This window comes from Vibrio sp. V31_P5A7T61 (assembly GCF_009904895.1).
Classification (GTDB): Bacteria; Pseudomonadota; Gammaproteobacteria; order Enterobacterales; family Vibrionaceae; genus Vibrio; species Vibrio metschnikovii.
The window spans coordinates 1-57,671 of sequence record NZ_WXWI01000068.1 but is presented as its reverse complement, the minus strand read 5'-3'; the positions used below and the strand labels follow the sequence as shown (position 1 = coordinate 57,671).

At 46.2% G+C, this 57,671-nt stretch carries 44 protein-coding genes (1 of these 44 running past the window's edge); 17 read left to right on the top strand and 27 right to left on the bottom strand.

The window, feature by feature from the left end:
* On the bottom strand, nucleotides 1-1,026 hold the start of the coding sequence (locus CAG58_RS15350) for a glycosyltransferase family 2 protein (protein WP_161425184.1). It extends 1,230 nt beyond the left edge of the window; only the first 1,026 of its 2,256 coding nucleotides appear in the window; its start codon is at nucleotides 1,024-1,026; its stop codon lies beyond the left edge, outside the window.
* A 105-nt stretch (nucleotides 1,027-1,131) separates the two neighbouring features.
* Here CAG58_RS15350 and CAG58_RS15345 point away from each other — a divergent pair, with 105 nt between their 5' ends.
* The 4 genes from CAG58_RS15345 (at nucleotide 1,132) to CAG58_RS15330 (ending at nucleotide 7,007) form a co-directional block, all read left to right on the top strand.
* On the top strand, nucleotides 1,132-3,270 hold the full coding sequence (locus CAG58_RS15345) for a glycosyltransferase family 2 protein (RefSeq protein ID WP_161425183.1): 2,139 nt from the start codon (nucleotides 1,132-1,134) through the stop codon (nucleotides 3,268-3,270).
* Nucleotides 3,255-4,232, top strand: a complete 978-nt coding sequence (locus CAG58_RS15340) for a glycosyltransferase family 4 protein (RefSeq protein WP_161425182.1) — start codon at nucleotides 3,255-3,257, stop codon at nucleotides 4,230-4,232. Before CAG58_RS15345 ends, CAG58_RS15340 begins: the two co-directional genes overlap by 16 nt.
* The gene (locus CAG58_RS15335) at nucleotides 4,225-6,252 is read left to right on the top strand and encodes a capsular polysaccharide biosynthesis protein (protein ID WP_161425181.1); all 2,028 of its coding nucleotides are present in this window, start codon (nucleotides 4,225-4,227) and stop codon (nucleotides 6,250-6,252) included. The genes CAG58_RS15340 and CAG58_RS15335 overlap by 8 nt, the downstream gene beginning before the upstream one ends.
* Before the next feature lie 224 nt (nucleotides 6,253-6,476).
* Nucleotides 6,477-7,007: an opacity protein-related protein gene (locus CAG58_RS15330; protein ID WP_337247266.1), complete on the top strand. Its 531-nt coding sequence runs from the start codon at nucleotides 6,477-6,479 to the stop codon at nucleotides 7,005-7,007.
* A gap of 136 nt (nucleotides 7,008-7,143) precedes the next feature.
* On the opposite strand, the gene CAG58_RS15325 is transcribed toward CAG58_RS15330, so the two are convergent.
* The 4 genes from CAG58_RS15325 to uhpT form a co-directional block, all read right to left on the bottom strand.
* On the bottom strand, nucleotides 7,144-8,463 hold the full coding sequence (locus CAG58_RS15325; RefSeq protein ID WP_004397397.1) for an MFS transporter: 1,320 nt from the start codon (nucleotides 8,461-8,463) through the stop codon (nucleotides 7,144-7,146).
* Nucleotides 8,464-8,471: 8 nt separating this feature from the next.
* Nucleotides 8,472-9,971 carry a signal transduction histidine-protein kinase/phosphatase UhpB gene (gene uhpB / locus CAG58_RS15320; RefSeq protein WP_158137687.1) on the bottom strand — a complete coding sequence of 500 codons (1,500 nt, stop codon included), beginning with the start codon at nucleotides 9,969-9,971 and terminating at the stop codon, nucleotides 8,472-8,474.
* Entirely contained in the window at nucleotides 9,971-10,579 is a 609-nt protein-coding gene (gene uhpA / locus CAG58_RS15315) for a transcriptional regulator UhpA (RefSeq protein WP_158144375.1), read from the bottom strand. Before uhpA ends, uhpB begins: the two co-directional genes overlap by 1 nt.
* Before the next feature lie 125 nt (nucleotides 10,580-10,704).
* Nucleotides 10,705-12,105: a hexose-6-phosphate:phosphate antiporter gene (gene uhpT, locus CAG58_RS15310; RefSeq protein WP_154169420.1), complete on the bottom strand. Its 1,401-nt coding sequence runs from the start codon at nucleotides 12,103-12,105 to the stop codon at nucleotides 10,705-10,707.
* Nucleotides 12,106-12,519: 414 nt separating this feature from the next.
* On the opposite strand from uhpT, the gene CAG58_RS15305 reads away from it, so the two are divergent.
* The 3 genes from CAG58_RS15305 (at nucleotide 12,520) to CAG58_RS15295 (ending at nucleotide 16,524) form a co-directional block, all read left to right on the top strand.
* Nucleotides 12,520-14,409 carry a methyl-accepting chemotaxis protein gene (locus CAG58_RS15305; RefSeq protein ID WP_161426342.1) on the top strand — a complete coding sequence of 630 codons (1,890 nt, stop codon included), beginning with the start codon at nucleotides 12,520-12,522 and terminating at the stop codon, nucleotides 14,407-14,409.
* A gap of 188 nt (nucleotides 14,410-14,597) precedes the next feature.
* Entirely contained in the window at nucleotides 14,598-15,188 is a 591-nt protein-coding gene (locus tag CAG58_RS15300; protein ID WP_161426343.1) for a YjaG family protein, read from the top strand.
* 91 nt (nucleotides 15,189-15,279) lie between these two features.
* On the top strand, nucleotides 15,280-16,524 hold the full coding sequence (locus tag CAG58_RS15295) for a mechanosensitive ion channel family protein (protein WP_158144373.1): 1,245 nt from the start codon (nucleotides 15,280-15,282) through the stop codon (nucleotides 16,522-16,524).
* 30 nt (nucleotides 16,525-16,554) lie between these two features.
* Here CAG58_RS15295 and CAG58_RS15290 read toward each other — a convergent pair whose 3' ends face one another.
* On the bottom strand, nucleotides 16,555-17,625 hold the full coding sequence (locus tag CAG58_RS15290; protein ID WP_161426344.1) for a CNNM domain-containing protein: 1,071 nt from the start codon (nucleotides 17,623-17,625) through the stop codon (nucleotides 16,555-16,557).
* Between the two features lie 355 nt (nucleotides 17,626-17,980).
* On the opposite strand from CAG58_RS15290, the gene hupA reads away from it, so the two are divergent.
* Nucleotides 17,981-18,253 carry a nucleoid-associated protein HU-alpha gene (gene hupA / locus CAG58_RS15285; protein WP_004397369.1) on the top strand — a complete coding sequence of 91 codons (273 nt, stop codon included), beginning with the start codon at nucleotides 17,981-17,983 and terminating at the stop codon, nucleotides 18,251-18,253.
* A gap of 40 nt (nucleotides 18,254-18,293) precedes the next feature.
* Entirely contained in the window at nucleotides 18,294-18,983 is a 690-nt protein-coding gene (locus CAG58_RS15280) for a DUF1481 domain-containing protein (protein WP_154169404.1), read from the top strand.
* Between the two features lie 133 nt (nucleotides 18,984-19,116).
* Here CAG58_RS15280 and purD read toward each other — a convergent pair whose 3' ends face one another.
* From purD to CAG58_RS17175, 3 genes are read right to left on the bottom strand one after another with little or no spacing between them, the layout of a single operon-like run.
* Entirely contained in the window at nucleotides 19,117-20,406 is a 1,290-nt protein-coding gene (gene purD, locus CAG58_RS15275; protein ID WP_161426345.1) for a phosphoribosylamine--glycine ligase, read from the bottom strand.
* 52 nt (nucleotides 20,407-20,458) lie between these two features.
* Nucleotides 20,459-22,051: a bifunctional phosphoribosylaminoimidazolecarboxamide formyltransferase/IMP cyclohydrolase gene (gene purH / locus CAG58_RS15270; protein WP_161426346.1), complete on the bottom strand. Its 1,593-nt coding sequence runs from the start codon at nucleotides 22,049-22,051 to the stop codon at nucleotides 20,459-20,461.
* Nucleotides 22,005-22,301 (bottom strand): hypothetical protein, encoded by a 297-nt coding sequence (locus CAG58_RS17175; protein ID WP_233268193.1) that lies wholly within the window; start codon nucleotides 22,299-22,301, stop codon nucleotides 22,005-22,007. The genes purH and CAG58_RS17175 overlap by 47 nt, the downstream gene beginning before the upstream one ends.
* A 21-nt stretch (nucleotides 22,302-22,322) precedes the next feature.
* Here CAG58_RS17175 and zntR point away from each other — a divergent pair, with 21 nt between their 5' ends.
* Entirely contained in the window at nucleotides 22,323-22,721 is a 399-nt protein-coding gene (zntR, locus tag CAG58_RS15260) for a Zn(2+)-responsive transcriptional regulator (protein ID WP_161429728.1), read from the top strand.
* A 229-nt stretch (nucleotides 22,722-22,950) separates the two neighbouring features.
* On the opposite strand, the gene CAG58_RS15255 is transcribed toward zntR, so the two are convergent.
* From CAG58_RS15255 to CAG58_RS15245, 3 genes are all read right to left on the bottom strand, one after another.
* Nucleotides 22,951-24,801: a 5'-nucleotidase C-terminal domain-containing protein gene (locus tag CAG58_RS15255; RefSeq protein WP_161426134.1), complete on the bottom strand. Its 1,851-nt coding sequence runs from the start codon at nucleotides 24,799-24,801 to the stop codon at nucleotides 22,951-22,953.
* 249 nt (nucleotides 24,802-25,050) lie between these two features.
* Entirely contained in the window at nucleotides 25,051-26,250 is a 1,200-nt protein-coding gene (manA, locus tag CAG58_RS15250) for a mannose-6-phosphate isomerase, class I (RefSeq protein WP_161426135.1), read from the bottom strand.
* A gap of 250 nt (nucleotides 26,251-26,500) precedes the next feature.
* Nucleotides 26,501-28,402 carry a PTS fructose transporter subunit IIABC gene (locus CAG58_RS15245; RefSeq protein ID WP_161426136.1) on the bottom strand — a complete coding sequence of 634 codons (1,902 nt, stop codon included), beginning with the start codon at nucleotides 28,400-28,402 and terminating at the stop codon, nucleotides 26,501-26,503.
* A gap of 286 nt (nucleotides 28,403-28,688) precedes the next feature.
* On the opposite strand from CAG58_RS15245, the gene CAG58_RS15240 reads away from it, so the two are divergent.
* The gene (locus CAG58_RS15240) at nucleotides 28,689-29,537 is read left to right on the top strand and encodes a helix-turn-helix transcriptional regulator (protein ID WP_158137700.1); all 849 of its coding nucleotides are present in this window, start codon (nucleotides 28,689-28,691) and stop codon (nucleotides 29,535-29,537) included.
* Here the strand turns inward: CAG58_RS15240 and CAG58_RS15235 are convergent.
* From CAG58_RS15235 to CAG58_RS15175, 13 genes are all read right to left on the bottom strand, one after another.
* Nucleotides 29,531-30,322: a PTS sugar transporter subunit IIA gene (locus tag CAG58_RS15235; RefSeq protein ID WP_161426371.1), complete on the bottom strand. Its 792-nt coding sequence runs from the start codon at nucleotides 30,320-30,322 to the stop codon at nucleotides 29,531-29,533. The two genes, CAG58_RS15240 and CAG58_RS15235, sit on opposite strands and share 7 nt — an antisense overlap.
* Nucleotides 30,307-30,609 (bottom strand): PTS fructose transporter subunit IIB, encoded by a 303-nt coding sequence (locus tag CAG58_RS15230; RefSeq protein ID WP_158144365.1) that lies wholly within the window; start codon nucleotides 30,607-30,609, stop codon nucleotides 30,307-30,309. The genes CAG58_RS15235 and CAG58_RS15230 overlap by 16 nt, the downstream gene beginning before the upstream one ends.
* 177 nt (nucleotides 30,610-30,786) lie before the next feature.
* Nucleotides 30,787-32,832, bottom strand: a complete 2,046-nt coding sequence (locus CAG58_RS15225) for a TonB-dependent receptor (protein ID WP_161426370.1) — start codon at nucleotides 32,830-32,832, stop codon at nucleotides 30,787-30,789.
* Between the two features lie 310 nt (nucleotides 32,833-33,142).
* Nucleotides 33,143-34,114, bottom strand: coding sequence for a LysR substrate-binding domain-containing protein (locus CAG58_RS15220; RefSeq protein ID WP_158137706.1), 972 nt, complete (start codon nucleotides 34,112-34,114; stop codon nucleotides 33,143-33,145).
* Nucleotides 34,115-34,294: 180 nt separating this feature from the next.
* On the bottom strand, nucleotides 34,295-34,591 hold the full coding sequence (gene fis, locus CAG58_RS15215; RefSeq protein WP_004397332.1) for a DNA-binding transcriptional regulator Fis: 297 nt from the start codon (nucleotides 34,589-34,591) through the stop codon (nucleotides 34,295-34,297).
* Between the two features lie 23 nt (nucleotides 34,592-34,614).
* Nucleotides 34,615-35,583, bottom strand: a complete 969-nt coding sequence (gene dusB, locus CAG58_RS15210; protein ID WP_158137708.1) for a tRNA dihydrouridine synthase DusB — start codon at nucleotides 35,581-35,583, stop codon at nucleotides 34,615-34,617.
* A gap of 139 nt (nucleotides 35,584-35,722) precedes the next feature.
* A complete protein-coding gene (prmA, locus tag CAG58_RS15205) occupies nucleotides 35,723-36,610 on the bottom strand; it encodes a 50S ribosomal protein L11 methyltransferase (protein WP_161426369.1) in 888 nt (295 codons plus the stop codon).
* 192 nt (nucleotides 36,611-36,802) lie between these two features.
* Complete coding sequence (gene accC / locus CAG58_RS15200) at nucleotides 36,803-38,146, bottom strand: acetyl-CoA carboxylase biotin carboxylase subunit (RefSeq protein ID WP_040905716.1); 1,344 nt, start codon at nucleotides 38,144-38,146, stop codon at nucleotides 36,803-36,805.
* Nucleotides 38,147-38,161: 15 nt separating this feature from the next.
* The gene (gene accB, locus CAG58_RS15195) at nucleotides 38,162-38,617 is read right to left on the bottom strand and encodes an acetyl-CoA carboxylase biotin carboxyl carrier protein (RefSeq protein ID WP_154169385.1); all 456 of its coding nucleotides are present in this window, start codon (nucleotides 38,615-38,617) and stop codon (nucleotides 38,162-38,164) included.
* 62 nt (nucleotides 38,618-38,679) lie between these two features.
* Entirely contained in the window at nucleotides 38,680-39,129 is a 450-nt protein-coding gene (gene aroQ / locus CAG58_RS15190; RefSeq protein WP_161426368.1) for a type II 3-dehydroquinate dehydratase, read from the bottom strand.
* 442 nt (nucleotides 39,130-39,571) lie between these two features.
* A complete protein-coding gene (gene acs / locus CAG58_RS15185) occupies nucleotides 39,572-41,518 on the bottom strand; it encodes an acetate--CoA ligase (protein ID WP_161426367.1) in 1,947 nt (648 codons plus the stop codon).
* Between the two features lie 186 nt (nucleotides 41,519-41,704).
* A complete protein-coding gene (locus tag CAG58_RS15180) occupies nucleotides 41,705-42,352 on the bottom strand; it encodes a 3'-5' exonuclease (protein WP_158137710.1) in 648 nt (215 codons plus the stop codon).
* Between the two features lie 5 nt (nucleotides 42,353-42,357).
* Nucleotides 42,358-44,181, bottom strand: coding sequence for a DUF294 nucleotidyltransferase-like domain-containing protein (locus CAG58_RS15175; RefSeq protein ID WP_161426366.1), 1,824 nt, complete (start codon nucleotides 44,179-44,181; stop codon nucleotides 42,358-42,360).
* Nucleotides 44,182-44,858: 677 nt separating this feature from the next.
* Here CAG58_RS15175 and CAG58_RS15170 point away from each other — a divergent pair.
* A complete protein-coding gene (locus CAG58_RS15170) occupies nucleotides 44,859-46,049 on the top strand; it encodes a 3-phenylpropionate MFS transporter (protein WP_158144362.1) in 1,191 nt (396 codons plus the stop codon).
* 89 nt (nucleotides 46,050-46,138) lie between these two features.
* Nucleotides 46,139-49,573, top strand: coding sequence for a hybrid sensor histidine kinase/response regulator (locus tag CAG58_RS15165; RefSeq protein ID WP_161426365.1), 3,435 nt, complete (start codon nucleotides 46,139-46,141; stop codon nucleotides 49,571-49,573).
* Between the two features lie 53 nt (nucleotides 49,574-49,626).
* On the opposite strand, the gene gppA is transcribed toward CAG58_RS15165, so the two are convergent.
* Nucleotides 49,627-51,123 (bottom strand): guanosine-5'-triphosphate,3'-diphosphate diphosphatase, encoded by a 1,497-nt coding sequence (gppA, locus tag CAG58_RS15160; protein WP_161426364.1) that lies wholly within the window; start codon nucleotides 51,121-51,123, stop codon nucleotides 49,627-49,629.
* Nucleotides 51,124-51,130: 7 nt separating this feature from the next.
* Complete coding sequence (rhlB, locus tag CAG58_RS15155; protein WP_004397313.1) at nucleotides 51,131-52,432, bottom strand: ATP-dependent RNA helicase RhlB; 1,302 nt, start codon at nucleotides 52,430-52,432, stop codon at nucleotides 51,131-51,133.
* Nucleotides 52,433-52,544: 112 nt separating this feature from the next.
* On the opposite strand from rhlB, the gene trxA reads away from it, so the two are divergent.
* The 4 genes from trxA (at nucleotide 52,545) to fre (ending at nucleotide 57,241) form a co-directional block, all read left to right on the top strand.
* Entirely contained in the window at nucleotides 52,545-52,871 is a 327-nt protein-coding gene (gene trxA / locus CAG58_RS15150) for a thioredoxin TrxA (RefSeq protein ID WP_004397310.1), read from the top strand.
* A 189-nt stretch (nucleotides 52,872-53,060) separates the two neighbouring features.
* Complete coding sequence (gene rho, locus CAG58_RS15145) at nucleotides 53,061-54,320, top strand: transcription termination factor Rho (RefSeq protein WP_040905638.1); 1,260 nt, start codon at nucleotides 53,061-53,063, stop codon at nucleotides 54,318-54,320.
* Nucleotides 54,321-54,494: 174 nt separating this feature from the next.
* A complete protein-coding gene (ubiD, locus tag CAG58_RS15140; RefSeq protein ID WP_161426363.1) occupies nucleotides 54,495-56,348 on the top strand; it encodes a 4-hydroxy-3-polyprenylbenzoate decarboxylase in 1,854 nt (617 codons plus the stop codon).
* A gap of 179 nt (nucleotides 56,349-56,527) precedes the next feature.
* On the top strand, nucleotides 56,528-57,241 hold the full coding sequence (gene fre, locus CAG58_RS15135; RefSeq protein WP_154169373.1) for an NAD(P)H-flavin reductase: 714 nt from the start codon (nucleotides 56,528-56,530) through the stop codon (nucleotides 57,239-57,241).
* The last annotated feature ends 430 nt before the right edge of the window (nucleotides 57,242-57,671 follow it).

Below are 57,671 nucleotides of genomic sequence, written 5' to 3'. Positions count from 1 at the left end.
TTGCCGAGTCTGAATCGCGTTAAACTCATCGTGGTCGCTGTAGATCAGCCGAGCTTGGGAATGGTGAGTGGCCTGCTCGGCGATGTGCGCTAAAGCATGCGCTGACCAAGTATCCCCCAATTGTAAAAAGCAGTGCCAGGCGTCGGCATTAATATCAGCATCCGCAGTTGTGATGACCGTGATTCTTGGATCATCGATGACCTTCAGTAGGGCACCTAACCAGCTTGGTATTGCGCTATTTATCACCAGATTCAACTGCCAGTGTTGATGGGTTTGTTTGATTAGACTCTGGACTGTGCGTTGTAATAATTTGCCATTCTCTAGCAAGAGATTGTCCGGCAGCGTTAACCAAGCGACCATTGGCGTTGTTCGTGGTGGGTGATTGGTGATCATGCTCGGCTGAAAGTGTTGTTGCCAGTAAAGATAGGGTGATTGGTGAAGTTTGTGCGCGATCAGTACCGGATGATAGGTTTGAATCAGTCGCTCTAAGGCGAAGGACCAGTTCACCCGTTTTTGTCTAGCGCGGGTCAATCGGTAAATACGTTGCCAATCGCCACCTTCGGCTTTGTCACGGCGTGAGACCAGGTTCATCATCTGTAGGCAGGCGCGAGCTTGAGGGATGACTTTGATATTAATGCTTGCCGTTAATGGTACATTTAATGCTGGCCAATGTAGCTGTAGTTGTTCGATAGGGGTTGGGCTGTAAAAGATTAAGCCTAATTTGCCCGGTTTTTCTTCGATTAAGGTTAACGGAGCTTGGTCTTGGCCTAATTCCAGTATTACCGCATCTTGGATTGAATCTGAGGACTTTGCCGTGTGCTTGATGGTCAATCTATGCCATCCGGTACTTGCTCGCGTAGTGCTTAGCTGAACGCTTTGCGCGTTGGGTTGCGTTAAGTGCCAATAGCGAGTTCGTAGTTGAGCTTGAATAGAGCCGTCATAACGCTGCTGCTTATTGATCGATAAGATTTTTTGCGGTTTTATCGCAGAGAAAATCAGTGGCTGCGACGGCGTTTTAGAAGACATAGGCACGGTATTCAAGCAAAGGATATTGCGCCATAATATACAACGTTTTGGTTATCAGTGAAATCAACCACGCTGGAACGGTAATCTAATTTTGAGTAGAACAGTATGACTGAGAGCCAATTATCGTTATCGACAACAGAATCAGCACATGCCGATAATGACCTGTTGATACCTGGCCCATTAACGAGTCAAGGTGATTACTGGCTCGACCTGCATATTCGCGACCCATGGCAGTATCAAGGGGTGGTGATTGAGTTTCTCGATAATGATTTACAGCATCAACAGCTTCCATTAGGTATGAGTTTGCACGGGCGCGTTCGACAGTGGATTCGATTACCCAAAGGTGCTTCAGCGATTGCTCTACGTGACAGTAACCGTTGTTCAAGCCTTACGGTGAGGTTGACCGAGCAAACCGTTCGTCGTGCATCATCATGTTATGCTGGTGTGCATAGGTTGCTCGCGCTATTGGCTGTTATTCGACGTAACGATGTGCTGAATAAATCAGCGCTACTTAGGCAGTTATGGCGTTGTTGGCGGGATGAGGGAATTTTAGCCGCTTATCAACGGCTGCAGCGCTGTAAAGTCCGTTCTCCTGCTTTGCCACTCGCCAGTTGGTGGCATGAGCATCTTTCTCAGCGTGCGTCACAGCTTGCCGATCTACAACGACGATTAAGCCAACAGCAACTATCAAAGGTCGTGATTTGGATTTATCCTCGTGCAGGTATGCAGCAGGAAGATTTTTTAGCCACGCTGACTTCGTGTTGTCAGCAAGGGGTTGAGATGTACATTGACGCGAAGATCCCCTTTGTCATTCCGCAAGGTATCGCGGCGAGAGTGATGTCTTTCCAAGCTTTGCATCAAGATACTAACTGGCAGCACGGTTTATTGCTGCCAGTAGGGGCTAGGCTATTGCCTTATGCTGCGGCATGTTTTATTCAAGCTGGTCTTAATCAGCCACAGGCCGAGGTTATCTATACTGATCACGCTTTGGCGGAGCGAGATTCAGTGAAGGCCAGCGTGCCGACTGAGCTGTATTTAAAGCCAGATTGGTGTTTAGAGCGGCAACGTGCTGAGCATTATTGTGGTGATGTCTTATTCGTGAGTAAAACCGTGCTGCAACGGGTTGATTCGCGGTGGGCAGAACGCAGCTCTTCTCACCCCGCTTATGACTTTTTATTATCAATCGCGGAAACTTTCGCCGCAGAGGTGTTTTATCATCTCCGTTTGCCATTATGGTTACAAACCTATCGATGGGGTTTATCGTCATTATTTCCTGACTTGACGATACATTTGCAGCGCTGTGGTGTGCAGGCTCAATGCTTACTCTGTGAGCATGCGATGGCTGACAACGATAGGGTCGGGGAAATCCGCTATCAAACGGCCTGGCAACCTAAGGTGTCTTTATTGGTTCCGTTGCGTGATAACTTGGCGGTGACTCGTCAATGCGTTGAGAGTGTCTTATCCCTCACCGATTACCCTGATTATGAAATCGTGCTGATTGATAACCAAAGTCAACAGCCTGAAACGCTGACATGGCTTGCGTCGATAGACAAACACCCGCAAGTCACGCTTTTGCACTATGATGCGCCGTTTAATTTTTCGGCGATTAATAATGCGGCTGCGCAGCAAGCTAAGGGCGAGGTGATAGTGTTACTTAACAATGACACTCAAGTGATTGATCCACTCTGGTTATCTGAGATGTTGGCTTGTTTGGATTTGCCCAATGTGGGTGTTGTTGGCGCGCAATTGTTGTTTGCTAATGGCTTGATCCAGCACGCGGGTTGTGTGGTTGGTCCTCAGCAGGTCGCCACTCATCGCTTAGCTTTTGCCTCACCAGCGATAGCGGCACAAAAGGCAGAGGGACAGTCGCGACAACAAGTGAGTGCCGTGACCGCGGCTTGTTTAATGATCCGCAAGTCCCTTTATCAAGCACTCGATGGGCTTGATGAGCAGTTAAGCGTGGCTTTTAATGATGTTGATCTCTGTTTGCGGGTTGGCGAGCAAGGGCTTCGGGTGCTCTATACTCCGTTTGCCAAACTGTATCATTATGAGTCGCTGAGCCGAGGTAAAGATACCACACCAGAAAAAAAGCAGCGCGCGGCCCAAGAGGTGGAATACATGCATCAACGCTGGTCGATCAGTCGCTATCAAGATCCATTTTACCATCCACTGCTTGATGCTCGCTTGGCTAACTTTCAACTTAATCCGTTTCCTCAAGGAGTGAACGATTGGAATCGACTATGATACCGGCGGCAGATACCTCACCGTCAACGCGCTGGGTGGTAATTCAAGAGCGTGAAAACCCATCGTTTGATTTTTTCGTTAAGCCTAAATTAGAGGCGATGAAAGTCGATTGGCACGCTTGCCTATTAGCGGATTCGCCCAGTCAATGCTCGTTATTGCAGGTAGCACCGTCAACCTGCGATCGGCCACGTTATCATCTATTGTTTGTGCGTTATATCAACACCGAGTGGCGACGTTGGATTCTAGCGCATCGCCAGCACATTGCCTCAATTGTGTTTTTTATTGATGATGATTTGTTTGATTGGCAAGCCATGGCGGGATTACCGCCTCGTTATCGTTGGAAACTTTGGAATTACACCCTAAAGCACCAAGCATTTTTACGCAAAATAAACGCCCAGCTTTGGGTGGCAAATGCCTATTTGCAGCAAAAATACTCAAGTTGGCAGCCAGAGATTTGTTCGCCGCAATCCTGGCAAGCGCAAACCATCAGCCAGACGATTTTTTATCACGGCTCCGCCAGTCACAAGCAAGAACTTATCTGGCTTAAACCTTTATTTGAACGGCTATTGAAAGACTTTCCGCAACTTAGCATTGAGTTGATTGGTGATGGTGAGACCAATGCTTTATTTCGTCATTTACCACGAGTGCATGTGCTGCATCCGATGTCTTGGGCCAATTATCGGGCGTTATTGGCGAGAGGTGGGCGAGACATTGGTTTAGCTCCGCTATTAGACAGCGGTTTTAATGCCGCGCGCTCGTGTACCAAGTTTTATGATATTTGCCAAGCTGGTGCGGTGGGTATTTATGCTGATCATCCTGCTTATCGCAGCCAAATTACCGACCAAGTGAATGGTTTATTGCTGCCGATGGATCATGATGTTTGGTATCAGGCGATTGCCAAGTTATTACAAGAGGATGCTTATTACCAAACGTTACTTGCCGGATGTGTTGTCAATGATTAACTATGCTCAGTGCTTAACCATTTCTCCTGCTTTGGCTGATATTAGCCATTTGGCTGATTTACTTGATAGACCGGTAAGCTATTGGTCACCAGTGGCGCGTTTTTTTCAGCGTGAATTACCGGCTGATAGTGTGGTATTGGCCTGGGGGAATAAGCCATCAGCCCATCAAGCGGCTCGGTTTGCTGAGCGTATCCAGCGACCGATAATTCGCTTAGAAGACGGGTTTCTGCGCTCTTTGTTATTGGGTCATCAAAGTCCGCCTTTCTCTATAGTGATTGATGATCTTGGTATTTATTATGATGCCGCTCAGCCTTCTCGTTTGGAGCGGTTAATCTCCCAGCCTTTAACGTTAGATCAGCGGCAGCGAGCACAAGCGTTACAGCAGCAATGGCAGCAGTTACGACTGTCGAAATACAATCACAGTGTTGAGCAATCGCTGCCGCAATTAAGTGATAAGTTTGTTTTGGTGGTCGATCAAACTAAGGGTGATGCCTCTGTTCGTGATGGTTTGGCAGACGGCGAATGTTTCCAAACCATGTTGGCGACGGCATTGCAGGCTTATCCCGATCATCAAGTGGTGATTAAAACGCATCCCGATGTGCTCGCTGGTAAAAAGCAAGGCTATTTAACCGGTTCGGCCGTGGCGGAGTTATCTGCCGAGGAGACTAAGCGAATAGTGCTGTTGGCTGATGATATTCACCCTCCCAAATTATTGGAAGCAGCGCAGGCGGTATTTTGTGTTACTTCTCAAATGGGGTTTGAAGCGCTTTTGTGGGGTAAAACGGTGCATACGTTTGGTATGCCGTTTTATGCTGGTTGGGGATTAACGGTGGATCATCTTGCTGCCCCTGAAAGAAGAGCGCCGGTAACTATAGAGCAGTTGGTTCATGCCGCCTTGATTGCTTATCCTCGTTATTGGCATCCAGAGTGGCAAACTGCTTGTCAGGTGGAAGAGTTAATGGCTTGGCTGGCACTGCAGCGTCAGCAAATGCAGCGTATTGGTGGTGAGATTATCGCCGTTGATGTTTCACGTTGGAAGCAGCCGATTATGCAGCAGTTTTTACGTGGCGCTCGTCTGCATTTTGTTTATCAGGATAAAAAACGTATCCCTTTATTAGAAAAAAAATATGCGCCATCAATGTCCCCTGCACCTTGCTTGCGTTGGGGGAACTCACAACCTGCCGAGCTACGAGTCGAAGATGGTTTTATTCGTTCAGTGGGTTTAGGGGCCGATTTAACTCGGCCGCTATCATGGGTGATTGATGAACTGGGCATTTACTATGATGCCTCTCGCCCCTCAGCTTTAGAGCGATTACTTGTTGAAGGTCAGTTTAGCGGACAAGATTTGCAAAGAGCTGAACGGCTGATTGAGCGTTTAGTGACGTTGAAAGTCAGTAAATACAACGTCGGTGCTCATCATTGGCAGCGGCCTCAGCAGCAGCGGGTGATTTTGGTGCCGGGACAAGTGGAATCGGATGCCTCGATTCGTTATGGTTCGCCGATACTAAAAACCAATCTTGCCTTATTACAAGCAGTGCGAAACGCAAACCCTAATGCTTATATCGTTTATAAACCGCATCCGGATGTCCAGGCCGGCTTGCGTTTACAAGGGCAAGGCGAGCAAACCGCAGCTCAGTTTGCTGATGAAGTAATCGGCAATATTGATATGGCGTATCTGCTGGATCATATAGATGAAGTTCATACCTTAACGTCATTGACCGGTTTTGAAGCTTTATTACGCAGGATTCCTGTAACCTGTTATGGTCAGCCGTTTTATGCTGGTTGGGGACTAACGGATGATATTTATCCTCATGATCGCCGCGGAATCGCTCGCTCTCTGCCAGAATTGGTGGCGGCAACGTTAATTTATTATCCTTTTTATGTCAGCCCATCCAGTGGCTATTATTTAACCCCAGAACAAACCATTGATTGGATGCATCAGCAACGTCAAAACACCGTTGAGCAGCGATCGCTATCGCGATGGCTGTTTCGTCAATGGCTGAAGTTGCGAAGAAGTTGAGTGGTTGTCTGTTTTTTCACCATTCCTGATGTTATAGGGATGACGCGATGACAAGTAGTGTTGAGATTATTCTTTTCATATCAGCAGCCTCACACGTTAATAGTTAATCAGAGCAGGCTGAACCGTCAGTTCTCCTTAACTTAGACTATGCTGTTAGTCTTTCATTCGCTTCTTCCGTACAGGCAGAATCACAATCAGAAACCAGTTCAACAAACCAGTTTGGTATTAGTTTTAAAAGTTCTGATTTTGGTAACGATTTAAGTAAACAGTCCGGGTTCGATCTCAAAGATATCGAAGAGCAGTTTTTTAATTTAGGGATTCATTGGGGAGCAACCAAGCAGCTTAATGAACAGCAATTGACGACTCGTTATGTGTTTTTAGATTACGGCAATACAGAAGTTACCCTATTTAATGCTTTCGCAAAGGTAGCAGTAACGCGCCAACTTGCGATTGCGGGTGTTGGGCAAAATTTTCAATATAACTTAAATGATACGTTTTATGTTAAAGCTGGTGCAGAGCTAGGTTTATATCATGACAAGTTCGATCTTGAAGTGCGATTTTTCGGCACAGAGAAAGAAAATAAAAGTAACACAGGAGCCTTGCTAGCTGGTTCCGTGGCTGCTGGTGCGATGCTATCTAAGCATTGGGATTTAGAGTTAGGCTATAAATATCAATACTTTGCTAGTAATAAATTCGATGATGTAGCTTTCTCTAAAGCTAGCCAAATTTTCTTCGGCGTAAATTATAACTACTAAAGGTAATCGGTCTCGTTAAATAAGTATGAACTGAGGCTGATACTTTAAGTTTTTAGCATAAGCCGTTCTAATTATGGAATACAGTTAACTCGCCAGAAGGTGTTCAGTTTTTCTGTATTCCATTTGCAGAGGGTTTTCACTCAGCCTTCGGTAACTGCGCTAATAAAAAGGGCAGTAACAATAAACCAATTACGCTGGCACAAAGAGAAATGGCGATGAAAAAGCCGTTCCAATGATAAGTTTCTAAAATCATCGCTAATGGATAACCGGCGAGGGCTGCACCCATGTAAGCAAATAAGCCGACAAATCCGGTTGCAGCACCTGCTGAATCTTTATGTGAACACTCTGCGGCGGCCATGCCAATCAACATTTGTGGGCCAAACACAAAAAAGCCAATACAAAATAGTGCGGCGGATTGAAAGATAAAATGGGTCATTGGCATTAACCATAATGCAGCCACAGAAAGGAAAATACCGCTGGCGAACAATAGATTCATTGGTCCACGATTGCCAGAAAAAAGCTTGTCCGACCCCCAGCCTGCGACAAGAGAACCAACAAACCCACCCACTTCAAACAGTGATAACGCGGCATTGGCATTAATCAGGCTGTAATGATGCTGCTCGGTTAAATACAAATTTCCCCAATCATTGATCGCGGTGCGCACGATATACACCAAGATATAACTCGCGGCAAGTAACCAGATATAGGGGTTACTAAAGACATATTGCGCTAAAATCTCTCGATAGCTCAGGCCCTTGCCTTCATTTTCTTGCGCAAGTTCAAGGGTGTCTTTGCGCCAGCGGCCGATGCTTGGTAAGCCTAATGAGACGGGTTTATCCCTAAGTCGCCAGCACAGTACGATGCCGATCAGCACGCCAATCACTCCCGGCCAAATAAAGCCGTGTCGCCAGCCAAAATGCAGGGTTAAAAATCCGACTAAAATAGGGATCAATGCGCCGCCAACATTATGCGCCGTATTCCAAATGGCCCAATACCAGCCTCGTTCAGATCGTGAATACCAGGTGGTTAACAGCTTTGAGCAAGCTGGCCATCCCCAGCCCTGAAACCAAGCGTTCAAGACCCAGAGCAAAATAAAGACGCTGAGCGAACTGGAAAAACCAAAAGCGATGTTAATCAATCCGGTGGCGATTAAGCCCAGCCCCATAAAGTAGCGAGGATTGGCCCGATCTGAGATGGTGCCAGAGAGAAACTTTGAACAGCCATAGGTGATATAAAAAAGTGTCCCGAGCAGTCCTAAATCGCCTTTATCCAATCCTAAATCAGTCAGCAAACTCGGCGCGGCGTAATTGAGTGTGCGCCGAGTAAAATAAAAGCCAGCGTAGCCCAAATACATGCCGATCATGATATGCAATCGCCAATGATCGTAGGTGGCTTTGATGGTATGCGGATTGGTCAGCGCTGGTGGCGTGGTTGAGTGATAAAGAAAACGAAACATAAGCGATGTCATACCCTAGGCAATTGAATGTGCAAATGGGTTCCGCTAGGAAGTATTGGTTGCGATTGTAGCTTAAAGTGTCCGCCGAGCGCTTGTACGCGCTCTTGCATGCCTTTAATTCCCATTCCCTTGAGTGGGTCGATTTTACTGATCCCGACACCATCATCTTTAATCGTCAAAGACACCTGTTTGTCGATGGTTAAGTCAATCTCAATATGGCGCGCATGAGCGTATTTGCGCGCATTATTAAGCGCTTCTTGGCAGAGTCGAAATACAGTGACTTGCAAAGTATCGCTCAGTTGCTCCGTTGGCCCTTGGCTAGTTAAACGAACCTCAATGCCATTGTGAGCAAATTCCATTTCACGAATGAGCTGCCCAATCGCTTCTAATAGCTGTAAATCATCCAATGATTGCGGCCTAAGTTTACTCAGCAGTCGTTTGGTGGTGTCATAAACGTTAAGCGATAAAGACTCGATGGTATTGGCACTGTCTTCACGCATCTGGGCTTGTTCGGTGCGTTTGATAATGCTCGCTTGAGTACGAATGGCGGTGATGCTTTGGCCAATTTCATCGTGTAATTCACGCGCGACTTCTTTTCTGACCGATTCTTCAGCTCTGACCAATTGCTGAGAGAGTGACTGATTGCGGTATAACTCTTTACTCAGTTGGCGATTGAGATCTTGTAGCCTTTGTACGGCGACGCCAAGGAAAATGCCCGTCAGGCTTTGTGCGGAAATCGACAGCAGTAAATCGGTGATGGCTAAGTTAGAGACATCATTTCGCGTCGCGATTAAAGCAACACTATTGAGCAGGGTTGCTAATAACGCGCCTTGCCAACCGTAGCGAAAAGCCAACACGATGATCGGGATAGCAAGACAAAAAGGGGCAAAGCGGCGTAGCTCTTCTGGTAGGCTGGTTTGTAGAATAATACTGACCGTAAATAAGAGACTACACAGCAAAACCGCTTTGACATTAAAGCTGGGTTTTCGGCGGATCAGTTGTACGGAAAGTGGTAACCAACGTGTTTGAAACAGATAATTCCATAGTAAGTAGCAGGTTGGCACAAGCATTAATCCACCGGTTAAACTGACTAACCAAGTGAGATAGATTGAAGGGACATGGAAGCTTACTGAAGCGGTATTGAGGGTGGCGCATAGCGCAATGGTCAGACAGATCACCGTTAAGCGTCGCCATTGTTCGCCATGATAATAGCGCTGAGCAAAAGCGGTGATCGGGATACTCAATCCACTGGCAATCAAAATTGTTAGCCACTGCGGTTGTGCTAAGAGCAGCGCTAAACTGATGGTCAGCGCCCACTCGGTGAAGTACAGAATCGGCCAATAGCGATGGGAACAATGGAGCGCAATTCCTAATCGCAAAGCAAAAGGGAAAAATAGGATCGCCAATTCAGGATCGTTGACAAAGTAAAAACCAATCACCCATAAGCAAAACCAAGTGCAAGCGATGAGGCAAAAGCTACATACGGCGGTAAAAGGATGTAAGCGCATTAGGTTAAGTTGTGATGAATGAGGTTCGCCAAAGCAACGGTGTTACTCACGCCGAGTTTTTCCATGCCGTTCGCTCGATGGACATGAACGGTTTTTGGACTCAGCCCTAATTGTTGGGCGATCGTTTTTACGTCGATACCATCGGCGAGCAATTGACACACTTCTCGCTCACGTGGAGTCAGTGATGATAGCGGTGAAACGGGATGTTTCGGTGTCACTAAACGGCTGGCAATATCGGCGGTTAGATAACAGCCACCACTCGCGCAGGTCTTAACGGCTTGGATTAATTCATCAGGGCTACAGCGTTTACTCAGGTAGCCTTTAGCACCGAGCTCCAACGCTTTTTCTACCATGGCGGGAGAATCGTGAACGCTGAGCATAATCGCCGCCAGTCCGGAGGGCAGGTCCGCCAATAAACTAAAGCCACTTTCATTAGCCATTGAAATATCCAATATCACTACATCGGCATGGCAGCTTGGTAGACCTCGCCGAGCGTCATCAAGGGAACCAAAAGAGCCGACAACTTGAATGTCTGGGTCTAAATTGAGCAGTTGGGCAAAGCCTGAGCGGACGATGACATGATCATCGACGAGTACCACGTTGTGCATAAAATTGAATCACTCTGTAACCAAGAGGGTAAATTAACGCTAAATAGGCGGACTGGCAATCGGTAGTTATTGAGCTTCTCCCCATCACATCGTGGATGGATGTCATAGGGAGAGTTGTGAAGAGGTTAAGCTTGTGAGCTTGCGAGAGATAATAAGCGTTTTTTCTCTTTACGGATTTTCTTCTCTTCGGCAATCGCGACAAACGCCAGTAGACCAATGCAGAGGAAAGCCGAGGTATCGAGCGCGGCAAAGGTGCCTTTCCAACCGGTTAAGCCAAAAATCGGCGTGCCATCAGCGATCATCCCTAAGCCTAATTTTGCAAAGCTATCACCAATCAGATAAGCAAAGGTGCCTTTGACGCCATCGGCCACTGAGATGGCTTTTTTCGGCACGAAACCGACCGCAGCAACACCGATCAACAACTGAGGGCCAAACACTAAAAAGCCTAAGGCAAAGAGTGAAGAAAGGTACATCAATTCGCTGGTGGCGTGTTGATAAAACTCTAAGGTCATGATGATCAACGCAAGCGATACACAGGCAACTAAGGCCCGGCGACCATTCGCTAAATCGGACAAGTATCCCCACATTAAGGTTCCGACCAGCGCACCGACTTCAAACATGGTAAAGCCGGAAATCGCGACTTCTTTTGATAGTCCCAGCTCTTGGAAGGCATAAACCGTGGACCATTGGTCGATACCAATACGTACCACGTAGAGAAAGATGTTGGCAAAACAGAGCAACCAAATGACTTTGTTTTTTAGTATATATTCAACAAAGATTTGCCATTGTGTCATCTGGTTTTCTTCGGCGGCGGTATCTTCTTCGCTGATGGCCTCATTAAACAGTTCTTCTACTTTACCTAAACCATAGGCTTCTGGTGAGTCACTACCGTAACGTAGGCCAATAAAACCGATGACAATCGCCAGTAGTGAAGGGAAAACGAACATGCCGATCACATGGCCATCAAATAAGTAGTTAGCGCCAAACAAAGCGACCCCAGCTGCACCAGCGCCTCCCACGTTGTGTGACATATTCCACAGGCCCAAATAAGAGCCGCGTTTATTGCGCGGGGTCCATTTGGTGATGGTTGAATAACTCGATGGCCCACCAGTACTTTGGAATAGGCCGCTTAAAGAGTAAAAGGCGATCATCAAAAACAGACTGACGCTACCGCCGCCCAGACTGAAACTGAAGCCCAGCATGGCGATACCGGAGAGGATCAGCATAAAAGGCAGAAATTGTTTGGTATTTTTGCCATCGGCATAGTAAGACACCACCGTTTTACCGATGCCGTAAGTAATTGAGAAACCAAGGCCAATTAAGCCCAGCTCCGTCATCGATAAACCGTAAGTCGAAATCAAATCATTTTGGGCAATATTGAAGTTTTTACGCACTAAATACATTGCCATGTAGCCAATAAAGACCACCAAATAAGATTGGATAAAGGGTTTAAACCACATTTTCCGTCTGACTTCGAGTGGAAGATCTAACGTCGGTTTTCTGACCTGTTCTAGAAATTTCAACATAATACGTTCTCTTTGCCGTATAAATAAAAGGTGTATTTAAGCGTTGTCGCAAAGTGTATGGCTTGTTGGCTGGTTGAGCATGAGAGAGGGTCTTAGATCAACTAAGAAAAAGTCTTAGAAACGGCAAGGTGTTGTACAAAGCGTGAATGTAATCACGTTTAAATCGATTCACGGTGAGGTACGGATAATGAACGTCACGGTCTTCACTTGCTGTCAACGGATCACGCCAATTTTCTTGAATATCAGACTGCAAACAGAAAACCAATTTGAGAATTAGGCTAAATTTTTAAATTAAAAGAGACAAAAAGCTCCGGTGGTTTTAAAAAATAGCCTACGGTTATAAGAACCACATAAATACCGTCATCGTTGTTCTCCTACATTTCGAAAGTCGTTTGTTCACCAAGGAGGTGAATTGTGAGTCTGTCGTTAAAAAGTAAACTGATTGGCACCAGCGTTTTCGCGGTCGCTTTTATGGCGCTGGTGCTGACCACGCTAGCCGCCAACCAATTAAAGCATGAAACGGCGGCCAGCTTACAGGCTCGGGTCAATGGCATCGCCAAATCTGCTACTAGCGCAATTAACCAGTGGTTAACCATTCGTGGCAGCATTGTCACCTCGGTGATTCCGCATACAGGACAGGAGAATTTTTTACCTTTTTTACAGCAAGGCCAACAAGCGGGCGGATTTGATTTGCTCTATTTTGGGACTGAGCAAGGCAGCATGCATCGCTCGATTCCTGAACGCGGTGCTTCTGATACCAGTTATGACCCGCGTACACGTGGTTGGTATCGCGATGCGAAGGCGCAGAATCGACAGATATTGAGCAACGTTTATGCTGATGCGATTACTCGCCAATTAATGGTCACAATTGCTGAACCTATTTCTCGTAATGGACGTCTATTTGGGGTAATTGGTGCCGATGTATTGATCGATCAATTGGTGAAAGATGTGATTGCCATCGACGCAGGAGCAAAATCGTCGGCGTTATTGGTTAATGGCAATACAGGCAATATTATAGCTCATCGCAATGCCGATTTGATTTTAAAACCGCTCAACACTTACAGCTCGAATTTAACCATGGCGGTGATTAACCAATCGGTTAAGGATAATCAGGTTCAAGAAGTGAAGGTCGGTGGCGTTGATAAGTTCTTCTTTTTTTCGAAAGTACCGGGTACCGAGTGGTTATTGGGTATTGAACTTGATAAGTCTGTTGAACTGGCCACCATGAGTAGCTTAATGCGTCAATTAATCATCACGGCCGTTATTATTACCGGTTTGGTGGCCGTCCTGGTTGCATGGTTAGTCGGTTTCCTGTTTCGAGATCTTAATCGGGTATCGAGCGCTTTGGCCGAAATCGCTGAAGGGGATGCGGATTTAACTCAGCGTATTGAGCCTCGTTATCAGGATGAAGTCGGTGCATTAGCCAATAACTTTAATAAATTTGTTAATAACATGCATAGCATGATCACCCGATTACAAGACGTATCGCGTGGCTTAAATTTACAAGCGGAGAGTACGGCAGAACAAGCTCATGAGCGAAGCTTACGGATCACCGTGCAACAAGACGAGATTAACATGGTTGCGACAGCGATTAATGAAATGGCGGCAGCCACTCAAGAAATCGCCAGTAATGCGGATAATACTGCGGCTACCGCATTGGATACGGTGAAAATATCTCAGCATGGCGCAGAGCAAGTTGAGCATACGCAAGCGTCGATAGGCAATCTTTCTAAAGAAGTCTTGGTGGCGAAAGGTGTCATTGAAAACCTCAATCAACATGCACAAAACATCAATGCCATATTATCGGCAATTCAAGGTATTGCGGAGCAAACTAACTTATTGGCACTGAATGCGGCAATTGAAGCGGCCAGGGCGGGTGAGCAAGGCCGTGGCTTTGCAGTGGTAGCAGATGAAGTGCGAGTTCTGAGCCAAAGAACTCATGACTCAACTCAAGAGATCCAGAAAACCATCGAAACGTTGCAGAAAACGACGGCACAGGCGGTGGGCATCATGAACGACAGTAGCAAGTTATCGGAAAGCAGTGTCGAAGATGCCAATGTTGCTGCGCAAAGTTTGGCGCAAATCAGCGCTTCTGTCGGAACGATCAGCGATATGGCGACTCAGATAGCCACTGCGGCAGAAGAACAAGCTTCCGTAACAGAGGAAATTACCCGTAATACACAAGCCATTCGTGATGTCTCTGATGGCCTCGCCAATGAAGCCAAAGAAGCGTCGCATCAAGCGTCGCTGCTATCGAAGTTATCTAAGGAACTACAAAGCGAAATTAACCGCTTTAAGTTGTGAGTCGACCAAGCCTAGGTTTGAGATGACCTAGGCTGCTTTGGGGCAAGTAAAGAGGTGTTGGTTAGTACCTGTGACCCTTCTTGATTCCGACTCTCGGTTTTTTCTACCATCCTCGCCGCTTTGTTGCTTTCCCCTCTCGTTATCCAGTACACTTTCAAGGTCTTTTTTCCTCCATCATTAGAGTGACTATGTTACAGAACCCTTTGCAGCTTCGTCTTGAGAAGTTTGAACCTTGGCAACAGATTACCTTTATGGCTTGCCTTTGTGAGCGCATGTATCCTAATTACGCTCTATTTTGTCAGCAAACAGAATTTGCTGATGCACGTCGTTATCGTGATATTTTGGATAGCGTTTGGGAATTAATGACTGTTAAAAATGCCAAGATTGACTTTGATCGTCAGCTAGAGAAGCTCGAAGAATTGATCCCAACGACGGAAGCGTTTGAGCTGTATTTAGTCTATCCGGCGATTGACGCTTGTGAAGCGCTAGCGACGTTATTGCATGGTTTGCTTGATCGAGATGATCTCTATGAATCGATGCAAAAAGTCAGTCAAATATCGGTGCGTACGGTGGCTCAGTTAGAAGAAGCGCAAACCGGTGAAGTGATCACCAATGACAACCAAAAGAGCAATGGAGCGGTGTGCGCTGAATGGGATGTGCAATGGGCGATTTTTAGACCCTTGCGTGAAGTTACCGAGCGAGACATTGAATTGATTAAAGACCTGCGCCATGAACTGCGTGATGACTGTATGAGCAATATTGGTTTAACGTTAGGCTAGTTACCCCGATACTCTGTTTATTTACGGCGCTACGTCGTTTGAGTATTGCGAGCGATATTCATCATCCAACCTCAATTTTAAGGAGTGTCCCATGCTGGAATCAATGGCTCAATGGCTGAGTCAGTATGATATTGAGTTATCAAGAATTATCCCTATTGCTGAGGCTTTGGGATTGATTGTACTGATTGCTGTTGCGATTCATGTATTCCTTCATCGGGGGGTGGTGAGATGGTTAAAACAACATGCCGATGACTCTCAAGCCTCTTGGCGACATGTGTTGTTTGCTGGCAATTTATTCAGTCGCATTGCTTTGTTGATCCAAGGTGCGGTCATCGGTGTGCAAACCCAACTGTGGTTATCACAAGACAGCGCTTTGCGTGAGGTGATACTGACCTTAGTGGCGTTATGGGTGGTGGTATATGGGCTGTTAGCCTTTTACTCGTTGCTTAATGTGTTGGAAATCTTGCTATCGAGAACCGCCGTTGGCCGCACGATGCCATTACGAGGGTTAAACCAAAGCCTCAAAATCATTTTATTTATTATTGCCACGTTATTAGTGACGTCGATATTAATCGGTAAGTCGCCGGTACTGCTTCTCAGTGGTGTCGGTGCGATGACGGCGGTGATCATGTTGGTGTTTAAAGACCCAATTTTGGGCTTAGTCGCAGGGGTGCAGTTATCGGCCAATAAAATGCTCAGTGTCGGTGATTGGTTAGAGATGCCCAAATATGGCGCAGATGGCGATGTGATTGACATCAGCTTAACCACGGTCAAAGTGCAAAACTGGGATCGTACCATCACCACGATTCCAACTTATGCGCTGATCTCCGACTCTTTTAAGAACTGGAAGGGGATGCGTGAGGCTGGTGGTCGACGCATTAAGCGCAGTGTTTTAGTGGATGCGACGAGTGTTCAGTTTTTAACGGAACAGGCTATTGAGCGCTTAACTCATGCCCAGTTATTAGAACCGTATATTAAGCAAAAAGTACAAGAAATTACCGTTTATAATCGTGAGCATCAGGTTGATGAAAGTAGCCCTATTAATGGCCGAAGATTAACGAACTTAGGCAGTTTTCGCGCTTACTTAGAGCGTTACTTGCGGGCTCATCCAGAGATTCATCAGCATATGACCTTGATGGTCCGTCAGCTTGCACCAACCCATGAAGGCATCGCTTTAGAGCTGTACTGTTTCACTGCCACGACCGTTTGGGTTGAGTATGAGCGCATTCAGTCGGATATTTTTGATCATCTATATGCAGTCTTACCCGAATTTGGTCTGCGTGTATCTCAAGCTCCGACGGGCAATGATTTTCGTCAATGGCAAAAAGCGTCGTAAGTCGACGCTTTTAACGGTCAGAAGATGAAGTTAGCGGCTATTTGGCTCATCCTCGTCTCGGCTTTCAATAACACCATGAGCCTGTTTCCATTGTTCCCAGCGTTCAGTCGCTAATTGCTGCATGTCGGTGACTTTGTCTGCTTCGTCAAGGATCTCTTCACCGACAAGGTGTTCAAACACATCTTCTAGGGTTAGCAAGCCTTGCACGCTGCCATATTCATCGACGACTAACGCGAGCTGCTGACGTTTTTTCATCATCTGATCAAACGCTTTCGGTAAGGTTTGTGTGTTAAGTACAACATGCAACGGGCGCATCACATTACCGAGCTTTTGAGCGCCTTGATGGTTTTGTTGCCATTTGAATAGCTCTAGTCTGTGTACAAAACCAATCACATTATCTGTCTCTCCGCTATAAATCAGTGGTCGTGAAAATGGTGTGTCACTATGTTCATGCAAAAACTCATCAATGCTCATATCGGCACTGACTCTGAAAAGTACCGTTCGCGGTGTCATGACTTGAGTGACGGGAACATCGCTAATAGAGAGCAGATTGTTGAGTATTTTCGACTCTCCTTCGGCTAACTCGCCACTTTCATTAGCCATTAATGCCATCGCGGAGAGTTCATCACGCAATTTTATCGATGGTTGCTGAGGGGCTAAACGTTTTGTGATCTGTTGTGAAAACCAAATGAAGGGGCTTAAAGCCCAAATCATCCAATGCAATACATTGGCAGAGATAGGCGCTAATTGACGCCAATAGGTGGCACCCAAGGTTTTGGGGATAATCTCAGATAAGACTAAGATAGCTAAGGTTAGCAATGCCGAAAATAATCCCAGCCACTGGTTACCAAAAACAAGGCTTGCCTGAGCACCAGCACTTGCTGCCCCGACGGTGTGGGCGATGGTATTTAAAGTGAGGATTGAGGCTAACGGGCGATCAATATCTGCTTTTATCAGCGAGAGTTTTTCAGCACTTGGGTGATCTTGCTGTCGTAATTGAGCTAGGTAGCTTGGAGTGATACTGAGCAGTACAGCCTCTAATACGGAGCAAATAAAAGAAACGCCAATCGCGATAGTCACGTATAAGCTTAATAGCAGCATAACAGCCTTAATAATAGGTTCATTTTCCGGATTATTGACACAGTATAGCTACTCTATATCGCTATACTTGTTCACTTCAAGGTCAAGATTCTTGTTCATTGCTACTGGCTGACTATTCCAAGTTATGGGTATCCAATCAGTAGAGAGTTTGATCGTCTTTGTCTATAAATAAAGGCGCTAGTAGGTTAAAACAAGGTCAGGCGAGGCTTGAAAATACAGTAAATTGTGAGTGAATACTCATATTATGGTTAAAAGTACGTCAGAGAAGCACAACGGATACGACAAACCTTTGCCAGATAGGGCATTTATGTTTTAGAGTGGGTTCGATTTGATAACCTATAAGAAGGGAAACCTAATGAACAAGACCCAATTAATCGACTTTATTGCAGAGAAAGCAGATCTTTCTAAAGTACAGGCTAAAGCTGCTCTTGAAGCGACTCTTGGTGCGGTTGAAGGTGCACTTAAAGAGGGCGACCAAGTTCAACTAATTGGTTTTGGTACATTTAAAGTTAATCACCGTGCGGCGCGTACTGGCCGTAATCCAAAAACCGGTGAAGAGATCCAAATTTCAGCCGCTAATGTTCCAGCATTTGTTGCCGGGAAAGCACTGAAAGATTCATTGAAGTAATTTATACTACGCCGAGATATTCTATCTCGGCGTCTCTATCATGAAAAAATTCCTCTCACTTCTTCTTACCCTGCTTCTTATCGGCTGTGCTTCTTCTGTTCCTCATGCCAATCTTGATCAACGTAATGACTATGTCGGTGGTCAAACGATGGGCGATGCGACGCATTTCTATTGGTATACCGAATATCAAAATCGTCCGGCTCATGGTGCTGATCAGGTACTAATGGGCGACTACGGCTGGTATCAAACCAATTATCGCTGGGAGTCTGGTTCTGTGCGTGAAGTGGTCCGCGAAGGCATGCAGCTAAGAGGCGCGCAATTGGTCCCTTACCGCGTACATGTGCGTTTTAACCAACAAGGCGAAGCGGTTTATCAGCAATTTCGTGTCGATGGTAAAGTGCTGCCGCTAAACTTAGAGCAACGTAGTGAGTATTTGCAGCAAGCTCAGCAACTGGTTGAAATGAGCAAGCAGCAAGCGCGTCAAGGCTGGTCTTTATATCAAGGCGTGTGGGACGGACAAAGCTTAACCAGCTGTACCGGACGTCGTTTTTCGCAAGTGCTTTGGCCGTTGACAACGCCAGAGCATGTGATGGAACGTTTGAAAACTCCTCATTATGTTGCCTTGTTGGGTCGAGTAAGCAGTGCTCAGTTGCAAGTCGACAGCGTGTTATCAGTGGCAGAGCCTGACAGAGGTTGCATGACTCAACCAGCACTGATTGATGCCGATTAAATTGCTCGATAACCAGACAAGATAACCAGACAAACGGTAGAGATGCTCGATTGAGATAGCCGCGAGAAAATCAAAAAAGCCGCTTATGCGGCTTTTTTGGTGATGACCGAGTCATCAGTAAGAGTAGTAACGCCTACTTTGCTTGCTCACGAGCAATCGCTCGGTAGCCAATATCATGACGATAGAACATGCCTTGCCACTCTATTTGCTGAGCGAGCTGATAAGCGCGCTGCTGAGCTTGGGAGACGCTTTCTCCTAATGCCGTGGCGCATAATACTCGTCCCCCGTTGGTCACCACAGCACCTGATTGATCACTGGTACCAGCGTGGAAGACTTTCTCTCCAGCGACTTCTTGCGTCGGCAAACCAGAAATTACATCTCCTTTACGATAATCGGCTGGGTAACCACCAGCGGCAAGCACAATGCCAATCGATGCACGTGGATCCCATTTCGATTCTACTTGATCAAGTTTGCCATCCAGCGCCGCTAAGCACAGCTCAACCAAATCTGATTGCAGTCGCATCATAATCGGTTGGGTTTCAGGATCACCAAAGCGGCAATTGTATTCAATTACTTTCGGTGTGCCTTGAGCATCAATCATCAATCCCGCGTAGAGAAAACCTGTGTAAGGATTACCTTCCGCTGCCATGCCGCGCACAGTGGGGTAAATCACTTCACGCATCACACGATCGTGTACGTCTTGAGTGACGACCGGGGCAGGAGAGTAAGCGCCCATTCCGCCAGTATTTGGGCCAGTATCAGCATCACCAACGCGTTTATGATCTTGGCTGGTGGCCATCGGCAGTACATTTTTACCATCGACCATGACGATAAAACTGGCTTCTTCGCCATCGAGAAACTCTTCAATGACGACGCGGCTGCCCGCCTCGCCAAAGCTATTATCCGCCAACATATCTTGGATGGCGTCTTCAGCTTCTTGCAGCGTCATCGCAACAATGACCCCTTTACCCGCCGCCAGACCATCGGCTTTGACGACGATCGGTGCGCCTTGTTCACGTACATAAGCCAGCGCTGGCTCAATCTCGGTAAAGTTAGCGTAAGCGGCCGTCGGAATATTATGGCGAGCGAGAAAATCTTTGGTAAAGGCTTTTGAACCTTCTAATTGTGCCGCCGCTTGAGTGGGGCCGAAAATCGCTAGTCCCGCGTCACGGAATGCATCAACCACGCCAAGCACGAGAGGGATTTCAGGGCCAACAATGGTGAGGGCAATGTTTTTTTGCTGAGCAAAGGCGACTAAACCGGCAATATCTTCTACGGCAATATTGACGTTTTCTAGCTTAGGTTCAAGCGCGGTCCCCGCATTACCCGGAGCGACAAAGACGGTTTCAACTTGATGATTCTGTGCGACTTTCCAACCCAGAGCGTGCTCACGGCCACCAGAACCAATAACGAGAACTTGCATAATGACTTCCTTAAATTTTAAAGGCTCTAGGACCTAGAGCCTAGAACCTAAATCAATGACGGAAATGACGCATTCCGGTAAAGATCATTGCCATTCCGTGTTCATTGGCGGCAGCAATCACTTCATCATCGCGCATGGAACCACCGGGTTGAATGACACACTTGATTCCCGCTTGGGCTGCTGCATCGATTCCGTCACGGAAAGGGAAGAAAGCATCAGAAGCCATTACGCAGCCTTCGACTTGCAAACCTTCGTCAGCAGCTTTAATACCGGCGATTTTAGCCGAATACACCCGGCTCATTTGTCCTGCGCCGACACCGATGGTCATATCTCCTTTGGCGTAAACAATCGCGTTCGATTTAACGTATTTCGCGACTTTCCAACAGAACAGTGCATCTTTAAGCTCTTCTTCCGTCGGTTGACGAGTGGTAACAACATTAAGATCATCAACAGTAACCATACCTTGGTCGCGATCTTGTACCAACAAGCCACCGTTAACTCGTTTGAGATCGAAACCAGTGGTTTTACTCGACCATTCACCGCTCGCCAGTAAGCGAACATTCTTTTTCGCCGCGATAATCTCAGCCGCTTGCTCAGAAACGCTTGGAGCGATGATCACTTCGATAAATTGGCGTTCAATAATTGCCGTTGCTGTGTCCGCATCGAGCTCGCGGTTAAAAGCAATAATGCCACCAAAGGCTGAGGTTGGATCGGTTTGATAAGCGCGCTGGTAGGCTTGAAGAATATCGCTACCTAAGGCGACACCGCATGGATTCGCGTGTTTGACAATCACACACGCGGGTTCAGCGAATTCTTTCACACATTCAAGCGCAGCGTCGGTATCGGCAATATTGTTGTACGACAATGCTTTGCCTTGAATTTGACGCGCGGTCGCGACTGAGGCTTCTTGTGGGTGAGCTTCTACATAAAACGCTGCCGCTTGATGGCTGTTTTCGCCGTAGCGCATGTCTTGTTTTTTGATGAACTGCGCATTAAAAGTTCTTGGGAACTTGGAGTCCTCATCCCCTTCTTGATTGTCGCCATAAGAGGGAACCCGCGTGCCGAAGTAGTTGGCGATCATGCCATCGTAAGCGGCGGTATGTTCAAAAGCAGCAATGGTGAGATCGAAACGGGTATCTAGAGTTAGAGCGTTGTCGTTAGCATCCATTTCTGCAATCACACGTGAGTAGTCGTGGGCATTGACCACGATCGTTACGTCTTGATGGTTTTTCGCCGCAGAACGCACCATGGTTGGCCCACCAATGTCGATGTTCTCAACCGCATCGGCTAATGTGCAACCGGCTTTCGTAACGGTATCAGCAAAGGGATACAGGTTTACCACCACCATATCGATTGGTTGAATGCCATGTTCTGCCATGATGGCGTCATCTTGACCACGACGGCCTAAGATTCCGCCATGCACTTTCGGGTGTAACGTTTTTACGCGTCCATCCATCATTTCTGGAAAGCCAGTATAATCAGACACTTCTGTCACAGTGAGGCCATGCTCGGCTAAAAGGCGAGCGGTGCCGCCCGTTGAGAGAAGTTCTACGTCACGTTCTGCAAGTGCTTGAGCGAATTCAAGAATACCCGTTTTATCAGAGACGCTGATCAGAGCGCGGCGAATAGGGCGAGCGTTGTTCATGCTTCCACTTTCCTTTCATTGATGGAGTGTATTTGCCCAAGCAATCACGGATAACTTGGGTATAATCAAAATGTTTTACCACAAAGCGCCTTCTCATCCCAAGCACGGTAATGTCATGCGCCGATGATGAGCGTTGTTCTTGTGTGAAGATGGCGCATATTCTAGCCAAATTCTGGTTAAAGGTCTTGCGCAATCGTTTGGCATGAGGAAAATAATCGTTAAAAGTCATTTTTTCAAGTAAAAAATCCATTGGCTTTACGGAGGAAAATCAATGTTTCAGATCGGCGAGTTAGCTAAGCGTTGTGGCGTATCGAGCGATACCCTACGTTTTTATGAGAAAAACGGTTTAATCAAGCCTGCGGGGCGTAGAGAATCGGGTTATCGCTTGTACAGTGAGGCGAATCAGCGCCAAGTGAGCTTTATTTTAAAAGCTAAAGCACTGGGCTTGAGTTTGGACGAAATTAAAGAATTACTGGAAATTAAGCTTGAAGCGACCGAACACAGCTGCGCTGAAGTGAAATCGATCACCAGCGCGAAACTGACGTTAATTGATGAGAAAATTGCTGAGTTAACGCGTATTCGCATCGCATTAAAGAAGATCAATGATGCCTGCTGTGGTGACACCGATGATGATGCCAGTCACTGTTCCATTTTAGCGGCGTTGGAATAACCAACCTGAGTTTGCATTTTTAGTGGTTTTGTTGCGCAATTTAACTTAGAAACAGTACCACCCCTGCTCACTCAAGCGATGGGGCTTCCCTATGTTTGTGTTATTTGGCCAGCTTCCAGTTATCAGTTTTGTAACGTATTTTAGGCATGAGGCTACGACGTAATGTAGCTGGTTAGATCGCAGCCTCTTGACTTAGTTCCATCGATTTAGTTTACGCAACAAAGCCAATTCACTGTTGAGCAATAAAGCTTTGTAGAGGCATCTCTTCAGCGGCCGGCAATTCGAGGGCGATATTTACTTCCCCTAATTTAGTGATGTAATTAATCAACGAGTCGGTATAAAGCAAACCTGTATCTTCACGACGCGCATCGTCTTCATAGATAGGCTTCATCGTGTCATAACGGTCGCCACCTTGAGCAATAAAATCATTAGTGACAACAACGTAAACCGAGTTGGTATCGATAGGCTGCCAATCGCTATCATCACGGCGACGCGCTTCCACGTTAGTGACGCGTTGACCTTTTTCGGCGTTCATATCGACATTAAAACGCAGGTTGGCCGCCGCAGGGAATGCACCAGATGAGTTATTGGCGACAACGTTATCTATTGCATCTTCCAACGTAGCGATGATCTCTTGCCCCGTCATTTCTAAGTTAACGAGGAAATTACTGAACGGTAAAACATCAAAGGCGTTACCAACACTCACATTGCCTTCATCAATACTCGTACGTACGCCACCAGTATTTTGAATCGCAATATCCGCACGCAAGGAAAGATCCATAAAAGCTTTAGAGACAATATGTGCCATCACACTGCCATGTTTATTGATGAAGTTACGCTCTGGTGTACCAGGACCACATAAACTGCCTGAGCCATGATTACTACCGGGTACACGCTCATTACATAACTTACTGTTACTGCTATTGATAATGGTTGCTTTTTTGGTGTCAATCTCATCGGCAAAGTTCTTTAATAAAGCTGCTGTCGCCACATCATCCTCAACCAATGTCAACTCAGGGATGGCTTTGGCTGCTAGAACAAAAGCTTGGTTTTCGATATCAGAAAAAGGAGCTGGTGTTCGATCACTATTTTTAAACTGTTGACTGAGTAGAATATGCGGCTGACCAAAGCAGTTTTTCACTTCACCACTCGCTGTAAACTCAACCGTTAACTCTCCTACCGCTTTGCTGTTATCCCACGCTTGTACGATACAGGTGGTATGGCCATCAGCATTAGTCACCTTGGTTGGATAATCCCCCGCTGGAGAAAAACCGACCGAATTCAAACGCTGTGCATGGCCTAGCAAGGTGTGACTATCGCCACCGACGATCACATCCACATCAGTTAATTTCGCGGCCATGGCCAGATCATTTTGATAAGTTTGATGCGTTAACAGTATGATTTTATTAACACCCTTGGCTTTTAATGTATTGATATATCTCTGCGCTGTTTCGGCTTCGTTAAGGAAAACCGTATCTTTCGATGGAGAGGAAGATGCTTGAGTTTTACTGGATATATCAATACCAATCACGCCAACCTGATGCCCGTCGAATTCATAAACTTGATAAGGCTGATATTTACCTGCTATCGGATTATCGTTTGGCACTTCAATATTGGCCGCTAAAACATGTGTATTGCATGTTCCCTCGGCAAGCTTATCCAAAAAATGGGCTAAAGATTGGTTTCCATCATCAAACTCGTGGTTACCTAATGCGAAAGCATCAAAACAGACTTGATTCATCATTAAGGCATCAGGCAATTCCTCACGAAACAAGCTATAAAACATAGTACCGGTAATTGCATCGCCAGCGTGCAGTTTTAGTAAATTTTTATGTTTCGCCTCAAGCTGTTTAAACTGAGTAACCAGCTTGGCGTAACCACCGATATCATTACGTACCGAAGTCTCAACACCATCCGCATTAGGGAGAGTTAAGACCATATTGCTATTTGCATCCAACTTTGAATGGTGGTCGTTAATATGAGCGATTGTAAGCGTTAACCCCTTATCATCGCTATTGTTACAACCCGCCAAGCCAGCAACAATCGCACACGTCAATAGTGTCTTATTTCGAAATATCATGGTGTTACCTCTTTTTCCTGTAGAGTCATCAGTCTACTCAATCATAATGAAGGATTGATTAACGTTTTATTGCTCAAAGTGAAGAACAAGATGAACGGCTTATATCCATAAATAAATTTCAATGATGATAGGGGCCGAGATTCACCAAGTATGTGAATGTAATCGATTTACTGTGCCTTTTTTACAAATAAATTAATAAGTTAACTGTATGTGTTGGCAGGGAGATGGGTATCACTATTATTTTTTGCTTTAATTATACGCCTTAGCCACTCGGCCTAAAGAACTTAACTGGTAGTGCTCGGTATAAGCAGGGATAAACACCGATTGCCCTTTATGGATGGTAATACTTTGTCCATCAGCGGCGGTTAAGGTGGCGTCATGATCAATCGCGAGCAGAATTTCTGCACTAGAGACGTTGACTAAGCACTGGTTCGGCTGCGGGTAAATGGCAAATTTAAAATCGGCGACGGGCACCGCAAAGAGTAAAACGTCATCCGTGACTTGAGGGGTGAAAAGTAACGTTGAGGCCGGTTTTTCGGCAAATTGTGTGCATTTCGCCAACTCTGTAATGTCGATATGTTTAGGGGTTAATCCAGCCCGTAATACATTATCCGAATTGGCCATAATTTCTAATCCGGTGCCTTTCAGGTACGCATGAGGGGTTCGAGCATCAAGATACATCGCTTGCCCAGGCTTTAAGGTCAGAACATTGAGTATCAGTGGGGCAAATAAACCAATGTCATGCGGATAGGTTTCTGACAGCCGGATAATCAGTTGGCAAAGAGCATGTTCATGATGTGTCTGTGCATAAGCGATGAGTTGTTCGATGGCCACTTGTTTTTCCGAACCCGAGAATGATAACAGCTCGGTAAAAAACCTTTCCAGTCCGGCTTCCGTTTGATGTTGTTCTAGGTGTTCAAGCAAAGGCTGTAAAGGCTCAATCGCTAACCGTTGAAAGTGTTCAACAATCTCGTTTATCGGCCGAAAGCCGTTCATCGCTTGATAGTCGGTCAGTGCGTACACCAATTCAGGTTTATGATTGGGATCTTTGTAATTACGGTGAGCAGCGGTGAGCGGTATTTGCGCCGCATTTTCTTTGGCAAAGCCTTGCTCGGCTTCTGATTTACTCGGGTGAACTTGAATTGAGAGCGCTTGCTCTGCGGCGAGTATTTTAAAAAGATAGGGAAGTTCGCCAAAGGTTTGTGTGGTATGAGCGGACAAAAAAGACACGGGATCGCTAGCAATCAATTCACTGAGGAGTGTCGGTTGACCTTGGTATTCTACCCGTGAGCAACCGTTAGGATGCGCCCCCATCCATAATTCGGCTTGGGGTTGTTGCTGAGGGTTCGCTATCTCAAAAAGCTGGGAGAATGAATCAATACTACCCCAAGCATAATGCTGAATGGTATTACTCATTAAAAAGAAAGGCTTAGTCTCGATATCACTCATTGGTTTGAATCCTATGAAAAAAAACTCCTGGGATGAAACAGAAGTACAACTGATGGTGTTGCTTTTGCTGGTGGTTTAAATGTGATGAATGTGGTTAAGAAAACTTAACCACATTCTATCATTGATTACTGGTTATGCTGGTGGAGCGTTCAACGGTTTCACTCGCCGAGATTCTTTGTTATTGCTCGATTCAGTGGATGATTGATGCCAGTAATGAGGCCTAACCATCGTGAGAATCAGTTTTAAAAAGCTAAACCGCGGCCGCTAAGCGTTGCGAGTGACGCATTTTTTTCAGGCTAAGGCAGACAATCGCGGTGACCAGTGTACCAGCTAACATACAAATAATGGCTAGTAGGGGCTTATTCATCGCGCCAAGTAGCGCAACAACGGGGCCTCCATGTGCAACGCTATTGGTGATGCCAAAAGAAAAGGCCATCACCGCGGCAACCATCGAGCCGATCACGTTAGCTGGGATCACCGACATCGGATCTTGCGCGGCAAAAGGAATTGCCCCTTCAGAAATGCCGACCAACCCCATTGCGCCCGCTGCTTTTCCGGCTTCAATTTCAGACGCTTCAAACAGATTCAATTTACGTCCTAATACGGTTGCCAGACCCATACCCAGTGGTGCAACCGGAATCGCACAAGCCATTGCGCCCATAAATTGCGTTTGACCACTGGCGATCATTCCCACGGAGAAGAGGAAAGCCACTTTATTAAAAGGCCCACCCATATCAAAACCTGCCATGCCGCCAAGAACAATACCCAATAATACGACGTTACCTGTACTCATGGAGGTTAAAAGCGCCGTTAAGCTGTCCATCAAACTGGCAATAGGAGCGCCAATAATAAAGATAAATAAGCCGGAAATGAATAGGGAGCCGACGATGGGGGCGATCATGATGGGTACTAAAGGTTGAATAAACTTATGGTAGTGAATGCTGGTGAGCCATTTCACAAAGTAACCGACCAATAAGCCCGCAATGATCGCTCCGATAAAGCCAGTGCCCGCTTCTGCGCCATAAAAAGAACCATTATTGGCGATCCAACCACCAATCAAACCGGGCGTTAACGCTGGGCGATCGGCAATCGCATAGGCGATATAACCTGCTAAAATAGGGATCATTAAGGTGAAGGCGACAACGCCGACATCCAGCACCTTATTCCACATGCTATCGGCAGGAATCGCCATGCCAGCTTCGGTAGGTTGGCCACCAATCGCTAACGATAATGCGATCAGTAGACCGCCCGTGACGACAAAGGGGATCATGTGTGATACCCCATTCATTAAATAACGATACAGGTCGGAGCGTGCTTGCGATGCTTTACTCTTATTATCTTGAGAATGATGACCACGAGTATCCGCTTGATAATGAGGGGCTTCTAAGGCTCGCTCAATCAAGGCTTTGCTATTACGAATCGGCTCTTTTACACCGGTTTCAATCAGTTTTTTACCAGCAAAACGCAAAAGATCGACCTGCTTATCGCAAGCGACAATGATCGCCTCCGCGCGAGCGATTTCCTCCGCCGATGGGCTATTTTTAACCCCTATCGAGCCGTTGGTTTCAACTTTAATCGTATAGCCTAATTCGGCTGCGCCTTTTTCTAACGCTTCGGCCGCCAAATAGGTATGAGCAACGCCAGCCGGGCAGCCAGTGACGCCAATCAGAAAGCCTTTATCGGCGGTTATGCTGGTGGTAGGTTGAGATTTGGCGAGTAGCAGTTCAAGAGCTTGTTGCTCGGTTTTAGCATCGAGAAAGCGTTCAATAAACCCTTCTTCAATCAGTTTTGAGGACAGTTCAGCGAGCACCTCAATATGGTGATTGTCACCGCCATCGGGGGAGGCAATCATAAAAAACAATTGTGAGGGCAGGCCATCTTCTGCGCCATAATCGATCCCTTGACGACTGACGCCGATCACTAGTGCTGGGTGGATTACTGCTGCACTTTTCGCGTGTGGAATGGCAACCCCTTCTTCAAAGCCAGTATTACCGAGCGCTTCTCGGGCATGAATATCGGCTAAAAATTGCTGTTTATCAGACAGACGTCCTTGTGACGCCAGTATTTCGACCAGCTCTTCCAGCACGCCATTTTTATCGGTCGCAGAAAGGTCGAGCTTAATCAACTGTTGATTAATCAGTTCAGTGATCATGTTTTTCCCTTACCTAGATGTTGTTTTAGTCGTCACATTTTGCACCTAGAGAGTGATCGGCTATAGTCTCCTAAAAATACATTTACTGGATTATTGTAACTTCATTGATTAACTGTGATCCAAATCCATTTTTATTGATAGTTATATTCTTATTGTCTAATGGTATTAATTTTTTATAAAACAGTTATTTAATGTCGTTTCTCTCTTTGTTTTTAATGTATCTGCGAAATTTAACGCATTAAATAAAATAAACAATAGGATTATTGTTTCATTATTCGAGTAGCCTATGAGTCAGGTATTCAGTCACATTATTGAAGCCATTTTGGCGGAGAGGGAGCAGGGCCAGAGAATTTGGTTTGCTGGTGATCATCACACGCCGCCTGCTTTTAGCTATCAGGTCAATTTCCCTCGCTTAGAGCTCGTGCTGAAAGGGTGCTATCGTAATTTGATCGAAGATGATGTGCATGGCATTGAATCTGTAGATATTTTTACAGGGGATGCGCTTTATATTCCGCCCAACTGTTGGAATAAACCCGATTGGCAAGAAGAGTGCTCAGTATTAAGTCTATTATTTGGTCGACGACAATTAGGCTTTAGTTTTGTTGCGAAACGTCAAGGAGAGAGCGGATTTTACGATGTCCAAAAATTCAGTATCAAAACTCGGACTGGTTATGCAATGGACAATATTTTAGAAAGCTTAAATGCCATCGCTAGGGAACCTAAAAAGTCGCCGATCGATGAGCATTTGTTATGTGCTCTGCTTGCCTATACGTTACGAATTCTTGAGCCTTCACAAGGTGCGCCGAAAAAGCGTGGAGAAGATCTTTATCAGGGTATCTGCATCTATATCCAGGAGAATTTTCACCGCACGATCACTCGAGATAGTATTGCGCAACGGTTTAATATTTCCCCCAACCATTTATCGCGCCTTTTTCGACAGCAGGGGCATATGACGTTAGTGGATTATTTGACTTGGGTACGCATGGAACGCGCGAAATTTATGCTTAAAAAATATCATTTTCGTCTGCATGAAGTGGCCACTCGGTGTGGCTTTCAAGATGTGAACTATTTTTTCCGTGTCTTTAAAGAGCGTACAGGGATGACGCCATCTCAATATCGGGCGCGTATTCAATGAGCCATGATATGTAACAAAAGACCTTTTAAATGGGCTTCGTTGGGTTGCTGAAAAAGCAATTGTTGGTGGTGGCTCTCAATCAGCCAGCGTGTTAATCGAGTGGCGGCCATGATTTCTTCTTTTTTGATGGGATTCCGCTTTGGTAAAATTAAACCAATAATGAATCGGGTCTCTGCCTGTGTACTCCCCCAATTAATCGCTTGATCTAACGTGAGTACACAAAGATAAGGTGTTGATATGTGTTCACTAATAACATGAGGTAGCGCAATACTCGGCGGTAGTGTTGTGGCGGCAATCGCTTCTCTGGCAAGGAGCTGACGGATTAACGCTGACTCATCAGCAGAATTGGCTTGCTGGGCAATATAGTGTAAGCAGTCTTTTTGATTAGCGAATTCAGCCTTTAATAAGCTGTGCCATTGTATGGTAAAGGGTAAACTAAACGTTGAGTGGTTGGCCAAGATGGCTTCTGCCGATGCGTTTTTGGTATGTGAGCTAGCAAAGAGCGTTGTATGTTGGCGTAGATATTCCGTGAGCACCATGCAAGCCAGTTCGGCATCTAGCCCTTCAATCGCAATTTGGCAAACATCATGTCGACAACTGCCAATACTTAATACATGAAGAGTATCACTCAGCGTTGCTTGTTGATCGCGAGTAATATTGTATAAAACAAACATCGAGCGAAAGTAACTCGTTAATTGCTTGATTTGATGGAGCTGCCAAGCTGTAAAGCCATTTCCCTCAAGGATAAAACTAATCCGACTGACCATCATTAAGACTTTAAACACCGATCGATAACAAGTTGCACATTGGTCAGCACTTCTTCAATTGAAAATGTCAGGGTTTCGCAGCCTTTGAAGCGTTCTTTTTCATCTATCTCAATATCAGAGACGATCAGTCGACGATCGGCATGCATGATGTCATGAAGGGTGAGCGGATTTTCAATGCCCATTGCGCCTTGGGTTTCGATTTTGATGGTGATGTTGCGTTTCGTGGCTTCTTTACGCAGTGCTTCCGCCGCCATATAAGTGTGAGCTATCCCTGTGGGGCACGCCGTTACCGCAATGATCTTCACTCTCTTTGCCTCAATAGTGGTGGTTGGAGAGTTTATCATAAACACTTTTAGTGCTCTTCCCCAGCTTTATCCATAACCGTTTTATGGTGATGTAATGACTTTTGAGGTTTCCTCGATTGCACGCTAAACCGTGCAGCCGAGGAAAGAGGGGCAGAGTTAGTGCGCTATTTCAGATGGTTAAAAAGAGTATTGAGCACTTAAGTAAAACTCACGTGGTGCGCCGGGCATGATTTGCGTGGCTCCGGTGGCACTGACGTAATAGTCCTTATCCAATAGGTTTTCGACACTCAACTGCGTTTTCCAATCTTGCCATTGATAACCGATGCGCGCGTCAAGGCGGGCGTAACCGGGCAACGTGGTGGTGTTATTGGTGTCGGCAAAACGATCGCCTACTGCCGTTATGCCGGTTTCACCAAACCAACCTTGCCCATGTTGGTAAGCAAGGAAAAGCTGCCCATTAAGTTTGGATACCGCACTTGGGCGATTGCCTTGGGTATTGGCCTCTGATTTGATGATTTTGGCATCTTGCCAGCCGATCCCGCCGCGCAGTGACCAGTGGTCGTTAAGATAAGCTTTGATGTCTAACTCGACGCCATCAGTGCGTTGTAAACCAGTGAGGATGGTCACTTCAGGATCGAGTGGATCTTTCATGCGGCGATTGTACATTTCTAAACGATATACCGATAACGTGGTGGCGATTCGGCCATTGAGCCAATCACTTTTTACTCCCGTTTCATACAAGCGACTGTTCTCGGGATCGAGTTCATTGGCTGGGTTACCCGGAGTAATGCCAATCAATCCGCCGCCAACCGGTGAGAAGGTTTTACTGTAAGAGACGTACAGGGCGTGATCGGTGACGGGATTCCACACTAAACCTAAGCGAGGGCTGAGTGTATAAGAGGTTTGGGTCTCTTGTTTATTGGTATCAATACGTTGTGTATTGACGTAAAACTCATCGTAGCGCAGGCCCATTAATAGGTGCCAATCGTTGATACTGAGCTGATCTTGCACATACACGCCACTGGTACGAACCTTGTGCTTAGCATCACTCGATAAGGCCATCTCTCCTTGGTAAGTGGGCAATTGATCCGGCTGGTAGAGATCGCCAGCGGGGATGGATTGCTTATTACGATAGAGTGTCGGTGTGCGTTCTTGCCAACTGTGCTCAATACCTGTTAATAGACGGTGACGGATTGGCCCTGTCGTAAATTGGCCTTCCATTTCGAGTTGGTTGGTTAAAGTGTTCGCCTTGAGAATTTGTTGCCAGCGGTTTCTCACCACTTGATCGCCTTTGACTTGCACGACATAGGTGTTATCAAATTCACTATCGAGCTTGATGTAACTGAGTTGCTGGCGCAGTTGCCAACTATCGTTGATCTGCCAGGTTAAACGTGAACGAGTCGCTTCACTAACGTCGTTAATAAAGTCACGTGAGGTATCACTGTATACGGCACGGTTAGCGACCTCTGCTGGGCGGCCATTAACACTAGGAATGCCGCGATCTGGCGTTCGGTCATGAGCGTTGCGCTCATATTGGATTAACCAGTTAAGATCGTCGTTAATGGTCCAAGCCAACGAAGGAGCAAAGAGCGTGCGTTTGCTGTTGACGCCATCACGAAAGCTGTTGTTATCTTCTTGCGCCATGTTTAAACGCACTTGTACATCATCATGCCACTCACCGTTTAAATCGACGGCTAAACGTTGATAATCATGGCTACCGATCCGAGCATGAATACTGGACTTTTGGCCTTTGTGGGGTGTTTTACTGACCCGATTGATGATACCGCCACTACTGCCTCGACCATAGAGTACCGCCGCTGGCCCTTTCAGAATTTCCACACTTTCAATGTTGCCTAAATCTCGGGTGTATTGCATATCATCACGAAAACCATCGAGGTAGAAATCGTTACTGGCGCCAAAGCCGCGAATCATTACGCTATCAAAACGAGTATCGTTGACCGCATCAATACCAGGAGTACCAACCAGTGCGGTACTTAACGAGGCTGGTGCAAAGGCGGTGAGTTGCTCGGCAGATACACTATTGATGGTCTGTGGTATCAACTTAGCGGGGGTTTCGGTACGCGTCGCCGTTGATACGATTGGATGTTGACTACTTTGACTGGTAATCGTTATGGTTTCAGGTTGAGTGTCCGCTTGCGTGAAGGTTGCGACAATCGCAAGGCACAGCAAGCTTGGGCGAAGAGAATGAGAGATAAAGTGCATATAAGTACTGACTAAAAAGTTGTTTATCTCTTACCCACGTCATCGACGACGAGTGAGGATTATTGACTCGCCTAAGTATTAACGTCATGAGTTATCGACGTAGTGTAAGAGTAATGATCAACGGGTTAATAATAAGGTTGTGAATAATAATTGTTATTATTTACATTTCAAGTGTTAATTTATCTTTGAGGCTTAATTAATACGATCGGTGTATGGATGACAAGGGGGGAGTGATGATCAAGCGGCAATGATATCGACATCCGGTGGCATCTTGCGCCGACACCACCGAGCTGCGTGACTCAGAGAAACATTAGCGGTAGGTCATCAGATTCATATCTTCAAACCATTTGGTCAGCTCCGCTTTGGAAAGGTGAGCGGTTTGCTCGATCATTGTTCGAGTCAAGTGAGGGGCGAATTTAGCAATAAAATCATACATGTATTGCTGTAAAAACAGGTTTTTGCTGTAGCACAACCAAGCATAGCAGTCTGGTACTAAGCCTTCGAGAGAGCGAACGACAATACTATCGCTCATCGTGTGGGTAGCAACAGAGGCGATAAGCCCGACTCCCACCCCCAGCCTGACGTACTCTTTGATCACTTCGGCATCCATGGCGGTAACGATATACGTCGGAGTCAGCCCACGTTTAGCAAATGCGTCATCGATGGCCATACGACCGGTTGATTTTAATTCGTAGCTGATTAATTTTTCTTGAGCCAGTTGCTCAAGAGTGATGTTTTCGACGTCAGCCAAAGGGTGGTTGAGTGGCAAAATTAAACTCAGTGACCATTTATAGGCGGGTAGCACGGTTAAATCGGCTTGCTCGTCAATTTCTTGGGCAACGACAGAGAAGTCATACGGGCCTGTTGGTAGGGTATTACCACGGCTATCAGGTTCGATGGTGCCCATGTGCAGCGAGACTTTAGGGTATTTATTCATAAAGTAGCGCACGGTTTCGGGCAGTAAAAATTTCGCGATAGCGTTGGTGGTATGAATGTTCATTCTTCCGCGATCGGGTGCGGTAACGCTGGCCGAAATGGCTTTGATTTTCTCTTCAATTTCGAGCATTTTGCTCGCTTCTTGAATGATTTGTTGACCAATTTCGGTGGCACCAGACAGATGCTTACCTTGTCGCTCAAAAATTTGTACGCCGAGCTCCCCCTCAAGTAATGCCACCTGTTTACTGATCCCCGGCTGTGAGGTAAACAGTTTTTCTGAGGTTAACGAGATATTATAGCCATTGCGCTGTATCTCTCGGATGTAGCGCAGTTGCTGTAATTTCATGGGTGATCTCCTGAGGTTGACTCGGCTGTATCATCGGGCATCGCCAGTTCTTGGCATGCTTTTCAGTTATATAGATAAGGGATTGTTATAACAATATTTATCTTATCAGAGCAAGTGAAGAATCAATAAAAAAGGCTTACCGTGGTAAGCCTTGATGAATTTTGTAGCCTGATGCTGAAATTAATTCATGCCGTATTTTTTCAGTTTCTTACGAAGAGTGCCGCGGTTGATACCCATCATGGTTGCTGCGCGAGTTTGGTTACCGCGAGTGTATTGCATGATGATGTCTAATAGTGGCTGTTCAACTTCGGCTAGAACTAATTCGTAGAGTTCAGTCACTTCCTGACCATTTAACTGGGCAAGGTAGTTTTTAAGAGACGCTTTAACGGAGTCGCGCAATGGTTTTTGCGTGATTTGATCTTGTGAAGTTACGGTAGTTACGGTTAAAGCTTCTGAAGTCAGATTTTGTTCGAACATATTCGGTCTAGCTCTTCTCTTAATTATGATGCAACGTTATCAAAATAACCTTCAAGTGCTTCTATCTGCAGCGGAGCTGCTTCAAGCGCATTGAAGATACGGCGAAACTCACTGGCTTGTTCATGTTCTTTTAGGTACCAGCCTACATGCTTACGCACAATTCTAGGGCCTAAATACTCACCATAAAACTGATGGAGAGCGTGCACATGACCAAGCAAAATGTCTTTTACTTCCTGAGCCGGAAGTTCAGGCATGGTGGTACCGCTTTCCAAATAGTGTTGGATTTCCTGAAAAATCCATGGACGACCTTGGGCAGGTCGACCAATCATTAAAGCGTCAGCACCGGTATAATCCAGCACCTGTTTCGCTTTTTGCGGAGAATCAATGTCTCCGTTCGCGATGACAGGAATGCTGATCGCCTGTTTAACGGCTTTAATACTGTCGTATTCTGCCTCTCCTTTGTACATACAAGTACGAGTTCGCCCATGAAGCGCAAACGCCTGTATGCCGCAGTTTTCGGCTAATTGAGCGATATAAACACAGTTTTTATTGTCTGTGTCCCAGCCCGTTCGGGTTTTGAGGGTGACAGGAACCTTGACTGCATCGACGACCGCTTTAAGAATGTGTTCAACCACATCCGGATAACGGAGTAATGCAGAACCCGCGAGCTTTTTATTCACTTTTTTTGCAGGACAGCCCATATTGATATCGATGATTTGCGCACCGTTTTCAACACTGAACTGTGCTGCTTCTGCCATCTGCTGTGGATCGCTACCTGCAATTTGTACTGAGCGAATGCCCGATTCGCCTTGATGCACCATGCGGTTTTTCGATTTATCGGTTTTCCATAGTGCGGGATTGGAGGACATCATTTCGCTGACGGCCATTCCTGCACCATAACGGAGACACAACTCACGAAACGGCCTATCGGTGACTCCAGCCATCGGAGCCACGATGAGGTTATTGTTAAGTTGATGATTTCCGATTTTCAAAACGTCTTCACAGCTTCATACCAGTAAGGGCGCGCATTTTACGCATTTTTTTACGGTGTGAAAAGACTAATATTTGAGCATTGGGCAATTGTTTTTGTAAATTGCCCATATTTCAATCAATTAACTGATAAACTCTTCATTAATCTTGCTTGCGGCCAGTGATCCGACACCACTCTTCTTGCTCAATAATTAGGTCTATGTCTAATTGATCACGATAATAGGTCGCCACGTCTTTGGCTTGTGTGTTCAGCACACCAGACATTGCCAACAGTCCACCAGGTTTAATTAAGCTTTTAATTACCGCAGAAAGCTCACGTAATGGGCCCGCTAAAATATTGGCAACGAGGACATCAGCGACTAAATTCTCTGGTTGATTTTGCGGTAGGTAAACCTCAATTTTATCGGCGACGCCATTGCGCTCAGCATTGTCTCTGGATGCTTGCAGTGCTTGCGGATCGATATCAATACCGATCACTTTCGCGGCACCGAGTTTAATCGCAGCAATCGCAAGAATACCCGAGCCACAGCCAAAGTCGATCACGGTTTTTCCGCTCAGATCGAGTGAATCAAGCCATTGTAAGCACAGTGCGGTTGTTGGGTGTGTACCGGTACCAAACGCTAAGCCCGGGTCAAGTAGCACATTGACGGCGTTAGGATCGGGGATGTCGCGCCAGCTTGGGCAGATCCATAACCGTTCACCAAACTTCATCGGATGGAAATTGTCCATCCATTCCCGCTCCCAATCTTTGTCTTCTATTTGCTCGATTTTATACGAGAAGTCGTCGGCAAGGAGTTGGCTGTCACGGATTTGAGCAAGGATACTTGGAGTATCGACTTCGGCGTCATACAAGGCTAATAGGTCAGTATCGCCCCACAAACGAGTCTCACCCGGTAGCGGTTCAAAGACAGGGGTATCTTTTGCATCGAGTAAGGTCACCGATAAAGCACCGGTCTCTTCCATTAACATATCGCTGATCGCTTCAGCATTTTCATTAGTAGCATTCAGTTTGATTTGAATCCAAGGCATGGCATGGGCTCTCTTTTATTCGCGGTTATTGGCGTAGAGTTTAGCAGGTTTGTCGGCTCGCTTCCTACCTGAAGTTATCTCGACGGAAAGGACGGGATTGATGAGCATCCTACGAGGGGAGATAAGAGGGTGGTAGCCTGCAAAAAAAATGCCCACCGAAGTGGGCATGATAGCAATTGAGGCGCGAGGCTATTATTTCATACCGAGTTTCTTCTCAAGATAGTGGATGTTGGTGCCACCATTTTGGAAGTTTTCGTCATTCATAATGATTTCTTGCAAAGGAATATTGGTTTTAATCCCTTCAATAATCATTTCATCGAGCGCATTACGCATGCGGGCTAGCGCGACATTACGGTTTTCACCATAGGTGATCAGTTTGCCGACCATCGAATCGTAGTAAGGCGGTACGGTATAACCTGCGTAAATGTGTGATTCCCAACGAACGCCCATGCCACCTGGAGAATGGAAACGAGTGATCGTGCCCGGAGAAGGTAAGAATCGCTCCGGATCTTCAGCGTTAATACGACATTCGACGGCATGGCCGCGGATCTTAATATCGTCTTGCGTAAAGGAGAGTGGTTGGCCAGCGGCAATACGTAATTGCTCTTTGATCAAATCAACCCCAGTGATCATTTCGGTTACGGGATGTTCAACCTGAATTCGGGTGTTCATTTCAATGAAGTAGAACTCGCCGTTTTCATACAGAAACTCAAAAGTACCAGCGCCGCGATAGCCAATTTCAATACAAGCACGCGTACAGCGTTCACCAATGTATTTACGTACTTCTTCATTGATGCCCGGTGCTGGCGCTTCTTCGACCACTTTTTGGTGACGACGTTGCATTGAGCAATCGCGTTCACCAAGATGAATCGCATTACCTTGACCATCGGCCAGTACTTGAACCTCAATATGACGTGGGTTTTCGAGGAATTTCTCCATATAAACCATGTCATTATTAAAGGCACCTTTGGCTTCTGCACGAGTCATGTTGATCGCGGTGATCAACTCGGCTTCTGAGCGTACCACGCGCATGCCTCGACCGCCGCCGCCGCCAGAGGCTTTGATGATCACGGGATAGCCGATGCGTTTCGCGTGGGCTTTATTTTTTGCTTCGTCACCATCGAGAGGACCATCCGAGCCAGGTACGCAAGGTACGCCGGCTTTTTTCATGGCGTTAATGGCTGATACTTTATCACCCATTAAGCGGATGGTTTCTGCTCTTGGGCCGACAAAGATAAAGCCACTGCGCTCGACTTGCTCAGCAAAGTCGGCGTTTTCAGACAGAAATCCGTAACCGGGATGAATGGCAACCGCCCCCGTCACTTCTGCGGCAGAAATAATGCGTGGGATATTGAGGTAGCTATCGATGCCTTTTGCTGGGCCGATACAGACCGTTTCATCCGCGAGGAGAACGTGTTTTAGGTCACGGTCTGCGGTGGAGTGAACCGCGACCGTTTTAATCCCTAATTCTTTACAAGCGCGAAGAATACGAAGCGCAATTTCGCCTCGGTTCGCGATAACTAATTTATCTAGCATAACCATTGGCCTCGATTATTCGATGACGACAAGAGGTTGATCAAATTCAACGGGTTGACCATCTTCGACAAGAATTGCGGTAACGACGCCAGATTTATCTGCTTCGATTTGGTTCATCATTTTCATCGCTTCAACGATACACAAGGTATCACCCGCGGAAACACTTTGGCCGACTTCAATAAAGCTTTTTGACTCTGGGCTTGGTGAGCGGTAGAAGGTACCAACCATTGGTGACAATACTTGATGGCCCGTTGGCACTTTGGCGACAGGTGCCGCTTCAGCCGTTGCAACGGGAGCCGCTACGGGTGCAGCGACAGGAGCAGCCGGTGCTGCAGCATAATGAACTTGAGTGGTTGGAGCTGGGCTATGACGGCTGATGCGTACCGACTCTTCTCCTTCAGAGATTTCTAACTCAGAAATGCCAGACTCTTCCACTAATTCAATCAATTTCTTTATTTTGCGAATATCCATTGGTTCTTTCTCTTTTATCTTGTGAGTAAGACAGCCCTATTAGGACTGTAGAATGTTGTGCGTTACTTTGTTTGCAGTGCGTGAATCGCTGCCAACAGAGCAAATTCATAGCCTTGTGCACCTAGGCCACAGATCACCCCTTGAGCCTTATCAGACAGATAGGAGTGATGACGAAACGGTTCGCGTGCATGTACATTAGAGAGATGCACTTCGATAAACGGTATCGCGACACCCAGTAAGGCATCACGGAGCGCTACACTGGTATGAGTAAAAGCGGCTGGATTGATAATGATGAAATCCACCTGATTGTGCGCCTGGTGAATGGCTTCAATCAATTCATACTCACGATTCGATTGCAGATGATCTAATGCTACATCGGCCAGCGCGGCTTGTTGGCGTAACTTATCAATGATCTGCTCAAGGGTCTGTGCGCCGTAATGTTCCGGCTCACGTAAACCCAGCAGGTTTAAGTTTGGACCATTAAGAACAAGAATGCGTAATTTCGCGGTCATTATGTAGCTATCGTCCTCTATCGTGAGATGTAACCTGATAATTTCATATTATGGCACTTTCGACCTACTTTTTTTGTCAAAAGTTCGCTGTTTTTATGAAATTGACCACGATTATAGCTAATTCGTCGCAAATGGCAGCAATTTACTGGTCTAATGACTATGACGGGTGTTTTTTGAACGACTATTGCTGGCTGAGACTGGAATTTAGATCTTTGGAAAGGGCTGGGTCTAGGAAAGGCAGGTTCTAGGGAAATCAAGAACTAGGTCCTAGGGGAAAGCAGCTCCTAGGTCCTAGGAAAAAAAGATTAAGATCAAGGTTCTAGGGAAGAGCAGGTCCTAGATCCTAGGGGAAAAACAACACCAGAACCCAAAACTCCAAACCTAAAGAGCCAAAGAGCCAAAGAGCCAAAGAACCTAGGACCTAGGACCTAGAACCTAGAACCTAAAGCTGTGCTTGTTCAGCAATCAACTTATCGACCACGCTTGGATCGGCAAGCGTTGAGGTATCGCCTAAGTTGCTAGTATCTCCAGTGGCAATTTTACGTAAAATACGGCGCATGATTTTACCTGAGCGAGTTTTCGGCAGCGAGTCGGTCCAATGCAGTACATCTGGGGTAGCGATAGGGCCAATCTCTTTACGCACCCAATCTTTGACTTCTTTGTGTAGCTCAACGCTAGGGTAGACGCCATGATTAAGGGTAATGTAAGCGTAGATCGCTTGCCCTTTAATATCGTGTGGGATGCCCACAATCGCCGCTTCGGCAATTTTATCAAACGCAACTAGGGCCGATTCGATCTCTGCGGTACCCATTCGGTGGCCAGATACGTTTAAGACATCATCGACTCGTCCGGTTATCCAATAATAGCCATCTTCATCACGACGTGCGCCATCGCTAGTAAAGTACATACCTTGGAAAGTAGAGAAGTAGGTTTGTTCAAAGCGTTCATGATCGCCGTAGACGGTGCGCATTTGCCCTGGCCATGAATCGAGGATCACTAAGTTACCTTCACTTGCACCCTCGATAAGGTTACCCATATTGTCGACTAATGCGGGTTGAACACCAAAGAAGGGACGTGTAGCTGAACCCGGTTTTAAAGCGGTCGCGCCAGGTAGAGGACTGATCAGAATACCGCCTGTTTCCGTTTGCCACCAAGTATCGACAATCGGAGATTGCTCGTTACCAATCGTTTTGTAATACCACTGCCAAGCTTCAGGGTTAATCGGTTCACCCACCGAGCCCATGATGCGTAAGCTGCTACGGTGCGTCCCTTTAATGGCCTCATCACCTTTTGCCATCAAAGCCCGAATCGCGGTTGGTGCAGTATAAAGGATATTGACTTGGTGTTTATCGACCACTTGGCTCATACGGTTAGTGTCGGGATAATTTGGCACACCCTCAAATAAAAGGGTTTTGGCACCATTGGCTAATGGACCATAGAGGAGATAAGTGTGTCCAGTTATCCAACCCACATCGGCGGTGCACCAGAAAGTTTCTTGGGGCTGATAATCAAAGATATATTTAAAGGTCATCGCCGCATACACCAAATAGCCACCAGTGGTATGCAATACACCTTTTGGTTTTCCTGTCGAGCCTGACGTATAGAGAATAAATAGTGGATCCTCGGCTTTCATCTCTTCGGCGGGGCAGTGTTCAGAGACGCTAGCCATGGCTTCATGCCACCAGACATCTCGATGTTCGTGCCAGTCGACTTGACCGCCGGTGCGTTGAAAAACAATCACCTTATTAATAGTTTTAATCTCAGGATGAGTCAGCGCTTCATCGACGTTTTTCTTCAAGGGGACAGCGCGGCCAGCTCGCACGCCTTCGTCGGCGGTGATCACTAAGGTGGCATCGGAGTCGATGATCCGTCCAGAGAGGGCTTCCGGCGAAAATCCGCCAAAAACGACAGTATGTACGGCCCCAATTCGGGTACAGGCTAACATCGCCACAGCCGCTTCCGGTACCATGGGCATGTATAAACACACCACATCGCCTTTACGTACTCCTTGAGCTTTTAATACGTTAGCAAATCGGCAAACTTGTTGATGGAGCTGACGATAAGTCAGGGTGGTATCATTCGCGGGATCGTCGCCTTCCCAAATAATGGCAACCTGATCGCCACGCTCTGCTAAATGACGGTCAAGGCAGTTTGCCGAGACATTCAAGGTGCCATCTTCAAACCAACGAATGTCAACGTGTCCGGTATCAAACGAGGTGTTTTTCACTACGCTGAAGGGTTTTATCCAATCAACAATTTTGCCATGTTCACGCCAGAATCCTTCCGGATCGGTAACCGATTGTTGATACATAGCGAGATAAGTGTCGTTGTCGGCATGGGTACACGCTTTGACACTCTCTTTGACCGGATAAATATGGGCATCACTCATGACTAACTCTCCTTGTGTAAGCGGTAAATTCCCTTGTGCTCTGAGACCAACTTGAGGATCCGTGCTGTCGTTTGATCAAAGCGCTTTAACTGGCTGGTTGAACATCATTAATGGGAAGCTTTTTATGCCTTTAACTGTTAGTCACCAGCAAGATTTACACAATTAGACTTTAGGATGAGGCCTCGATTAGCTAAGAGCTGGGCTGTGCTGATAAGGGCTTTTTAGCTTCGGTAATCCGCCTTTACTGAGGCGTACAAAAACTAATGCAGCGGTAATCGCATCTTGCAAGGCATCGTGCTTGTCTTGCATTGGCAAGTCGAGATGATGGCAAATCGCTGCAAGGCTTAGATCAAAGTAGGCATTGGGTAACTGTTTTTCCAACTGTTGATGATAAAGCTGGCTGACTTCAATCAGTGGATTAGGCAGTGGAAAGCCCAGTTGTTTACGACAGGCGATATCAAGAATCGTTTTATCATAACGAATATGATAACCGACCAATGGACGATTACCGATAAACGCGAGCAACTGTTGTAAAGCTTGCTGCTCCGACAAACCATTAGCGAGATCTTGATGACGTAACTGATGAATGCGCACCGAACCCGAATCTAAGGACGTTGGAGCGGCGAGACGAATATGGAAAGCTTGGCTGGTAAGAATTCGATTGTCGATGATTTTTGTTGCGGCAATACTGACTAGCTCGGCACGTTGTGGATCAAGGCTGGTGGTTTCACAGTCTAAAGAGATCAGTTCGGTTTTGAGGGGCGCGGTAAACAGATCTTGATAAGGTGACCCCGCTAATTTGTGGTGCCAATAATATCTCGCCAGCCAGTTCATTAGCGTTACTCCCTAATTTGGTAATGATAACTCAACCATTGCTTAAACTTTTTCACGACATGCAGGCTGTGACGCAGTAAGTCTCTTTCAGTGCGATCGAGCTGACCAAGCTGAATATGATTGGCGTGATGTTGGTTAGTGATTTGTTGCGCTAGACGCAATTTTAAAAACAGCTTTAACGCTTCTCTTAGGTTATCAGCGGTCTGTTTTTCTAATGCCTGTTGTGCCTGTAGTGCTTCAATGCGTTGAAAGGTATTCGTGCTGCTGATTTGATATTCAAGACTTAGCGCCCGCACGCCATGAACAATAGGAAAAATCCCCCCTTTCTTAATGTCCAAGCCGGATTTACTCGATTTAAGGTGGCCAAATAAGGTCAGGGGTAGCGAAAAATTCAGTGCTGGACGAGTAAACTCAGCCAATACCGCATATTGCCCGTAGATGCGGGTCTGTAAATGGTGTTTTACTGGTGCGAGTAAGGCTTTATTTCCTGCTACTGGGTAGGCATCAGCAAAGATAGCGAGGTTGAGCATGTGCTCGGGTCGCCTTGTCTGAATCCAATGGCTGATGGTCGTTTGCCAATCGGTTTGTGATTGTACCCAGTCAGGATTATTGACCATGACTTTCCCTGGACACAGTGGGTAGCCAAGCTGGACTAAAGTGTGGGTGAGCGTTTCTAGCCATGGTGTAGAGTGAGACCATTGAGCTTCATCGGCGATGATTAATGCATTGTCTTGATCGGTTTTGAGGATCTGCTCACCGCGCCCTTCTGAGCCTAAGACGACAAAGCAGCACTGCTGTTGCGCTTCACTGGGTACGATCAGTTGGAAGGCTTTTTCGATGATCTGCTCATTAACTGCCGCGATCAGTTCCATGATAAAGCGCGTTCTTATTCCTCGGTTGAGTAGGCTTTCGACCAGTTGCTGCTGCTTGTTCGCCGCAAAAGCCAACTCATCAATGCTCGTGGCGCGAGCAATGGTGAGCGTTAAAACGTGGGAGTGGGTCGAAAAAGCACTTAAGATTTGGACCATCGATAAAATACCCACGGCTTTACGTCCTTCACAGACCACCAAGCGTTTGACCTTGTGCCTCGTCATGCTGATCATTGCGTTAAACAGGAAATCGCCTTGTTGGATATGCAGGATGGGAGAGGTGGCTATCTCGCCGACTTCAGTCTGTTGTGTATGACCTTCTAACATAATTGCATGTAAAAGATTACTGCGGGTAACGATGCCATAGGGGGGAATATCTGAGGAGTCTGCGCGTCGGTCACCGATAGGCCATTCGACTAAGGCCGCATCCACGCGGCGACTTTTCATCTCTTGAGTGACTTCAGCTAAGGTCTGATCGGGTTTGACCAACGTTGGCTCAAGGTAGAGCTCAGGTTCTATTTTGGTCAGAATAAACTCAGCCAGATTTTTCTGCTGCTGGGCGACTTCAATCAGCTCTTGACGTTTGGCCAAGTTGGTTTCGAAATACGCCGAAAATTGGCGATTTTCACGGCACAGAGTCAGAAAAACTTTTTTGGGTAGCAAATAACTTAAGGTGTCTTCTAGTGCGACGTATTGATGCTTGGCGGAGGTTTCAAACAGAGCTCGCACGTCAAACATATCTTCATTAGTGTAGTGAGCATAGAGCGTTTTACCGTCCACTGAGCGCTCTTCTACCGTGCCTTTGATCAGAATCCACAGTTGATGACACGCTTGTCCCTGTTGGATCAACACGTCGTGCTCACGATAGTAAGCAATATCTAAAGCGGCGCGCAATCGCTGTTGTTGGGCCTCGCTTAAGCTGCTAAAGGGAGGCGAGAGCATGTTAAATTTGTCCGGCATAGTTAACTCACCTTGATAAGTGGGATGCTTGCTCTTTGTTCTGTCTGTTTTACGACGCGAATCAATCCGCCGCACTTATCGATAAGTGTGGCTGCTTTTCTCAAGCTCTCCAGACGACTTTGGTCTAATGTTAGTGCAATCGAATTGGCGACAATCGATGGACTATCGACAGTTATCTGTTTTTCTCCTCTGAGATTCTAGGGTCTGTTTATCTTTCGCGGTTAAATTTTGTTCGAGATAAAAGTGTTTTAATCGCGACGAGAGGTTTGTAGCCTAGTTATTCTAGGCAAAACACCTCTCAACAAAGAGTAAAACACTTTTAGCCGAACCCTTCGGGCAGCGTTTGTGGCTCCTTTCTACGGCGTTATCGGCTTCTCAGGTAGAGTAACTACATATCAAAGCCTCTGCCTTGTATAAAGCAGCCACAAATTGCTGCAAAAATCAGCTCGAAAGATAAACAGACCCTAATCATTGACCGCTTAGCGTTCGTCAAACAACAGGGAAATCGTCAAGGCGATGAAAGATCCCTTTTTAGTTTTAGGGACTTATTGCATAATCGCCGGTTATTATCGGTGTCCGATGTGCTTTCTCTGTGGGTGATGTTCAGTGCGGTTAGCGACGAGTGACGCGTTGGCAGGGACCCTGTGCTTTGGGCGATGAATTATTTAGGATCTGTTATGTTGAACCCTTCCCCTTTTGGGTGGATATCCCAATACTTTATTGGTTTCTTTTTTGCTTACGGGGTTTATTTACCGTTTTGGTCATTGTGGTTTGCCGATCAAGGTGTGTCGGCGACGGATATTGGCGTATTAGTCGGGATTGGTTTTGCAACCCGCTGTGTGGCGAATTTACTGTTTACACCACGGATCCATAAAGTCGAACATTTGTTACCTGCTTTACGTTGGCTCAGTTTAGCGGCGTTATTATTTATCGCGTTTCACTTTTTTACTGGCGGCAGTTTTTGGCTAATGGCCTTGGCAACGGTGTTATTTAACCTCTGTTGTGGGCCGATTGTTCCGCTTTCTGATGCGATGGCTAATTTTTACGCGAAACATCAATTACTTGATTACGGTCGTTCTCGTTTATGGGGTTCGGTGGCTTTTATTGCCGGGTCGACAGTGGTTGGCTATTTGGTGGCGTTATACGGCAGTAGCATGATTCTCTATACCGCCTTATTTGGTGCGGCAATCACTTTGCTGTTCAGTCTGCGTAACCCGCAGGTGATGCCTGTCACTGAAAGTCACGCTCACGCTGTGCGCCCTAAATTAACGCAGTTACTGCGTGAATTACCTGTGATTAAGTTTTTGTTATTGATGGCTTTGATTCAAGGCAGCCACGCCGCTTACTACAGTTTTAGTGCGATTCACTGGAAGCAAGCTGGGCACTCGGAAGCGATCATCGGCTATTTATGGAGCTTGGGGGTGGTCGCTGAGGTTCTGGTGTTCGCCTTAAGTAAGCGTTTATTTGCCGGATGGAGTCTACGAGCGTTGTTCGTGGTGGCCGCCCTAGGGGTCATGTTGCGTTGGGGACTGACCGCTTCGACAACGGCGATCATCGCGTTAGTCGCGATTCAACTGCTGCATGGCGTCACGTTTGCGATGGCGCATATTGCCGCGATTCAATATATTCAGCATTCGCCTCAAAATAAAATGGTGGCTTTACAAGCGCTGTATAACGCTATTCCTCTTGGTGCGGTTATTGCGTTGCTAACCACGCTCAGTGGCTGGGGATACGATCACTTTGGTGCGGGAGTGTTTTGGGTCATGGCAGCAATGGGTGGGCTAGCACTATTGATTAAGGTTGAGTTACCGAGTTCAGTTATACAAGATGGACAAGCGGTTAAAGCTGAGCCTGAAGCACAGAATTGATGTTCAGTGATTGAGTTGTGAGTGAATCCTTTGTTAAATAACCTCTCCTTAAGGAGAGGTTTTTTTAGGCGCAGAAAAAAGGATTCCTAATGCATGGATGGATCGTAATCCCAGTTTCGCTGATGTATTTAGGCGTACTCTTTTTGATTGCGTGGTATGGCGATAGACAAACGCGCTGGTTAGCGCACTGGCGGCCCTGGATTTACAGTCTATCGATTGCGGTGTATTGCACGTCATGGACCTTTTATGGCACGGTCGGTCAAGCCAGTGCCAATCCTTGGTCTTTTTTACCTATCTATCTTGCACCGATGCTGGTGTTTATTTTTGGTTGGCGGGTATTAGCACGGCTGATCTTGATTGCTAAACGTGAGCACATTACCTCGATTGCCGATTTTATCGGTGCACGTTACGGCAAGTCGCAAGGGTTAGCCGTCACGGTGACCTTAATCGCGGTTGCCGGAATATTGCCTTATATCGCTTTGCAGTTACGTGGCATCACCATGGGACTGAATGTGGTTGCTCCGGATTTGTACGCTCAATTTGGCTATCAAGATGACCATATTTCTTGGTTTGTGGTTTTGGCGTTGGCGTTATTTACCATGTTGTTTGGTACGCGCCATATTGATAATACCGAGCATCATCGTGGCATGATGATGGCCATTGCGTTTGAATCGATAGTGAAATTGGTGGCCTTTTTAGCGGTGGGCTTGTTTGTTGGTTATGTGATTTTTTCTGATCATAGCATCGACGTGTTGGCCATTGCCGAGCAAACGTATCAAGCCCCCAATTGGCCGACATTATTGGTTCATACTCTGTTAACCATGCTGGCGATTGTCTGCCTACCACGCCAATTTCATACCATGGTGGTAGAAAATGAGCGACCGCAAGATTTGCACACCGCCCGCTGGCTTTTTCCTCTGTATTTAATGTTGATGGGGCTATTTGTTTTACCGATAGCTTGGGTTGGTCAAGCGCTACTACCTAATGCTCCTGCCGATACGTTAGTGCTGAGTATTCCTATGCACGTCGGGGCTGAGCAGATTGCCTTATTGGCTTTTTTAGGCGGTACTTCGGCTGCGTCGGGGATGGTGATTGTATCGACGATAGCGTTGGCGATCATGGTTTCGAATGATCTTGTTATGCCTCTGTTGTTACGCCGCATGCGCTTAACACATCGTAACCACCGTCATTTCTCTGGTTTATTGGTGATTATTCGTCGCACCCTGATTTTATTATTGCTATTGGGCGCGTGGGGATTTTATCTTGCCCTCGATAGCATTCCTTCTCTGTCTGCGATTGGCTTTCTTTCTTTTTCGGCGATTACCCAATTTGCCCCAGCTTTGCTTGGCGGAATGTACTGGCGAGATGGCAATCGCAAAGGCGTTTATGTGGGGTTAGCGGTTGGGTTCACCTTGTGGCTTATCACTCTCATGAGCGCAACACAAATGCTCGCTGGGGATGCGCAAAATAACGTTTTATTATGGTTGATCACTCCGCCCTCATGGTTATATGAGCTGGGAATGAGTCGCGTCGATTGGGGAATGCTACTCAGCGTATCACTCAATACGCTGTGTTATGTTGTCGTATCGTTAGTGACTCGCTCAAGCTTAAGTGAGCGCTTACAAGCGGCTTCATTTATTGGCACGCCACTGCCTGAAAATGAAAACATGAGCCTCTACCAAAGTCGGGTTACGGTGGCTGAGTTAGAAATGCTTGCGGCGCGTTTTGTCGGACGTTCCCGGGTGCGCAGTGCTTTTGCTCAGTTTTGGGCTCAGCAAAACGTCAGTTTAATGCCTAATCAACAAGCGCCCGCAGGATTGATTCGCCATACAGAACGTGTGCTAGCGGGGGTTTTTGGTGCTTCTTCGGCTAAGCTAGTCCTGACTTCGGCTCTACAGGGCCGAAAAATGCAGTTGGAAGAAGTGGCGACCATCGTTGATGAAGCCTCTGAGCTGTATGATTTTAGTCGGGGTTTGCTACAAGGCGCGATTGAGCATATCGGACAAGGGATTGCGGTAGTCGATAAACAGCTTAGGCTAGTGGCTTGGAACCAACGTTATTTAGAGTTGTTTCATTTTCCTGCAGGGTTAATCCAGGTTGGGCGGCCGATTGCCGATATTATTCGTCATAATGCTCAACAGGGATTATGTGGGCCGGGTGATCCTGAAGATCATGTTCGAAAGCGCGTCGAGTATTTACAACAAGGTTCAAGACATACCTCATCTAGAATGCGCAGTGATGGGCGAGTGATTGAAGTGCAAGGCAATCCGATGCCCGGTGGTGGGTTTGTGATGAGCTTTAGTGATATCACGGTATTTCGCAATGCTGAACGTAACTTAAAAGAGGCCAACGAACACTTGGAAGAGCGAGTGGTTGAGCGGACGCGAGAGTTAGAAAAACTAAACCAACAGTTGGTTGTCGCCACTCAAAAAGCAGAGCGTGAATCACAATCGAAATCGCGTTTCTTAGCCGCGGTGAGCCATGATTTAATGCAGCCATTAAATGCGGCTCGTTTATTTGCATCGTCTTTATCTGAAGTGGCTAAAGAGCAAGAGTCTCAACGGTTAGCGCATCATATCGAAAGCGCGCTTAGCGCTGCGGAAGATTTAATTGGTGATTTACTGGATATCTCACGTTTAGAGTCGGGTAAGTTAGATATTCATCAGCATACGTTTCCAATCCATAGCATGTTAACTCATTTACAGGCCGAGTTTAGTGCGTTGGCTAAGCAGCAGCAGGTACAATTTCATATGGTGCCGTCTTCGTTATATGTTCAGTCGGATCCGAAGTTGCTGCGTCGCGTCATTCAAAATTTTCTCACTAATTCTTTTCGCTATAGTCCGCAAGGACGAGTCGTACTTGGGGTGCGCCGCAGTCAAACCATGGTGCGTATCGAAGTATGGGATAACGGTTTTGGGATTGCTGAAGATAAACAGCAGGAAATTTTTGAAGAGTTTAATCGCGGTGGGCAGATTCGTTCTGATCAAGGTCTCGGCTTAGGTTTAGCGATATCAAAAGGCATTGCTCAGGCATTAGATCATGCTATTACCATGCGTTCTTGGCCAGGCAAAGGCAGCGTTTTCTCGCTTACTTTACCTCGTTCGCAAGCGATCTCTGTACCAACGCCTAGGCTGAAAGCGACGGAAACGTTATCTGATCTGAGCTATCTGCGAGTGTTATGCGTTGATAATGAGCCGGATATTTTAGTCGGGATGCGACAATTATTAGAGCGTTGGGGCTGTGAGGTAAAAACCGCCGTTGATTTGTTGTCAAGCTTGCAAGCATTAGAACAGCAATGGGTTCCTGATGTTATTTTATCCGACTATCGACTCGATCATGGCCGAACCGGCTTAGAAGTTTTGCAACAGTGCCGCTTAAGGTTAGGCGATTGTTTTTTTGGGGTGATCATCAGTGCTGATCGTAACCCAGACATTGTCGAAGGCATTCAAGCTGGAGGCTTTGGTTTTATGGCTAAGCCAATCAAACCTTTGAAATTGCGTGCTTTATTGAATCAGTGCCGATAAATCATCCTACCCCTGAGTCGTCGGGGGTAGGATGAGTTGACGGAGTGCTCGCGCTACTGGTCGCTATTGATCGTTAATGGCCAACCAATGTCGGTTTGACGGTTAGCTTCCAGTTCCAATTCACTACGAGTGAGCGGATTGTCTTGTAACCACTGTTGATTGATGGTTAACGTTAAATTATCGCCTTGCGCCTCAAGCTGCACTTCAGGCTCTAAGGCCGGATGACGTCGGTGGCTGAGCAGCACCGCCAAACGCAACAAACGTAATAAGCGTTTTCCCGTGGTTCCAGAAAGAGCATGTTGCTCGGGTAGTGAGGTCAGTTGTTCTCGGTAACGACGGGTGATCTCGGCTAAATATTGTTTTTGCGCACGGGTGTAACCGGGTAAATCGAGATGTTGTAGCAAGTACGCGCTGTGCTCGCCCCCTTTGCGAAAATCAATCGCTAAACCAATTTCATGCAATTGTGCAGCACTGCGTAATAACATTTCCGCTTGTGGTTCAGGAGCCCAGCTCTCTCCGCCACACTGGGCAAGCAGTCGACTGGCGAGAGTGGCCACCTGTTGAGCGTATTGACGGTCAATCTGATAGCGTTTTTGGATGCTTTGAATGGTGCGAGCGCGGATGTCTTCTTGACGAAGAGTCTCGACCATCTCATAGACTAACCCTTCACGTAATGCGCCACCGGCCAGTGTCATGGCTTCAATATTGAGTGACTCAAAAATAGCGATTAAGATCGATAAGCCGCTCGGAAAGACTAAAGCACGTTCTAAAGTTAAACCTTCAATATCCAATTCTTCAAGGTGATCCGCTAGCATCGCCTGCTTTTGCAAGCGTTTGAGTTTCGGGAGGGTGATGATCTCATCCATCCCTTGCGCCAACATGATCTCTTGTAGCGCTTGAACGGTACCACTGGCTCCGACGCAGACATTCCAACCCAATTGGCGATAAGTATCCAATATGGGGTCTAGCATTTGCTTTGCCGCATAAATGGCATTGTTAAAGTTACTGGTATTGAGTTGGCGATCTTTAAAATGTCGCTCTAACCACGTAACACAGCCCATTTTTAAGCTGGTTAACGCATTAGCTTCAAACCCTTCACCAATAATCAACTCTGTGCTAGCACCACCAATATCAACCACTAATCGCCGACCCATACCCCCAGAGGTATGAGCTACACCTTTATAAATGGTTGCCGCTTCTTCTTCTCCGGTAATAACTTCGATAGGGTGACCTAAAATGGCATTTGCTTTTTGCAAGAATTGCTCAGCATTGATTGCCGTGCGTAGCGTCGCGGTACCGACAATCTTAATGTGTGGTGCGGGAATATCTTGTAGGCGCTCGGCAAACAAACTTAAACAATCCCAGCCACGCTGCATCGCTTCTTGACTTAATGCATTCTGTTCATCCAATCCAGCAGCTAAGCGAACCTTACGTTTAATTTTCGCTAGGGTTTGCACACTGCCATCGACGTGACGAACCACCAACATATGAAAGCTGTTAGAACCTAGGTCGATAGCCGCATAGAGCGGTGAAGAAGTGTGGTGACTCATAGATAAATTACGAATCCTTTTTCGGTCGTGGTGCACGTGGACGACGTTGTGGCTTTCGGTTACCTGAACGTGATCCTGTGGTGTTAGTCCGACGTTGCTGCGATGAAGAACGCAGAGTTAATGGCTTAGGTAAATCGGTCAATAGCGCGGTTGGATCGTAATCCGACATCGGAATCGAGTGCTCAATATACTCCTCAATCGCAGGTAGATTGACGGCGTACTCTTCACAGGCAAAACTGATCGAAGAACCACTTTCTCCCGCTCGACCTGTTCGGCCAATACGGTGGACATAATCTTCGCTATCGTCAGGTAAATCATAGTTAAAAACATGAGTCACTAAAGGAATATGCAATCCACGAGCAGCAACATCGGTAGCGACCAAAATGTCCAATTCACCTTGGGTAAATTGTTCTAAGATACGTTCACGTTTTTTCTGGGGTACATCACCAGTCAGTAGACCCACTCGATGTCCGTCAGCGGCTAAACTTCCCCAAACCTGTTCACAGCGATGTTTAGTATTGGCAAAAACAATCGCTTTATCTGGCCATTCTTCTTCAATAATGGTTTGTAAAAGGGCCATTTTATGTTCATTTGAAGGGTAGAACAGCTCTTCTTTAATGCGGTGGCCGGTTTTTTGGGTCGCTTCCACGACCACATGCTCTGGATTATGCATGTGCTCAAAGGCCAGTTCCTGAACACGATAAGACAACGTGGCAGAAAAGAGCATATTGAGACGTTCTTTAGGCTCGGGCATACGGCGGAATAAGAAACGGATATCTTTAATAAAGCCTAAATCAAACATCCGATCGGCTTCGTCCAACACAACGGCTTGAATATGGTTAAGGTTGAACGCTTTTTGTTTATAGAAATCGATGATACGTCCGGTGGTACCGATTAATACATCGACGCCTTCTTGAATTTTAGCCAGTTGCTTATCGTAGCTTTCACCACCATACGCTAGCGCGGTTTTTATGCCCGTGGTAGCAATTAATGATTCTGCATCGTTATAAATTTGAATCGCTAATTCACGCGTCGGGGCCATGATGATGGCGCGAGGCTGGTTAGGTTTTCGTCCTTCCGCTTCAGGGGTCGTCAGTAAGTGATTGAAGGTAGCAGTAAGAAACGCAAGGGTTTTACCAGTGCCCGTTTGGGCCTGGCCTGCAATGTCTTGGCCGGTGAGCAGGACCGGCAACGCCAAGGCTTGGATCGGGGTACAATATTCAAACCCTTTTTTATCCAATCCTTCAATGACTTGCGGGTGTAAACCGAAGTCGGCGAACTTTTGCTCTGTGATGTGTGTCTTTTTCATTGCTATAGAATATCAGCTTACACTTGCAATACGGAAGTAAATACATTCCAATAGAGCATCTAATTTACTGGTTGTTATGCAATCAGTTCAGAAAAACACATTGGAGTGGAAGATGAGTGATAAAATTTTGCAGCTTTCTGATGAAAGTTTTGAGAACGATGTGATCAAAGCTGCAGGCCCGGTTCTAGTCGATTTTTGGGCAGAATGGTGCGGACCATGTAAAATGATCGCCCCGATTCTTGATGAAATCGCTGAAGAGTACCAAGGCAAACTCACTATCGGTAAATTGAATATCGACCACAATGCAGGAACGCCACCTAAGTTCGGTATTCGCGGTATTCCTACCCTTCTTTTATTCAAAGATGGTAGTGTTGCAGCAACTAAAGTTGGCGCGTTGTCTAAAACTCAATTGAAAGAGTTTTTGGACGCCAATCTGTAGCGCAAAGTGTAAAACCGCACCTCACGTGCGGTTTTCTTTTGCAAAAAACATTTTCTAGACTACGCTTATTTTTAGTGTTAGTTTATCGCACGTTAATTAAACAAGTGTTCACTTCTTGGTCAATCCTGAGACCAAATCCATCTTAACTAGAAAATAGATCCTATTTTGACTAAACAAGTATCCACCACAATGAATCTAACAGAATTGAAGAGCAGACCTGTGTCTGATCTTGTGAAACTTGGTGAGAGCCTAGGCCTTGAAAACCTCGCGCGTCTAAGAAAACAAGACATCATCTTCGCTATCCTTAAAGCACATGCAAAAGGCGGTGAAGATATTTTTGGCGACGGGGTCTTGGAAATTCTTCAAGACGGTTTTGGTTTCTTACGCAGTGCAGACAGCTCCTACTTGGCTGGCCCTGACGACATCTATGTGTCACCGAGCCAAATTCGTCGCTTTAACTTGCGCACGGGTGACTCGATTGCTGGGAAAATCCGTCCACCCAAAGAAGGTGAACGTTACTTCGCACTGCTTAAAGTGAACACGGTTAACCACGACAAACCTGACAACGCCCGCAACAAAATTCTTTTCGAAAACTTAACACCTTTACACGCTAATGAACGCATGGTGATGGAACGTGGTAATGGTTCTACGGAAGACATTACTGCTCGAGTTCTTGATCTTGCCGCTCCGATTGGTAAAGGACAGCGTGGTTTGATTGTTGCTCCGCCAAAAGCGGGTAAGACCATGTTATTGCAAAATATTGCCCAGAGTATTGCTAACAATCACCCTGAGTGTGTTTTGATGGTATTACTGATTGATGAACGCCCAGAAGAAGTCACGGAAATGCAACGCCTTGTTAAAGGTGAAGTGATTGCTTCTACCTTTGATGAACCAGCATCGCGTCACGTACAAGTGGCTGATATGGTAATCGAAAAAGCCAAGCGTTTGGTTGAGCATAAAAAAGATGTCGTTATCTTACTCGACTCCATTACCCGTTTAGCTCGTGCTTACAATACGGTTGTCCCTTCATCAGGTAAAGTACTAACGGGTGGTGTTGACGCTAACGCTTTGCATCGTCCTAAACGTTTCTTTGGTGCCGCGCGTAATGTTGAAGAGGGAGGCAGCTTAACCATTATTGCTACCGCTCTTGTCGATACAGGCTCAAAAATGGATGAAGTGATTTACGAAGAATTTAAAGGGACAGGTAACATGGAACTGCACCTTAATCGTAAAATTGCTGAAAAACGCGTCTTCCCAGCGATAGATTTTAACCGTTCAGGTACGCGCCGCGAAGAGTTGCTCACGAAGACGGATGAGCTGCAAAAAATGTGGATTCTACGTAAGATTGTTCATCCAATGGGTGAAACTGATGCGATGGAATTCCTGATTGATAAGTTGGCAATGACCAAAACCAACGATGAATTCTTTGATGCGATGCGCCGTCAATAAAGTGAAGTAAAATCCTCTAAAACACCACACTATTAGCGTGGTGTTTTTTTTTTGGAAAAATCCAACCTCGTACGCTGATTTTAACTAAATAGACAAAGAGATGTTGGAAAGAGCGCTGAAATAAAGCGCTTTTTTGTTATACTAAGTTCAAGGTAATCAACGACAAGAAAGCTTATGAATTTTAAGGATTTACGTGATTTTATTGACTATCTTGAACAGCGTGGTGAGTTAAAACGCGTTGCTCATCCGGTTGATCCTCATTATGAAATGACCGAAATCAGTGACCGTACACTGCGAGCGGGCGGACCAGCGCTGTTATTTGAAAATCCAATTGGCTATGACTTGCCAGTATTGACCAATTTATTTGGTACTCCCGAACGTGTTGCCATGGGGATGGGCCGAGAAAGTGTACAGGATTTGCGTGAGGTTGGTAAATTGCTCGCTTATCTTAAAGAGCCTGAGCCTCCGCGAGGTTTTAAAGATGCCTTAGATAAGCTGCCCGTTTTCCGGCAAGTACTTAATATGCCCGTTAAGCGTTTACGAAAAGCACCATGCCAACAAATCATCTGGCAGGGTGATGAGGTTGATTTAGATAAAATCCCAGTCATGAGTTGTTGGCCTAATGATGTCGCACCTTTATTAACTTGGGGATTAACGATTACTCGTGGCCCCAATAAAAAACGTCAGAACTTAGGCATTTACCGTCAACAAAAAATTGCTAAAAATAAAGTTATTATGCGTTGGTTAGCGCATCGTGGTGGTGCACTCGATCTGCGAGATTGGATGGAAACACATCCGGGAAAGCCTTTTCCTATTTCGGTCGCTTTTGGCGCTGATCCTGCAACGATTCTTGGTGCGGTTACTCCGGTGCCTGATACGCTATCTGAATATGCTTTTGCTGGTTTATTACGTGGTAGCAAAACAGAAGTGGTTAAATCGGTGAGTAATGACTTAGAGGTCCCTGCGAGTGCTGAAATTGTCCTTGAAGGTTATATTGACCCTAATGAGTTTGCTGACGAAGGACCTTATGGTGACCATACCGGTTATTACAATGAAGTTGAGCGTCATCACGTCTTTACGGTTACTCATGTAACTATGCGCCAACAACCGATTTACCACAGTACTTACACCGGACGCCCACCTGATGAGCCTGCCGTACTAGGGGTTGCATTAAATGAGGTGTTTGTCCCGATACTACAAAAACAGTTTCCTGAAATTGTTGATTTCTATTTGCCTCCGGAAGGTTGCTCGTATCGCATGGCGATAGTCACGATTAAAAAACAATATCCAGGTCATGCTAAGCGAGTAATGATGGGAGTTTGGTCGTTTCTCCGTCAATTTATGTATACGAAGTTTGTGATTGTCTGTGATGAAAGCGTTGATGCTCGAAATTGGTCGTCGGTCATTCAAGCGATGTGTGAGCATATGGATCCGGTTCGCGACAGTTTGATGATTGAAAACACCCCCATCGATTCGCTAGATTTTGCTTCGCCGGTGGTGGGGTTGGGTTCTAAAATGGGCTTAGATGCTACTCGTAAATGGCCAGCAGAATCAGTCAGTGATAAACCCAATCCATCCAATACCTTTGCATCGTTAACAGAACAGGACATTACGGTTTTTAAAGAGCAGTATCCACAAGTGATCGATCTGTATTTGCCTGAAAGTGCTCACAATCAATTTGCGCTCGTGGCAATGGAAAAAGTCCAAGCTGGACAATCTCAACGGATACTTGAAGCGGTATGGCAGTTTTTATCTCAGTTTGCTCACGTTAAATTTGTGGTACTTTGTGATGATGATGTTAATGTTCGTGATTGGAATGATGTTATCTGGGCGATTACCACCCGTATGGATCCTGCACGTGATACGGTGAGCGATAAGAATCACAATACCTTTGTCAGTCAGTTAGGTTTCGATGCCACTAATAAATTTGCTGGAGAAGTCGCGCGTGAATGGGGGACTCCGATTAAGAAGGATCCTCAGTTAGTTGCTAAAGTCGATCAAATGTGGCCTTTGTTAAAGATCGATTAACCTATCGTCTGCGTATTTGTCAGGCCTGGTTATCAAACATTCATTATTTTTATCGGTGAAGTCAGTCATCACCTCAGCAAGGATGCCTACCAAGAAAAGGTCGCTGGGGTAAAAGGTGACTGGCTCAGTCTTTTTACGTCATATAGCACTTACTTTGGTTAAGTAAGGAAGAGGAAGTCATGACCATTCAATGTAAAGTGAAGTTGATTCAGCCTTTGGCCAATCATACCTATCAGATTTTACTGCAACCGACTACACCAGTTGCTTTTAAAGCCGGCCAGTACCTTATGGTGGTAATGGGTGAAAAAGATAAGCGGCCTTTCTCAATAGCCAGTAGTCCATGCCGTGATAATGGAGAGCTGGAACTTCATATTGGCGCTGCCGAACATAATGCTTACGCACAGGAAGTGGTGCAGGTTATGCAACAAGCACTTGAACAGCAAGGCGAAGTAACGATCGATGCGCCTCACGGAGAGGCATGGTTACAAGAAGATGCGAAACGACCATTACTCTTGATCGCAGGCGGCACAGGATTTAGTTATGTTCGCTCGATTTTAGATCGCTGTCTAGCACTGGGCAATATCACACCGATTTATCTTTATTGGGGAGCCCGAGATGAAGCGCAGCTCTATGCTTTGCAAGAGCTACAAACGATAACAGATCAATATGCCCATGTTCACTTTGTTCCTGTTGTTGAAAAAGCACCGGCAGAATGGTCAGGCAAAATTGGCAATGTATTACAAGCGGTGATGGCAGATTTTGACTCATTAGCAGAATTTGATATCTATATAGCCGGTCGATTTGATATGGCGGGTGCAGCGAGAGATCAATTTACCCAACATAAACAAGCAATCAGCGAGCGGATGTTCGCCGATGCTTATGCGTTTATATGAGAAAAGACATCGATTGATTAAAACACGTACAGTAATGTTCAATAATTGGTCGCTTGTACGTTTTTTAAAGATATTTTGATAAAAAGCACTTGCCAAGCCAAACGAACTCCCTATAATGCGCCCTCACTGACACGGCAGACGCCGCAAGGCTTCAGGCAGTGTTGGTTGAGGGAAAACTTCTAAAAAAGAAAATTTGAAAAAGTGTTTGACTCTTCAAATTAACTCGCTAGAATTCACCTCCGCTTCGAAGCTCAACGAGAGATTCGCAAGCCAGCTCTTTAACAATTTAAACCAATCAATCTGTGTGGGCACTCGTTGATGATAATCAAAATGCTTAGCAATAAGCACTTCGGTTTCAATGAACTGAGTGACCAAATTGATAGGGCTTTTAGCACTATCGGCACAGTCAATTCATTATCGTTCTGTTGGA

What these genes read in the sequence shown, in the direction of transcription:
- CAG58_RS15220 (WP_158137706.1), bottom strand. Translation starts at nt 34,114, where the DNA reads ATGAAATTACAGCAACTGCGCTACATCCGAGAGATACAGCGCAATGGC.
- zntR (WP_161429728.1), top strand. Translation starts at nt 22,323, where the DNA reads ATGTTTCAGATCGGCGAGTTAGCTAAGCGTTGTGGCGTATCGAGCGAT.
- CAG58_RS15225 (WP_161426370.1), bottom strand. Translation starts at nt 32,832, where the DNA reads ATGCACTTTATCTCTCATTCTCTTCGCCCAAGCTTGCTGTGCCTTGCG.
- CAG58_RS15255 (WP_161426134.1), bottom strand. Translation starts at nt 24,801, where the DNA reads ATGATATTTCGAAATAAGACACTATTGACGTGTGCGATTGTTGCTGGC.
- CAG58_RS15325 (WP_004397397.1), bottom strand. Translation starts at nt 8,463, where the DNA reads ATGTTTCGTTTTCTTTATCACTCAACCACGCCACCAGCGCTGACCAAT.
- uhpA (WP_158144375.1), bottom strand. Translation starts at nt 10,579, where the DNA reads ATGCACAACGTGGTACTCGTCGATGATCATGTCATCGTCCGCTCAGGC.
- CAG58_RS15300 (WP_161426343.1), top strand. Translation starts at nt 14,598, where the DNA reads ATGTTACAGAACCCTTTGCAGCTTCGTCTTGAGAAGTTTGAACCTTGG.
- CAG58_RS15180 (WP_158137710.1), bottom strand. Translation starts at nt 42,352, where the DNA reads ATGAACTGGCTGGCGAGATATTATTGGCACCACAAATTAGCGGGGTCA.
- rho (WP_040905638.1), top strand. Translation starts at nt 53,061, where the DNA reads ATGAATCTAACAGAATTGAAGAGCAGACCTGTGTCTGATCTTGTGAAA.
- CAG58_RS15165 (WP_161426365.1), top strand. Translation starts at nt 46,139, where the DNA reads ATGCATGGATGGATCGTAATCCCAGTTTCGCTGATGTATTTAGGCGTA.
- fre (WP_154169373.1), top strand. Translation starts at nt 56,528, where the DNA reads ATGACCATTCAATGTAAAGTGAAGTTGATTCAGCCTTTGGCCAATCAT.
- manA (WP_161426135.1), bottom strand. Translation starts at nt 26,250, where the DNA reads ATGAGTGATATCGAGACTAAGCCTTTCTTTTTAATGAGTAATACCATT.
- accB (WP_154169385.1), bottom strand. Translation starts at nt 38,617, where the DNA reads ATGGATATTCGCAAAATAAAGAAATTGATTGAATTAGTGGAAGAGTCT.
- CAG58_RS15245 (WP_161426136.1), bottom strand. Translation starts at nt 28,402, where the DNA reads ATGATCACTGAACTGATTAATCAACAGTTGATTAAGCTCGACCTTTCT.
- rhlB (WP_004397313.1), bottom strand. Translation starts at nt 52,432, where the DNA reads ATGAAAAAGACACACATCACAGAGCAAAAGTTCGCCGACTTCGGTTTA.
- fis (WP_004397332.1), bottom strand. Translation starts at nt 34,591, where the DNA reads ATGTTCGAACAAAATCTGACTTCAGAAGCTTTAACCGTAACTACCGTA.
- purH (WP_161426346.1), bottom strand. Translation starts at nt 22,051, where the DNA reads ATGAACAACGCTCGCCCTATTCGCCGCGCTCTGATCAGCGTCTCTGAT.
- uhpT (WP_154169420.1), bottom strand. Translation starts at nt 12,105, where the DNA reads ATGTTGAAATTTCTAGAACAGGTCAGAAAACCGACGTTAGATCTTCCA.
- aroQ (WP_161426368.1), bottom strand. Translation starts at nt 39,129, where the DNA reads ATGACCGCGAAATTACGCATTCTTGTTCTTAATGGTCCAAACTTAAAC.
- accC (WP_040905716.1), bottom strand. Translation starts at nt 38,146, where the DNA reads ATGCTAGATAAATTAGTTATCGCGAACCGAGGCGAAATTGCGCTTCGT.
- CAG58_RS15345 (WP_161425183.1), top strand. Translation starts at nt 1,132, where the DNA reads ATGACTGAGAGCCAATTATCGTTATCGACAACAGAATCAGCACATGCC.
- ubiD (WP_161426363.1), top strand. Translation starts at nt 54,495, where the DNA reads ATGAATTTTAAGGATTTACGTGATTTTATTGACTATCTTGAACAGCGT.
- CAG58_RS15280 (WP_154169404.1), top strand. Translation starts at nt 18,294, where the DNA reads ATGAAAAAATTCCTCTCACTTCTTCTTACCCTGCTTCTTATCGGCTGT.
- prmA (WP_161426369.1), bottom strand. Translation starts at nt 36,610, where the DNA reads ATGCCTTGGATTCAAATCAAACTGAATGCTACTAATGAAAATGCTGAA.
- CAG58_RS15240 (WP_158137700.1), top strand. Translation starts at nt 28,689, where the DNA reads ATGAGTCAGGTATTCAGTCACATTATTGAAGCCATTTTGGCGGAGAGG.
- hupA (WP_004397369.1), top strand. Translation starts at nt 17,981, where the DNA reads ATGAACAAGACCCAATTAATCGACTTTATTGCAGAGAAAGCAGATCTT.
- uhpB (WP_158137687.1), bottom strand. Translation starts at nt 9,971, where the DNA reads ATGCGCTTACATCCTTTTACCGCCGTATGTAGCTTTTGCCTCATCGCT.
- acs (WP_161426367.1), bottom strand. Translation starts at nt 41,518, where the DNA reads ATGAGTGATGCCCATATTTATCCGGTCAAAGAGAGTGTCAAAGCGTGT.
- purD (WP_161426345.1), bottom strand. Translation starts at nt 20,406, where the DNA reads ATGCAAGTTCTCGTTATTGGTTCTGGTGGCCGTGAGCACGCTCTGGGT.
- gppA (WP_161426364.1), bottom strand. Translation starts at nt 51,123, where the DNA reads ATGAGTCACCACACTTCTTCACCGCTCTATGCGGCTATCGACCTAGGT.
- CAG58_RS15175 (WP_161426366.1), bottom strand. Translation starts at nt 44,181, where the DNA reads ATGCCGGACAAATTTAACATGCTCTCGCCTCCCTTTAGCAGCTTAAGC.
- CAG58_RS15295 (WP_158144373.1), top strand. Translation starts at nt 15,280, where the DNA reads ATGCTGGAATCAATGGCTCAATGGCTGAGTCAGTATGATATTGAGTTA.
- CAG58_RS15335 (WP_161425181.1), top strand. Translation starts at nt 4,225, where the DNA reads ATGATTAACTATGCTCAGTGCTTAACCATTTCTCCTGCTTTGGCTGAT.
- CAG58_RS15170 (WP_158144362.1), top strand. Translation starts at nt 44,859, where the DNA reads ATGTTGAACCCTTCCCCTTTTGGGTGGATATCCCAATACTTTATTGGT.
- CAG58_RS15290 (WP_161426344.1), bottom strand. Translation starts at nt 17,625, where the DNA reads ATGCTGCTATTAAGCTTATACGTGACTATCGCGATTGGCGTTTCTTTT.
- trxA (WP_004397310.1), top strand. Translation starts at nt 52,545, where the DNA reads ATGAGTGATAAAATTTTGCAGCTTTCTGATGAAAGTTTTGAGAACGAT.
- CAG58_RS17175 (WP_233268193.1), bottom strand. Translation starts at nt 22,301, where the DNA reads ATGGATTTTTTACTTGAAAAAATGACTTTTAACGATTATTTTCCTCAT.